Origin of the sequence: Bartonella krasnovii (assembly GCF_003606345.3) — a bacterium.
GTDB classification, from domain to species: Bacteria; Pseudomonadota; Alphaproteobacteria; order Rhizobiales; family Rhizobiaceae; genus Bartonella; species Bartonella krasnovii.
Map to the genome: position 1 here is coordinate 2,114,042 of NZ_CP031844.2, position 43,523 is coordinate 2,157,564.

The 43,523-nt window shown below is 38.1% G+C and carries 32 protein-coding genes (1 of these 32 cut by a window edge); 13 read left to right on the plus strand and 19 right to left on the minus strand.

Translation table 11 applies throughout. The features are described from left to right. Positions 1–5,079 carry the 3' portion of a glycoside hydrolase family 94 protein gene (locus D1092_RS09065; RefSeq protein WP_120121594.1) on the plus strand. 3,498 nt of this gene lie to the left of the window's left edge, so the window shows 5,079 of its 8,577 coding nt (coding positions 3,499–8,577); the start codon falls outside the window, past its left edge; its stop codon occupies positions 5,077–5,079. Between the two features lie 136 nt (positions 5,080–5,215). Further along, positions 5,216–6,520, plus strand: coding sequence for a nicotinate phosphoribosyltransferase (gene pncB / locus D1092_RS09070; protein ID WP_120121595.1), 1,305 nt, complete (start codon positions 5,216–5,218; stop codon positions 6,518–6,520). A gap of 278 nt (positions 6,521–6,798) precedes the next feature. On the opposite strand, the gene D1092_RS09075 is transcribed toward pncB, so the two are convergent. The 10 genes from D1092_RS09075 to nth form a co-directional block, all read right to left on the minus strand. Beyond that, positions 6,799–7,185 (minus strand): YbaN family protein, encoded by a 387-nt coding sequence (locus D1092_RS09075; protein ID WP_120121596.1) that lies wholly within the window; start codon positions 7,183–7,185, stop codon positions 6,799–6,801. 424 nt (positions 7,186–7,609) lie between these two features. After that, positions 7,610–8,515: a metal ABC transporter permease gene (locus D1092_RS09080; protein WP_120121597.1), complete on the minus strand. Its 906-nt coding sequence runs from the start codon at positions 8,513–8,515 to the stop codon at positions 7,610–7,612. Continuing rightward, positions 8,512–9,378: a metal ABC transporter permease gene (locus D1092_RS09085; RefSeq protein WP_120121598.1), complete on the minus strand. Its 867-nt coding sequence runs from the start codon at positions 9,376–9,378 to the stop codon at positions 8,512–8,514. The genes D1092_RS09080 and D1092_RS09085 overlap by 4 nt, the downstream gene beginning before the upstream one ends. Continuing rightward, positions 9,375–10,205 (minus strand): manganese/iron ABC transporter ATP-binding protein, encoded by an 831-nt coding sequence (locus D1092_RS09090; protein ID WP_120121599.1) that lies wholly within the window; start codon positions 10,203–10,205, stop codon positions 9,375–9,377. Before D1092_RS09090 ends, D1092_RS09085 begins: the two co-directional genes overlap by 4 nt. Continuing rightward, positions 10,202–11,110, minus strand: a complete 909-nt coding sequence (locus D1092_RS09095) for a metal ABC transporter substrate-binding protein (protein WP_120121600.1) — start codon at positions 11,108–11,110, stop codon at positions 10,202–10,204. The genes D1092_RS09090 and D1092_RS09095 overlap by 4 nt, the downstream gene beginning before the upstream one ends. Before the next feature lie 1,366 nt (positions 11,111–12,476). Continuing rightward, positions 12,477–14,891, minus strand: a complete 2,415-nt coding sequence (gene pheT, locus D1092_RS09100; RefSeq protein WP_120121601.1) for a phenylalanine--tRNA ligase subunit beta — start codon at positions 14,889–14,891, stop codon at positions 12,477–12,479. A gap of 32 nt (positions 14,892–14,923) precedes the next feature. Next, entirely contained in the window at positions 14,924–16,006 is a 1,083-nt protein-coding gene (gene pheS, locus D1092_RS09105; protein WP_120121602.1) for a phenylalanine--tRNA ligase subunit alpha, read from the minus strand. Positions 16,007–16,099: 93 nt separating this feature from the next. After that, a complete protein-coding gene (rplT, locus tag D1092_RS09110; RefSeq protein ID WP_120121603.1) occupies positions 16,100–16,501 on the minus strand; it encodes a 50S ribosomal protein L20 in 402 nt (133 codons plus the stop codon). A 33-nt stretch (positions 16,502–16,534) separates the two neighbouring features. Further along, positions 16,535–16,738, minus strand: coding sequence for a 50S ribosomal protein L35 (rpmI, locus tag D1092_RS09115; protein WP_120121604.1), 204 nt, complete (start codon positions 16,736–16,738; stop codon positions 16,535–16,537). 157 nt (positions 16,739–16,895) lie between these two features. Further along, complete coding sequence (gene nth / locus D1092_RS09120; protein WP_420913989.1) at positions 16,896–17,657, minus strand: endonuclease III; 762 nt, start codon at positions 17,655–17,657, stop codon at positions 16,896–16,898. A gap of 120 nt (positions 17,658–17,777) precedes the next feature. On the opposite strand from nth, the gene D1092_RS09125 reads away from it, so the two are divergent. The 3 genes from D1092_RS09125 (at position 17,778) to ilvD (ending at position 21,437) form a co-directional block, all read left to right on the plus strand. Further along, on the plus strand, positions 17,778–18,209 hold the full coding sequence (locus tag D1092_RS09125) for an Hsp20 family protein (RefSeq protein ID WP_120121605.1): 432 nt from the start codon (positions 17,778–17,780) through the stop codon (positions 18,207–18,209). Between the two features lie 25 nt (positions 18,210–18,234). Beyond that, positions 18,235–18,486, plus strand: a complete 252-nt coding sequence (locus D1092_RS09130) for a BQ00720 family protein (RefSeq protein ID WP_005774433.1) — start codon at positions 18,235–18,237, stop codon at positions 18,484–18,486. A gap of 1,112 nt (positions 18,487–19,598) precedes the next feature. Then, positions 19,599–21,437 (plus strand): dihydroxy-acid dehydratase, encoded by a 1,839-nt coding sequence (gene ilvD / locus D1092_RS09135; protein ID WP_120121606.1) that lies wholly within the window; start codon positions 19,599–19,601, stop codon positions 21,435–21,437. 962 nt (positions 21,438–22,399) lie between these two features. Here ilvD and mutS read toward each other — a convergent pair. Continuing rightward, a complete protein-coding gene (gene mutS, locus D1092_RS09140; protein ID WP_120121607.1) occupies positions 22,400–25,144 on the minus strand; it encodes a DNA mismatch repair protein MutS in 2,745 nt (914 codons plus the stop codon). 196 nt (positions 25,145–25,340) lie between these two features. Between mutS and D1092_RS09145 the strand changes: the two genes are divergently transcribed. Next, positions 25,341–27,641: an NADP-dependent malic enzyme gene (locus tag D1092_RS09145; protein ID WP_120121608.1), complete on the plus strand. Its 2,301-nt coding sequence runs from the start codon at positions 25,341–25,343 to the stop codon at positions 27,639–27,641. 67 nt (positions 27,642–27,708) lie between these two features. On the opposite strand, the gene secB is transcribed toward D1092_RS09145, so the two are convergent. Both secB and D1092_RS09155 read right to left on the minus strand, forming a co-directional pair. Beyond that, the gene (gene secB, locus D1092_RS09150; protein WP_120121609.1) at positions 27,709–28,185 is read right to left on the minus strand and encodes a protein-export chaperone SecB; all 477 of its coding nucleotides are present in this window, start codon (positions 28,183–28,185) and stop codon (positions 27,709–27,711) included. Between the two features lie 144 nt (positions 28,186–28,329). Continuing rightward, positions 28,330–28,824, minus strand: coding sequence for an FxsA family protein (locus tag D1092_RS09155; RefSeq protein WP_120122731.1), 495 nt, complete (start codon positions 28,822–28,824; stop codon positions 28,330–28,332). Between the two features lie 170 nt (positions 28,825–28,994). On the opposite strand from D1092_RS09155, the gene D1092_RS09160 reads away from it, so the two are divergent. Next, on the plus strand, positions 28,995–29,687 hold the full coding sequence (locus D1092_RS09160) for a Tim44/TimA family putative adaptor protein (RefSeq protein WP_120121610.1): 693 nt from the start codon (positions 28,995–28,997) through the stop codon (positions 29,685–29,687). 45 nt (positions 29,688–29,732) lie between these two features. After that, on the plus strand, positions 29,733–30,323 hold the full coding sequence (locus D1092_RS09165; protein WP_120121611.1) for a Smr/MutS family protein: 591 nt from the start codon (positions 29,733–29,735) through the stop codon (positions 30,321–30,323). A 946-nt stretch (positions 30,324–31,269) separates the two neighbouring features. Here the strand turns inward: D1092_RS09165 and D1092_RS09170 are convergent. Next, entirely contained in the window at positions 31,270–31,800 is a 531-nt protein-coding gene (locus tag D1092_RS09170; protein ID WP_120121612.1) for a GcrA family cell cycle regulator, read from the minus strand. A gap of 486 nt (positions 31,801–32,286) precedes the next feature. Between D1092_RS09170 and D1092_RS09175 the strand changes: the two genes are divergently transcribed. Genes D1092_RS09175 through D1092_RS09185 form a run of 3 tightly spaced genes read left to right on the plus strand, consistent with a single transcriptional unit; the run spans position 32,287 to position 35,471 of the window. Beyond that, positions 32,287–33,501: an aspartate aminotransferase family protein gene (locus D1092_RS09175; protein WP_120121613.1), complete on the plus strand. Its 1,215-nt coding sequence runs from the start codon at positions 32,287–32,289 to the stop codon at positions 33,499–33,501. Next, positions 33,498–34,430: an ornithine carbamoyltransferase gene (gene argF / locus D1092_RS09180; protein WP_120121614.1), complete on the plus strand. Its 933-nt coding sequence runs from the start codon at positions 33,498–33,500 to the stop codon at positions 34,428–34,430. The genes D1092_RS09175 and argF overlap by 4 nt, the downstream gene beginning before the upstream one ends. A gap of 39 nt (positions 34,431–34,469) precedes the next feature. After that, a complete protein-coding gene (locus D1092_RS09185; protein ID WP_120121615.1) occupies positions 34,470–35,471 on the plus strand; it encodes an Hsp33 family molecular chaperone in 1,002 nt (333 codons plus the stop codon). A gap of 922 nt (positions 35,472–36,393) precedes the next feature. Here the strand turns inward: D1092_RS09185 and D1092_RS09190 are convergent. The 5 genes from D1092_RS09190 to ccmA are packed head-to-tail and all read right to left on the minus strand — an operon-like array spanning position 36,394 to position 39,330. Next, on the minus strand, positions 36,394–37,002 hold the full coding sequence (locus tag D1092_RS09190) for a DsbE family thiol:disulfide interchange protein (RefSeq protein WP_120121617.1): 609 nt from the start codon (positions 37,000–37,002) through the stop codon (positions 36,394–36,396). Then, on the minus strand, positions 36,977–37,228 hold the full coding sequence (locus D1092_RS09985; protein ID WP_120121618.1) for a heme exporter protein CcmD: 252 nt from the start codon (positions 37,226–37,228) through the stop codon (positions 36,977–36,979). The genes D1092_RS09190 and D1092_RS09985 overlap by 26 nt, the downstream gene beginning before the upstream one ends. Then, entirely contained in the window at positions 37,216–37,995 is a 780-nt protein-coding gene (locus D1092_RS09200; RefSeq protein WP_120121619.1) for a heme ABC transporter permease, read from the minus strand. Before D1092_RS09200 ends, D1092_RS09985 begins: the two co-directional genes overlap by 13 nt. A gap of 46 nt (positions 37,996–38,041) precedes the next feature. Continuing rightward, positions 38,042–38,707, minus strand: coding sequence for a heme exporter protein CcmB (gene ccmB, locus D1092_RS09205; protein WP_120121620.1), 666 nt, complete (start codon positions 38,705–38,707; stop codon positions 38,042–38,044). An 11-nt stretch (positions 38,708–38,718) separates the two neighbouring features. Beyond that, positions 38,719–39,330 carry a heme ABC exporter ATP-binding protein CcmA gene (gene ccmA / locus D1092_RS09210; RefSeq protein ID WP_120121621.1) on the minus strand — a complete coding sequence of 204 codons (612 nt, stop codon included), beginning with the start codon at positions 39,328–39,330 and terminating at the stop codon, positions 38,719–38,721. Between the two features lie 295 nt (positions 39,331–39,625). Between ccmA and acnA the strand changes: the two genes are divergently transcribed. Continuing rightward, complete coding sequence (gene acnA, locus D1092_RS09215) at positions 39,626–42,313, plus strand: aconitate hydratase AcnA (protein ID WP_120121622.1); 2,688 nt, start codon at positions 39,626–39,628, stop codon at positions 42,311–42,313. A gap of 242 nt (positions 42,314–42,555) precedes the next feature. Then, positions 42,556–42,822, plus strand: a complete 267-nt coding sequence (rpsT, locus tag D1092_RS09220) for a 30S ribosomal protein S20 (RefSeq protein ID WP_120121623.1) — start codon at positions 42,556–42,558, stop codon at positions 42,820–42,822. The last annotated feature ends 701 nt before the right edge of the window (positions 42,823–43,523 follow it).

A 43,523-nucleotide genomic window follows, 5' to 3' on the forward strand; every position in this document is an offset into this window, starting at 1 on the left:
ACCAATTTTGATCATTGTATGAATACTGCTCTAGAAACACCAAACACCATCATTTCTCAGCTTACAGACCTATCACTTATTGCTCGTAATCTTGTGCAGTTAATAGATGAACTTCATCAAAAAATTCAAACGACAAAATCCGCTCAAACACTCTCTTGGGCAAAGTGTCTTTCAGAAACCTGTGAAGCTCACCATCATGATGCTACTGGTGGCTATGACAGTGAAAAATTACGTAAAACATTGAATAGTTTGGCTGAAGAAGCGCGGCAAATTGCCTTGGATATGAAATTTGACTTTTTAGAACAACCTGAACGACATCTTTTGTCTATTGGATATCGTGTTCAAGAAAATAAACTCGATGAAAATTGTTATGATCTCCTTGCTTCAGAAGCACGCCTAGCAAGTCTTTTTGCTATCGCAAAAGGCGATATAAAAGTAAAACATTGGTTTCATCTTGGTCGACTCTTCGTTCCCATTGGTTGGAAAGGTGCATTGTTATCATGGTCTGGCTCCATGTTCGAATATCTCATGCCATCCCTTGTTATGCACGAACCTTTGGGATCTCTCCTCGATCAAACCAATCGACTGATTATTCATCATCAAATACAATACGCCTATAAACGTGGATTACCTTGGGGAATTTCAGAGGCTGCATTTAACGCTCGCGATCATTTAATGAATTACCAATATGCTCACTTTGGTGTTCCAAACCTCGGTCTTCAGCGTGGTCTTTCACGCAATACCGTTATTGCTCCCTATGCCAGTCTTTTAGCAGCACAATATGTCCCCGACCAAACCGTAACCAATTTAAAATACCTCCGTGATCTTGGAGCTTTGGGAACATACGGTTATTACGATTCTCTTGATTTTACCCCCTCACGCGTAAAAACAGGAGAAAAATACGCTGTGGTACGCAATTATTATGCGCATCATCATGGTATGTCCATTCTTGCTATCGATAATGTTATTTTCCAAGGGCGGATGCGTGATCGCTTTCACCGTGACCCAATCGTTGAAGCAATCCAATTTTTATTACAGGAAAGAGCACCGCATCAAATTTCCATCATCCATAGCAAAGTTATTGATCGCATGCGTAATAATTGTCGAGAATTCGATGATGCTCCTTTGCGCATTATAAAAAACCCACTGCTTAAACCACGTGAAACTTTGCTCTTATCTCATGGTTCCTATTCTACAATGTTGACAGCCAATGGTTCTGGCTACAGCCGTTGGCATGATTATGCGATTACGCGCTTTATTCCCGATGCGACAGAAGATCAACAAGGGACTTTGTTCTTTCTCCGTGAAACAGATAGTGGACGTTGGTGGTCTGTGACTGGTGAGCCAACACGCGTTGTAGGAGAAGAAGCAGTCTGCATTTTTACAGATGAAAAAGCTGAATATATAAAAATGGTTGATGGTATCAAATCAACACTTGAATGTCTTATTACCTCTGAAGGGTGCGGTGAAGGCAGACGTCTTCAACTTATCAATACAACAAACAAAGACCGTATCATTGAAGTGACCTCTTATGCTGAACTCGCACTCGCAACAATGGATGCAGATCAAGTTCATCCTGCTTTTTCGCGTATGTTTATAGAAACAGAAATTGCTAAGACAAGAAGGATAATTTTTGCTAAAAGGCGCAAACGCTCTCCCAATGACCCTGAAATCCACATTGCCCATTTTGTTACTGGTGATAATATCCAAAAAACAGAAGTAGAAACGGATCGCTTGTTATTCATTGGTAGGGGACGATCCATTCATCGCCCTGCAGCATTTGACCGCAATGCGCGTTTTAGCAATAGTCAAGGGTGTGTGCTTGATCCCATTATCTCACTGCGATGCCATGTAAAAATTCCAGCACATGAAAAAGTTGAACTCATTTTTTGGACTTTTGCTGCTCATGCAAAAGAAACACTGCACAATTATATTAAACATTATCGTCAACCTAATATATTCCAGCAAGAATTTTCAATGGCATGGACACGCTCACAAGTCTCGCTGTATCAAAGTGGTATCAGCCTTAAAGAAGCTATTACCTATCAAAAATATGCAACACCACTTATCTATCCTGATCGAACATGGCGTCTTTCTTCAAAAAACTTAGCAAAAAATCTTGGTAAACAATCTGATCTTTGGCCAATGTCACTGTCAGGAGATATTCCACTCTGCCTTCTCAGATTAGATAATGAGGGAGATATCTCTGTCTTGCGTGAGCTTCTTAAAGCACATGAATATTGGCGTATGCGTGGACTTGTTGTTGATCTCGTTATTCTTAATGAACAAGCATTTTCCTACATACAAAATACACAACATGCCATTGAATGGGTATGCGAATCTTATCGCCATCACACACATGACACAGATGAACGTCAACATATTTTCACACTTCGGCGTGATCAAATGAATGACCAGAGTTTTAAAACCCTTCTTGCCTCAGCTCGCATTATCCTTGATGCGCAAAACGGGTCTTTGTTTGAACAACTCAAACAATTTGACAATAATGACTTTGATTTCACCATCCATAAGGAACATCAAGAATCCTATTATCAATTAAACGACCCCAAATATAATCAAGACCGACAAAGTATAGCATCAACGCAGCAAAACCTCTTTGCTTCTCTTGGTCTTATCGGTCAACAAAAAACTTCACCTCTTCCAATTGATGGAAATGATCTGAAATATTGGAATGGTTATGGTGGATTTAATCATCATAATCATTATGTGATACGTCTTCATGGACATACCACCACACCACATCCATGGATTAATGTCATTGCTCATAAAAACTTTGGCTTTCATGTCTCTGCTGAGGGTGCAATTTTTACTTGGGCAAACAATAGTCGTGATTATCACCTAACCCCTTGGAGTAATGATCCCATTTCTAACCGCCCAGGAGAAGCGCTTTATCTTGTAGACCGTCTTTCTTTAAAACGATTTTCACCCGTTTCTGCTGTTGAATGTGATGAAAATGTTGTCTATGAGGCTTGCCATGGTTTTGGATTTTCAACTTTTAAATCCACACATACAGAGATTATCTTAGAACTCACCCATACACTCTATCCAGAAAAACCAGTGCGTCTTTCACGTCTCACCCTTAAAAATAATGGGAAAAAAACACGCAGTTTACGCCTTTATAATTATGTTGAATGGGTTTTGGGCAATGTCCGTACAAAATATGCACCTTTCATACTCCCCTATTATGATCTTATGCGTGGTGCACATTTTATCCAAAATCCCTACCACATCGACAAATCTCAACAAGTGACATTTTTATCTGCTTCCCAAATGCCAACAAGTACGACCACTGATCGCACTGAATTTATCGGTGTAACGGGAACAGTGACACATCCTCACGCGATCCGTAAAGCCGATACTCTTTCAAATACAGTTGAAGCAGGATGTGATCCCTGTTCAGCATTTTCCTACGATATTGATCTTCACCCAGGGCAAACAAAAGAAATCATTTTCTATCTTGGTAGTGCTGAAAATAAGCAAGAAGCGGAAAAATTACTAGACCAAGTGCGTGTAAGTGATTTTGAAACTCTGCTCACACAACAAAAACAGCAATGGGATGATTTTGTTGCCCCATTCCAAGTTAAAACACCTGATCCCTCTTTTGATCTTATGGTCAATCATTGGCTTCCTTATCAAATTTACGCTTGCCGCATGATGGCACGCGCTGCCTTTTATCAAGCAAGTGGTGCATTTGGCTTTCGCGATCAGTTGCAAGACAGCTTGTCCTTGTTATTATTAAACCCACAAATCGCGCGTGAACAATTGTTAAACGCCGCGGCACACCAATTTCTCGAAGGCGATGTACAACATTGGTGGTTGCCCGATACAAATGCTGGTGTTCGCACACGTATTTCTGATGATATTGTTTGGCTTGCCTATGGAACAGCGCTTTATGTCAACACCACTGGTGATAGCATATTTCTTGATACCCCTATTGCTTTTATTGAAGGAGATTCTCTCAACAGTGAACAACAAGATGCTTATTTTAAGCCCATACAATCCTTAAAGGTCGCAACAATTTATGAACATTGTGCTTTAGCTTTAGATCTTGCCATCAAACGCTGTGGACCACATGGACTTCCCCTTATTTTGAGCGGCGATTGGAATGATGGCATGAATTTGGTAGGTATTAAAGGAAAAGGTGAAAGCACGTGGTTGGGATGGTTTCTTGGGTGCACACTACAAGCATTTATCCCCCTTGCCCGAAAAAGGAATGACAACACCCGTGTTGCAACATGGAGTGCATATCTTGAACGTTTAACAAAGTCCTTAGAAGAAAATGGTTGGGATGGTGCTTGGTATCGGCGTGGTTATTTTGATGATGGAACGCCCCTTGGCTCTCAAATCAATGATGAATGTAAAATTGATACCATTGCGCAATCTTGGGCTGTTATTTCGCAAATGGCATCGCCTGAGCGCCAAAAAAAAGCAATGGCATCAATGCTTGAACAGCTGTATGATGAAAAAGGCGGCCTTATACGCCTTTTCTGGCCACCTTTTGATAAAACAACTCTCGAACCCGGTTATATAAAAGGTTATCCCCCAGGTATTCGAGAAAATGGCGGTCAATATACGCATGGTGCTATTTGGAGTATTTTGGCGCTTGCGCAAATGGGTGAAAGCGATAAAGCTTATACTTTATTTTCTGCCATTAACCCGATTACTCATGGGCAAAATCCTGAAATTTATCGTGTGGAACCTTATGTTATGGCTGCAGATATTTATGCCATTGAACCATATCGTGGACAAGGTGGTTGGACATGGTATACAGGTTCGGCAGGCTGGTTCTACCGCGCCGCAACACAAGCTATTCTTGGGATTAATCGTCAAAATGACCAATTATTCTTAGAGCCACATTTACCTTCTTCATGGTCTGAATATGAAGCAAAAATGAAATTTCATGATGCTGTTTATACCATTAAAGTGAAATGGGGAGCTGAAAATATGCTTCGTGTTGATGATAAAAATTATGCTCATATTCAAGCAGGGATAAAGTTGGAAAAAACGGGCAAACATGAGATCATATGCGTTCTTAAATCCTCAAAACAGAAAAGATAAAAGGCTTTTTTTATTCTTGCTCAAAACCTTAGAGTTGTTATAGTTTCTCTCATTCCTATATGTATTCTATTGACCTATATGGATTTTGTTGGAGCACAATAATTTTATATTCTACGAGACTGAAAGAACGAGGGTTATGAATCATCCAGATATTGCAAGGCGTGTTTACAATCATACCTGGAAACTTGATCCTATTATTCGTTCATTGCTCGATACGGATTTTTATAAACTTCTTATGGTACAGATGATTTGGGGGCTTTATCCTCATGTCAATGTTACCTTCTCCCTCATAAACCGCAGCAAAACAATACGTCTTGCCGATGATATTGATGAGGGTGAACTGCGTGCCCAACTTGATCACGCCTTGAGCTTGCGCTTTACGAAAAAAGAAATGATTTGGCTTGCTGGTAATACATTTTATGGGCGTAAACAAATTTTCGAACCAGATTTTCTTCATTGGCTTGAGAACTTTCAACTCCCAGAATATGAACTTACCCGCAAAGATGGCCAATATATCCTTCATTTTCACGGTCCGTGGGCTCATAGCTCCATGTGGGAAATTCCCGCTCTTGCTATTATCAGTGAATTGCGTTCACGTGCCGCTATGAAAAACCTCGATCGTTTTGCTCTCGATGTACTTTATGCACGCGCTAAAGCAAAAATGTGGAGTAAAGTTGAACGTCTTAAAAAATTACCTGATATTAAAATATCTGATTTTGGTACAAGACGTCGTCATTCTTTTTTATGGCAACGCTGGTGTGTTGAAGCATTAAAAGAAGGTATTGGCAATTCTTTTACCGGAACTTCTAATGTTCTTCTAGCCATGGATACAGATTTAGAAGCTCTTGGAACCAATGCCCATGAATTACCCATGGTCATTGCTGCTCTTAGCAACAATGATGATGATTTACGCAGAGCACCCTATCAAGTCTTGCAAGATTGGAATCGTTATTACGGTGGAAATCTTCTTATTGTTTTGCCTGATACCTTTGGCACAGAAGCATTTTTATGCAATGCTCCAGATTGGGTAGCAGATTGGACAGGTTTTAGACCGGATAGTGCACCCCCTATTGAAGGTGGAGAACGTATTATTCAATGGTGGAAAGAAAAAGGAAAAGATCCACGCGAAAAACTCTTAATTTTTTCTGATGCACTTGATGTCGATACAATTGAAAAAACCTATCATCATTTCCAGGGAAAAGTGCGCATGAGTTTTGGATGGGGCACTGATCTTACCAATGACTTTACAGGCTGCGCTCCTCAAGAAATCGCAACCCTTGATGCTCTTTCCCTTGTTTGTAAGGTAACTCATGCCAATGGTCGACCAGCCGTAAAACTTTCAGATAACCCTGAAAAAACGATTGGTGATTCAAAAGAGTTACAACGTTATCTCAATTTTTTTGGTGATAAAAAGCGCTTTGCTGGACCTACAAAGATGTAGTTTTCAGCTCTTTAGATATATTGATTAAAAAGTTAAGCTTTATCCTACTTTAAGGACGAGTATTCTTAACTCTTTTAAGGTCATAGTAAATCGTTCAGCTTCTTGTTGAGCCGATTCCACTTGGTTTCTCATACATTCGGTTCACTTATACAAGGCGCAATAAGAAAAACTTAAAAATATGCACGATGCATTTAAAAAACTTAATGTATCAAGAATGTATCAAGGAAGTTTAGCGAAAGAAACTTACATGCTTTACAAAAATAAAGCCTTTTCTATCATTATGAAGATGGACGTGTCACAATATAAATAGCAATTAACAATGATATAACGGCAATGAGTAAAGAAATCCATAAAGGAGGGTGTAGCATTACGAAAAAGGATAATCCCCCTCCTGTCATACTCATCACGGCAAAAATTTTAACAAATGGAGAAATAGCTCTTCTTTCTTCCCATCGTTTAAGAGGGGGACCAAAAATACGATGATTATTCAACCACTGATGAAAATGTGGAGAAGAACGCGTAAAACACCATGAGGCAACCAACAAAAAAGGTACCGTTGGCATAATAGGTAATACCACACCGATAATACCTAATATAACCATTATCCAACCTGCTATATAATAGCAGAGGCGTAAAGGGTGTGATATCTTGAAATATTTCTTCATTCTCTCGTATTATTTTCCTCCACTTAAAACTTTACACAAAAAAATTGTATCTGTTTTACTGTTTATATCTTTGAGTGGGCAATCCCTCTTTACTATTTTCCTTCTCCACCATTTCTATGTGTAAGTGCCTTTACTGTCATAAGTTCCTTCAGGATACTAAATCGCTTTGCAATATGATAATTATTTTAAATGGTTTCAAGAAATAAGAAGAGACTTTAGAAAAGTAAAAAAAATAAAAAGGCTGCAGAATAAATCAATGCAGCCTCTTAATTAAGAATGCAGTGTTGGGGGGGGGAGAAAAATACTGCATTCATTTGCTAGACATTAGGAGGAAAAATAACCTAGCAATTCAACCTCTAATTAAAATAAGCATAAGAAACAATGTATAAAAATGCATGGCTGATATGCATGAATTTTATCACCGTCAAGTTTCTTGAACTGTGTTTTGACGAATGAAAATCATCATAAAAATGGCAATAAAAATCAATGTTAAGATCAACACAATTGTGGAAGCAGAATCAGAGCCGATAAATAAACTGAGATAAATCCCTAAAAAACCAGAAAGAGCTGCAACAAGTATCGCGATCATTAACATAAAAGAAAACCGTTTTGTGACAAGATAGGCAATTGCTCCTGGTGCTATCAGTAAGGAAATAACAAGTACAATTCCAACCGCTTTCAAAGCCGCAACAATTGTGAGAGAAATCATTGTGAGAAGGGTATAGTGGAGCAGTGATATTCGCAATCCCATCGCACGACCTTGTACGGAATCAAAAATATACAGCATAAAATCACGCCATTTTGCGCCTAAAATAAAGGTAACGATCGCAGAAATAATCGCCGTCTGTGTAATATCAAGCCAGTTAACACCCAACAGGTTACCAAATAGAATATGATTTAAATCTAGGCTACTATAGATAGATGTTGCCAAAACAAGCCCTAAACCAAACATTGATGAAAAAACAACACCCATCACTGTATCTTGTTTGATACGACTATTGCTTCCTAAAAAACCTGTTGTAAGAGCACAAACCATACCCGCAATAAAAGCACCGCACGTAATCAAAGTCATTGTAATATTCTCTGGACGCATATGCTGGAACCAAGCAAATGGTAAAGAAGTCAAAAATGCTATCACCCACGGCGTTGTCATATAACCAACAACAACACCAGGAAAAACGGCATGGGAAATGGCATCTCCTAACAATGCCCATCCTTTCAGAATAAGAAAACAAGAAAGCATTGCCATTGGAATAGAAAGGATCATAACAATAAGCATGCCTTTCAGCATAAAAGAAAATTGAAAAGGAAGTAGTAATTGATCAATCATGACAATATCATCCCTTTTTTGGCTGCATTGATCCGTAAACGTGCAGCAATATACCCGTGTTTAGGAGCAAAAATAAAAGCTAACATAAACAAAAATGCTTGAAAAAGCACAACGACACCACCCGTTTGTGCATTCAAAAAATAACTCACATAAACACCCAATACGCTTGTAAATGTTCCAATTATAACCGCAATAATCAAGATATTCGAAAAACGATCACTTAAGAGATAAGCTGTTGCCCCAGGTGTTACCACAAGGCAAATGACCAAAAATGCTCCAACTGTTTGCATCGCAGCAACAGTACAAGCAGCAAGCAGTGTAAAAAAGAGAATCTTTAAAAATTTTACGTTCAATCCAATGGCATGTGCGTGTGTTTCATCAAATAAAGAAACAAGGAGATCTTTCCATTTTAAAAGCAATAGAAATAAAGAGAAAAAACCAATAAAAGCCAGTTGTATAATATCTGATAAACTGACTGCTAAAATATTTCCCAAAACAATCGTATCAATATTCACAGCCATTGGTTTTAATGATTTGAGAAATAATCCAAAAGCAAAAAAAGAAGAAAAAATGAGACCAATAATGGTATCTTCTTTCAGTTTTGTCCGCTGATTAAAAAACAGCATAGCTGCTGCAGCAAGACCACCAGAAAAAAAAGCGCCAAGTGAAAACGGTAACCCTAAAAGGTAAGCCCCTGCGACACCAGGTACAATTGAATGGGAAAGCGCATCACCAATAAGCGACCAACCTTTTAACATCAAAAAAGCAGAAAGAAAGGCACAAACACACCCAACTAACCCAGAAACCCACATTGCATTCACCATATATTGGTAGCTCAGTGGTTCAAGCAAAAAAGAAATCATGCAACGTGCTCCACTTTTTCAATATTTTCACAAACTGTGGATTGTTTTCTTTCCATAAAAATATTATTTTTTTTAGTGTCTTGAAGATCAAAAATATGGTGGTGCAAAGCTCCTCCAAAAGTTTTCTCCAGATTTTCCTTTGTGAAGATTTTTTCTGTTAACCCAGAAGCTAAAACAGTTCCTTTTATTAAAACCGTATGATCACAAAATTCCGGAACAGAGCCTAAATTATGGGTAGAGACCAAGATTACTGCTCCTTCTTTACGAAGATCTTGTAACAAAGCAATGATTTTATCTTCTGTTGTAACATCAACCCCTGTAAACGGTTCATCTAATAAAATAGCTTTTGCTTTTTGTGCCAAAGCACGCGCTAGAAAAACACGCTTTTTCTGTCCACCAGAAAGTTCTCCAATCTGGCGCTTGGCAAAAGGCAACATATCTACGCGTTCTAAGGCAACACGAACAGCTTCATAATCTCGTGCGCTGGCATAGCGAAAAAAATTCATATGACCATACCGCCCCATCAAGACAACATCTTCAACCAGAACAGGAAAATTCCAATCCACATCTTCACTTTGAGGAACATAAGCAATAAGATTTTTTTTCAAAGCGACATCAACGGGCAAATCAAACATGCGAATTTTCCCCTTTGAAGGGCGTACAAACCCCATAATTGCTTTAAATAATGTTGATTTACCGGATCCATTAACGCCAACCAACGCTGTAATAGAACCCTTTGGACTTTCAAAGTTTACTTCGCGTAAAGCTGTATGTCCATTACGATAAGTTACCGTTACCCCTTGGGCAAATATTCCACATTCCGTCATTGGCTTTTTACTCCCTCTAATAAGGCATTGCTAATACGCCCACTCGTGACACGTAATAAATCAATATAAGTGGGGACTTCACCATTTTTCTCACTTAGAGAATCAACATAGAGAACACCACCGTATTTAGCCCCTGTTTCTCTTGCAACTTGTTTTGCTGGTGCTGGAGAGATCGTGCTTTCAGAAAAAACGGCATGAATATTGTATTTACGAACCATATCAATAACATGCTTAACCTGCTGCGGTGTTCCTTGCTGATCCGCGTTAATGGGCCATAAATAAAGTTCTTTTAAATCAAAATCACGCGCCAAATAGCTAAATGCACCCTCACTGGTTACAAGCCAACGTTTATCCTGAGGAACGGCTGCCAATTCAGTTCTAATTGGATCAATGGTGGCGCGAATCTTCTGCTTATAAATTTCAGCATTTTCTTTATAAATAGCAGCATTCTCAGGATCATATTTTACAAAAGCATCGCGAATATTATCAACATAAATCAAAGCAGAGGTCGGTGACATCCATGCATGAGGATTCGGCTTACCACTAAAGGGGCCCTCACCAATTGTAATGGGTACAACACCTTTTGAAACAACGACACTTGGAACATCATTGATATTTTGAAAAAATTTTTCAAACCAAAGTTCTAATTCTAACCCATTCCATAGGATAAGATTTGCGCCTTGTGCACGCATGAGATCACGAGGGGTGGGCTGATATTCGTGAATTTCAGCACCTGGTTTCGTGATTGATTCAACATCAGCCGCATCACCTGCTACATTTCGCGCCATATCGGCAATAATGGTGAATGTCGTAACAGCTTTAAATTTACCAGCACATACCGCTAAATTAGGAGTAAGAAAAATAAAACTTCCCAGAATGAGAGTAAAAATTTTTTTTATATTCATTAATTTTCTCTTTATTTTATTGCGAATGATTTGCATTATCATTTAGCCATAACAGTTATCTTTTGCATTTGCAATGAAGGATTTTTACAAAAATTAACTTTTCAAGTCCTTTAAAAAAAATTCTTTCTTTTCTTAAAAATTTACCTTAAAAAATTGAATGATTTTAAAGAAAAATTGCTTTGTTATTTTGCAAAGAATTTAATAAAAATTCGAGATATCTTTTCCATTCGTTGCTGATAAGCTTGTGTTTTATGGCACTTTTTATCTCATAAAGTCTGTGACTTTTCGATTGCTGTTCAATCAACAGCTCATTCCAATGAATAACATATTAATTTATAAGGATAACGTATCGTTTTATTGAGTTAATGATCTGAGTATCATAGGGTTTTATCATTTTAAACTTTTTTATTATGACGCAATGATTATCTTTTACTTGATCATTACAAGCAAATGAGTCTGTAAACAAAAACGATAAAAAGGAATAAAAGTCCTTTTATGGTCTCTCGCAACACAAGGTTTTGTCGGCTATATGGAAGCTAGAAAAGAGAAAGTATAATGGAGCCAATAAGCTTATCCACGGATGCTATCGTAAAATAAACCTAGAAGCATTGAAATATGTTTCTCAAAACAAGCACACATTTGAAAAAATATTGCGTATATCTGTTTGGTTTATCTCTGAAATGAGAATGCAGCTTTTTTAGAAGAGAATATCAAGATATAAAGTAAAAAAACTCTTCCGATGATCTTCCTTTTTAATTCAGCTTTACATTAAATGAATTTTAAAAATCCAAAGGATTTTAGTCTATTATTGGTGGTTTTAGTAGATCAGGTTAGTCAAGTTATTTACAGATATTATGCAATTTTTGCGTTTTTTCTAAAGAATCTCAAGCAATACCTTTTAATTCATAGAAGGCGTATTGCCCTATGTTTTTACTCTCATTTTCCAATGAGATACACATCTCTCACACAAAAACAGAACGCTCAAAACAGAGACTTATTATGTTATTTATGCGACTTGTTTTAACACCCCCCTATATTCATTTCATGGGCTTGAGTTGAAAGATACAGGTCCCAAAGGGGATGAGCTCCATCATTGATTTTACAAAATGCGGTATCATTATTTTCTCTTTTATGGTTTCTAAACAACTGCTTCACTTTAAGGTAGGAGAATAAAAGATTTTGATTCATTCAAAGAGGATTTGAAATGATAAGTCTCATAATATTGGGGCTTCTTATTTAAGATAAAAATTATCAATGGATGGATTGTCGTAAAGCTTCTTTCAAAAAATTCCATAGACGGCAAACCTTAAAAATAAAGGAGCACTCATAAAGTGCTCCTGTCTTTATAAAAGTCATTTGAAAATACTCAATGACGAAGATAAGCGCCTGTCATTTTAGTGACGTTTTCTATAACTTTTGCAGCAATTTCTTCTAGGTCTTTATCTGTCAAAGTGCGTTCAATCGGTTGAATAACAATCTCGATGGCAACAGATTTTTTATCTTCACCAAGGCTTTGCTCTTCAAAAAGATCAAAAACTTGGACAGAGTAAATAAGTTTTTTATCAGCGCCTTGAGCAGCACGAACAATAAGAGAAGAAGCAACTTTTTTGTCAACAATAAATGCAAAATCACGCCGCACCATTTGAAACGGCGATAATTTCAAAGGAGGACGGCTTTTCGTTGTTTTTTTCTTTGGTTCTGGAATTTGATCTAGAAAAATTTCAAAGCCGCATAAAGGACCACTGACATCTAATTTTTCTAAGGTCGCTGGATGAAAAACACCAAAAAAACCGAGGATAATCTTTGATCCAAGTTTTATGATCCCTGAACGACCTGGATGATACCAATCAGGGGCTCCAACTTCAATCTGTACTTTCCCAACATCTATATCGCATGCTTCTAAAACGGCTAAAGCATCTGCTTTGGCATCAAAAACATCAACAGCTGTTGCATTTCCATTCCAAAAACGCCCAGCACCTTCAAATTGCTCTGTGCCACGACGAATCCCACTTACAACACGTCGTTGTTTATCAGGGGTATCACCTTCATAAATGCTGGAAACTTCAAACAAAGCAAGATCAGAAAAACCACGATCAGCATTTCTCTGTGCAGCTATAAGCAAACCAGGTAAAAGAGAAGGACGCATCACTGACATATCAGCGGAAATAGGATTGATCAATTTAAGCTGTGCTTCACCTCCCCCAAAAGCAAGAGCTTGATTTTCGGAGATAAAAGACCATGTTACTGCTTCTTTCATACCACGATGCGCTAAAGCCAAACGGGTAGCGCGTGAACGAATTTGCACGCATGTTAAAACCTGCTCTTTTCCTTCTGTGAAATTTTCCAAAGGAATAGGTTTAATTTTATCTAGCCCATAAATCCTCATGACTTCTTCCACCAAATCGGCTTTACCCATAATGTCAGGGCGCCATGATGGTACTTTTACTGTAATGACATCTCCTTTTCCCTCAATGCGAAATCCAAGTTTCGTTAAAATAGAGATGACTTTTTCAGGCTCTATTTCCAAATGTGTTAAACGTTTAATCTCAGAAAAAGGAAAAGCGATCTGTTTGGTTTCTTGTTGCTGATAGCCAACAATTTTTGCCTTGGATATTTCACCACCACAAAGGCGTAAGGTGAGTTCTGTTGCAATTTCAAGCCCTGTTTCCATAAAAGTCGGATCAACACCCCGTTCAAACCGATAACGTGCATCACTGATAAGACCTAATGTTCGCCCTGTTTGTGCAATGCTTTGCGCATCCCAAAGCGCCGATTCAATAATAACGCGCCGCGTCGTCTCATCACAGCTTGTTCTTTCACCACCCATGATACCAGCAATGGAAACAACCCCCTCGTCATCGGCAATAACGCAATCTTTAACATTCAAATGATAAGTTTTTCCATTCAATGCTTGAAGCTGTTCACCTTCACGCGCACAACGAACATACAAATTTCCTTTAATTTTATCAGCATCAAAAACATGGAGCGGACGACCAAGGTCAAAACTAATATAATTGGTCATATCAACCAGCGCATTAATCGGTCTTAGACCAATTGCGCTTAAACGCTGTTGCATCCATTGCGGTGATGGACCATTTTGAACATTGCGCACTTCACGCCAAGCAAAACCTAAACATAAGGATGTGCTTTGCGAAAAATCTAACGAAACATCAAGTGGTGTCTCAAAACGCGCTTCGAATTGTGGTAAGGATAATTCTTTTAGTTTTCCTATTTCAGCAGCTGCAAGATCACGGGCAATACCGCGAACACCTGTGCAATCAGAGCGATTAGGAGTCAAACCAATATCAATGATTGGGTCATCTAGACCAGCATAAGCTGCAAAGGCCTCTCCAATAGGTGCATTTTCTGGAAGTTCGATAATGCCATCGTGCTCACCTGATAATTCAAGCTCTGCCCATGAACACATCATTCCAAAACTTTCAACACCACGGATTTTTCCTACGGATAATGTTACATCGAGTCCTGGAACATAAGTGCCTGGTAATGCAAGAACTCCAACAAGGCCTGCACGTGCATTTGGTGCTCCACAGATAACTTGAACAGGTGTATCAGAGCTTGTATCCACGGATAAAATCTGGAGTTTATCTGCATCAGGGTGTTTTTTTGCTGTTAAAACTTTCGCAATCACAAAACCTTTTAAAGAAGAACGATCATCAACATGGTCAACCTCAAGGCCTATAGCTGTTAGTTTATCACAAATTTTATCTAAAGATGCATCTGTCTCTAAGTGATCTTTTAACCACGACAAAGTAAATTTCATTTTAAAACCTCACATGAAAGCTTCTGATAAGATCACACACTTCTATTGGGAAAAAAAGCAGGCATATCAAAGCAACGAAAGCCATAATGGTCTAGCCAACGCAGATCAGCATCAAAAAAAGCGCGTAAATCAGGCATGCCGTATTTCAACATGGCAATACGATCAATGCCCATTCCCCACGCAAAGCCTTGATATTCATCGGGATCTAAACCAACATTTTTCAACACATGAGGATGCACCATTCCACAGCCTAAAATTTCCAACCAATCCTGCCCTTCGCCAAACTTTACCTCTGAACCAGAACGATCACATTGAATATCCACTTCCATAGATGGTTCGGTAAAAGGAAAAAAAGAGGGACGAAAACGCATTTTTACTGAAGAAACTTCAAAAAATTCTTTACAAAAAGTCTCATGTAACCACATCATATGCGCGATAGTGGAGGTCTTATCAATGACAAGACCTTCTACCTGATGAAACATAGGTGAATGTGTTGCATCCGAATCCATACGGTAAGTTTTTCCAGGAATAATGATCCGTATCGGTGCTTGTTGTTTTTCCAGTGTGCGAATTTGTACAGGTGAGGTATGGGTTCGCAATAATTTGCGTTCTCCCATTTTATCAACATCAAAAAAGAAGGTATCATGCATTTCACGTGCTGGATGCCCTTCAGGAAAATTCAATGCCGTAAAATTATAATAATCTGTTTCAATATCTGGTCCTTCTGCAAGTGAAAAACCCAATTTTGTATAAATGGCGATAATTTCCTCAATCACTTGTGAAATAGGATGAATACGTCCCCGTTCCATAGGTGAAGAGCGAACAGGCAAGGTAATATCAACCGTTTCACGAGAAAGACGGGCATTCATTGCTTGTCTTTTTAGAAGATCACGCTTTTGCGTCCATAATTCTAAAATGCGATTTTTTAATCCATTAAGAACGGGTCCAACTTTTTGGCGCTCGCTCGCCTCCATCTTTCCTAATGCTTTTAATTTTTCAGAGATGCTCCCTTTTTTACCCAATGCTGCAATACGCACTGCTTCAAGGGCCTGTTCATCACCTGCAGCTTCTAAGGCTAAACAAATTTCTTGTTCCAGACGCTCAATATCGTTCATATTTTTGCCTATTTTTTAATAAAAAAACCCCGCACTCGCAATAGCCAGCACGGGACCTCGAATAAATAAATGCTTTAAGAGAACACGACTGGCTTACTTGACAGCGCTTTCAAAAGCATTAGGTGTTGTATCTTTTAAATATTCTAAAGCTTTTTTTGCCGAAGTGACTAAAGCAGAAAATGCTTCTGCCTCATAGATTGCTATATCTGAAAGAACTTTACGATCAACTTCAATACCAGCTTTTGATAAGCCATCAATAAAACGTCCATACGTTAAACCTTCTGCACGAGCAGCCGCATTAATTCTCTGAATCCATAAAGCGCGGAAAGTACGCTTTCTATTTTTGCGATCACGATAAGCATATTGCTTTGAACGATCAACTGCTGCCTTAGCAGCACGAATGGTATTTTTACGACGACCGTAAAAACCTTCAGCCTGTTTCAAAACTTTTTTGTGTTTAGCGTGGGCTGTCACACCTCTTTTTACACGTGCCATGTAATACTCTCCTCAAAATCAAAAGCGTAAGGTTTAAGAACCATTCGGCAAATAATACTGAATGACTTTCTTGGCATCTGGCTCACTCAAGACCATCGTTCCACGTGCATCACGAATAAATTTATTCGAACGCTTAATCATACCATGGCGCTTACCGGCGGCTGCTACTTTAATTTTGCCTGACGCAGTGATTTTAAACCGCTTTTTAGCGGATGATTTGGTCTTCATCTTGGGCATTTTGCTACTCCATACATTAATTCATTCAATCGAACATTTTATTCATTCAAGCGGACCAACACTTGAATAAGCATTTAAACAGCCACGGCATGCCCTGCCGGGCGGTTCTTCAACAGACATTTTCATAAGCTAGTATACACAAAATAGCAAGAGTGTATTACAAAAAAATCGGCGCTCCATTGCCTTTAATTTCAACCAAAGGAGCCGGAATAGCATTTGTTTTGCATGCGGCTTTACATAAATCAGCAATGATGCATTGCCTACATTGTGCTTTACGTGCTTGGCAGATGTAACGCCCATGCAAAATCAGCCAATGATGCGCATGACGAAGATAATGAATCGGTATAATTTTTAATAATTTTTTCTCAACAATCTCTGGTGTTTTTCCAGGTGCCAAACCAAGGCGATTGCTTAAGCGAAAAATATGTGTATCGACCGCTAATGTAGGCTGACCAAAAGCAACATTCAAAACGACATTAGCTGTTTTGCGTCCCACGCCTGGAAGCGACATAAGTGCTTCACGTGTATCAGGGATTTGACCACCATATTGCTCCATTAAACAGTTGCAAAGTGCATAAACATTACGTGCTTTTGCACGCCAAAGACCAATTGAACGGATATGACGTGCTATTTCTTCTTCTCCTAATGCAACCATTTTTTCCGGTTGATCAGCAAGGCGAAAGAGTTCTTTTGTCGCTTTATTAACGCTTACATCTGTCGCTTGAGCTGAAAGAACAACAGCAATCAACAGTGTAAAAGTATTTATATAGTTAAGATCACTCTTAGGTGTCGGGCGTTGCACAGAAAAACGGCGAAATATTTCTGCAATTTCATCTTTATTATATGATATACCGGATAAATTTTGCGCCTTTGACAAATTTATGGTATTCCGAAGTATTTTTATGTTACTTTGAGACATTAAGCTCTCTTAATCTTCTCTCTTGAAGTTATCATTCACGCTCGCCATATGAGAAGAATGCAGCGAACACTTTATATAGAGTTTTGTCAAGTAAAGCCGCTTTAAAGAGGATACTCATGAATGACACATGTGACACCTTTCTCTAATCCTTTCCTTTTAGGATTTGAAACTGTAGAAAAAATATTACAACGTATCGGTAAAACTGATGAGGCTTACCCAGCCTATAATATTGAGCGTTTACATAAAAACGATGATGCAAATCATCTCCGGATAACTTTAGCTGTTGCTGGATTTAAGATTAATCATCTTAATATTTTGCTCGATGATAATCAATTGGTTATCCATGGTAAACAAACAGACAATCAAAATCATCAATATTTATATCGTGGTATAGCCGCGCGGCAATTCCAGCGGATCTTTGTCCTTGCGGAAGGGATGAATGTTACAAATGCAGAGTTGAAAAATGGTCTTTTATCAATTAATCTGTATCAACCAAAATTAAAAAAAGAAATAAAACAGATTCCAATTAAAGTCAGTCGTAGTGAGTTATAAAGTTAAGGCGTAAAGGAACAGTGAAATGGGAGAACATAAACAAAGCTTATCATTTCAAAACACGTCCTACTCTGATGCGGGACAGATTGCTTATTTAAAAAAAGTTTGTACAGATGATCTAGCTAAAAACTTTCCAGATCTTCCACCTATGACTCCAGGCATTACCATATGGGCGCTTTTTGGGGAAACAGGTTATCCTATCATTTTATCCGATGAACGCTCTATTGCTCTTGCTGGAGCCAATGAGCACGAACTCCAGATTGTTACTCTACACTAAATTGCGCTTTACGAGAAAAAACGGATCTATTTATAAATTCTATCCGTTTTTTCTCAGTTAAAGGGTGTTGTGCTATTTAACGGTATTGTTGGATTTTGCTTTCTTTTATTGGTGAGGGCTGCAGTGTCTTGGTATTGTGTGAGGCCTAGAAGGATTGGCATTTTGCTACAATGGTAGTGTTATCACTAAAATAAAAGATTGATGACTATTCATAATTAATTTTTTGCAACTGGAATGAGGGGCTTGAAAATTATGAGATTCTCTCATTTAAGGTATTTTCGTATTGATCAATTAAAATTACTTGTTTTCCCATGCATAAGCAGAGTTGGTGTGTAGGTAAAAAATACTTAAAGGAAATAATCCCCCCTTATGAATTGTCTTAATTGTCAATGACTTTTGCAACATTGGGGATGAGAAAAATGTATGATTTTACCAAATTTCTCTTTACATAAGTGTAAAGATGGTGGTGCTCTATGAGTTTTATTTATTTATGGGGACATTATACCATTCACGGGCTTGGTGATGAAATGGGCTAGAGCATATTAAGAGATACCTCTTTAAAACGAGTGTGTGAATTGGTAGGAAAAGTTCATTCCACTGGAGCACTCTATTTGCGTGAAGATCTTGACTTCATTGAAGAATATGAAAAACAAAAGCATGAGAGAATGTGTTATCATTATTTAAGATATCGCTATGGATGCTTTTGAAAGGCATAAGGCTTAAAGTGTAAGGAGATAGTAGGTTCTTATACCATTATGCTTTCATATTCTTCACCAATTAAGCTATCCTCTTTTTCCAGAAATGACGCAAATAGATCGATACAATATACGACTAAATCTTGCATATAAAAATCTAGAATAGTTTGTTCTGCACTGAATCGTTTTGAATTTGTCTCAAACGTGCAGTTATTCTGTGATTAGATATTGATTAACAGGTAATAGCAAAATAAAAGCTTTATGACTTTATGAGAAAGTTTATGTAAGTCTTTTAATTTTGTGCTTCGAATGCTTCAGGACAAGGTATTTTTCTTTTTTGAATATTAAAGCTCTTGTTTTTATGGTGAAGTTACAGCACAACAAGCAAAATGGAATTATTTGAGGGGAAAAAAAATAATGCCTTCTTACCGTTCAAGAATATCAACACACGGGCGTAATATGGCAGGAGCTCGCGGTCTGTGGCGTGCAACAGGAATGAAAGATGCGGATTTTGGTAAACCCATTATTGCGATTGCGAATTCTTTTACACAATTTGTACCAGGGCATGTTCATTTAAAAGATCTTGGACAATTGGTTGCACAACAGATAGCCATTGCCGGTGGTGTTGCAAAAGAGTTTAACACCATTGCTGTAGATGATGGAATTGCGATGGGTCACGATGGAATGCTTTATTCTCTGCCCTCACGTGAAATTATTGCTGATTCTGTAGAGTATATGGTCAATGCCCATTGTGCGGATGCTCTTGTCTGTATTTCTAATTGTGACAAAATTACACCTGGAATGTTAATGGCTGCTTTACGATTGAATATCCCAACAATCTTTGTTTCAGGCGGCCCTATGGAAGCTGGTAAGATTAAATGGAAAGATCAAGATTTAAGGGTTGATTTGGTTGATGCTATGGTTGCCGCCGCTTCAGAACAAAATTCAGAAGAAGAAGTTGCTGAAATGGAACGTGCTGCTTGTCCTACATGTGGGTCTTGTTCAGGAATGTTTACGGCCAATTCCATGAATTGCTTAACAGAAGCCTTGGGACTTTCATTTCCTGGAAATGGATCAGTCCTTGCAACGCATGCAGATCGACGGATGCTTTTTGAAAAAGCTGGAAAACAGATTGTTGAATTGGCCAAGCGTTATTATGAAAAAGATGATGAAACAGTTTTGCCACGCTCTATTGCTTCACGTAGGGCTTTTGAAAATGCCATGACCGTTGATATTGCCATGGGCGGGTCAACCAATACAGTACTGCATCTTTTAGCAGCGGCGCAAGAAGGTGAGGTGGATTTTACCATGACGGATATTGATCATCTTTCACGTCGTGTTCCAGTTTTATGCAAGGTTGCTCCTGCGGTTGCGAATGTCCATATGGAAGATGTTCATCGCGCGGGTGGTATTATGGGGCTTTTAGGCGAATTGGATGCGGCCGGACTCATTGATACATCAGTTTATACGGTTCATGCAAAAACGATGAAAGAAGCTCTTGGTCGTTGGGATGTGAAAAAAACCAATGAACCAACAGTTTGTACATTTTATCGTGCCGCTCCAGGGGGAATTCCAACACAGACAGCTTTTAGCCAATCTTGTCGCTATGAGACTCTTGATCGTGATCGTGAAAAAGGTGTGATTCGCGATAGGGAGCATGCCTATTCACAAGATGGAGGATTGGCAGTTCTTTATGGAAATCTTGCTAAAGATGGCTGTATTGTAAAAACAGCAGGCGTTGATCAATCAATTTTGACCTTTAAAGGTCCAGCAAGAATTTTTGAAAGTCAAGATTCAGCTGTTTCAGCGATCTTAAATGATAAAATTAAAACAGGTGAAATTGTTTTAATCCGTTATGAAGGACCGCGTGGGGGACCTGGAATGCAAGAGATGCTTTATCCAACGAGTTATCTCAAATCTAAAGGATTGGGCAAAGTTTGTGCACTTATTACGGATGGACGTTTTTCAGGGGGAAGCTCAGGGCTTTCGATAGGCCATATTTCACCAGAAGCAGCTGAAGGAGGAGAAATTGCGTTGGTGGAAGAAGGGGATATCATAGAAATTGATATTCCAAACCGTAGCATTCATATGTTGGTTGATGATGTTGAGATGAAACAGCGTCGTGCCAAGATGGAAGCGAAAGGAAAAGATGCTTGGCAACCAGTTGAGAAGCGTCAGCGCAAAGTTTCAAAGGCTCTCAAAGCTTATGCTGCGATGACAACTTCTGCCGCAAAAGGTGCTGTTCGTAATATTTGATGATATAAAGGATGCATCTTTATAAGAAAAGGTAAAGAGAAAGTATGCTCTGATTTTTTGAACGATATTCTAAGCAGATTATTCTATTTGCAGATTTTTCGTTTTAGCAACTAGCTATATAAGATAGGTGAAGAAGGGGATTGATGATTTTTCATATTATCTTCTAAGTTTTGTAGGGGATTGCGACCTATTTTTACGCGTATTTAGGAAAGATATTTACTGTATTGGTGATATTATCATGTTATGTCGTAAAACACTCTTATTGTGGGCTGTGATGTAAAACGGCCTTCAACATTAAGTATTTTTTAGTGTGTGGGAATATTCTTAAAAAAGCTTGTAAATTCTTTAGTTTAAGTGAATCATATGACTGGAATTCAAGGAAAAGCTTCTAGAATCTGGTCTGAAAACAGCCCAGATTTAAGTGAGAATTTCCATTTTTGAGATGCGGGAAGGAGTTCAAAGGCTTTTTAGGAAAATCAAAAGCAGTAGGGTTTATTCATACAACGTATGTAAAAACAGCAAAAGAGTTCTTTATCGTTTAAAATATCAACAAAATCTACGATCCATTATCTATGAATTTATCATGCAAAATCGGGTGGCATTCTAACACAGACAGCTTTAAACCAAAGTTATTACTATGATAACAATAATATTGATCGTAAAAAAGTATGATTCATTAAATCTATTTATTCATAGGGGAGAGAAAATTTCATAACAATCTTTGCAAAAAAGGACTGTTTTGTAAAAAGAATCGATGTTGATTAATTTTTTGTATAAGAGCTAATCTTGATCTAAGAAAATATGAGAATGCACAGGGTTTTTCTCTCTACGCTTATCAAAATATGTTATGCAGAAAAGTGATGAGGATACAGTAAACAACTGTTTTATGCTAAAATATATCAAAAAGGGTACTTTAATTTTCTATTAAGAAAGCTTTTTAATAAAAGAGAGTGTTTATTTTTTTATAAGGAATTATTTTTTTCAAGTTGTTTGAGGTGATAAATTGTTTCTAAAGCTTGTTTAGGGGAAAGCTCATCGGGATGAATATTTTTTAAAGCTTCGTGAAGTACATCATGCTTGTTTCTTTCTTCGTTAAGGGGAGAGGTTGTTTGAAGAGAAAAGAGTGGTAAATCATCAATGAGTTTATGTCCTTTTCCAGCCATTTCACCTTGTTCTAATTGATGGAGGACATCTGTTGCTCGTGTAATAACGGCTGAAGGAAGTCCAGCAAGCTTTGCAACTTGTACACCATAGGATCGGTCAGCGGCTCCTGGTGTGACTTCATGAAGAAAAACCACATCACCATTCCAGTTTTTCACTTTCATGGTTACATTATGCAGTCTATCAAGTTTTTCGGTTAGTGCTGTCATTTCATGAAAATGGGTAGCGAGAATAGCACGACAGTGATTAACTTCATGGAGATATTCAACAGCAGCCCAAGCAATAGAAAGCCCATCAAAGGTTGATGTTCCACGTCCTATTTCATCGAGAATAACAAGAGAATGGTGACTTGCATGATTGAGAATCGTTGCCGTTTCAACCATTTCCATCATAAAGGTTGAGCGCCCCCGAGCAAGATCATCAGAAGCACCAACACGACTAAAGAGGCGATCAACAACGCCAATGTGTGCTGAGGTTGCAGGAACAAAGGAGCCCATTTGCGCCATAATAGCTATAAGAGCGTTCTGCCGTAAAAAAGTTGATTTTCCTCCCATATTAGGTCCTGTCAAAAGCCAGATTGCTGCATATTGCTGATTTTTTTGCACAGAGAGATTACAATTATTGGCAACAAAGGGCTCTGCTGCTTGTTTGCGGAGTGCTTGCTCAACAACAGGATGACGTCCTGCGGTGATATGAAAGGTTAGTGAATGATCAATTTTTGGGCGGCAATATCCTTGTTCTTCGGCAAGATTTGCTAAAGCGACAGAAACATCTAAAATAGCAAGTGCTTCAGCGGCTTTACGAATAAAATCAACTTGTTCTGTAATTTCCTGAACAAGTGTATCAAATATCTCCAGTTCAAGTGTCAAGGCGTGGTTGGCAGCATGAGCAATACGACTTTCAAGGTCCGCAAGCTCTGTTGTGGTAAAACGCATAGCATTTGCCATTGTTTGCCGGTGAATAAAGCGTGCTTTAGCTTGTGGATTATTTGTAAGGGAAGATGCTTGTGTACTGGTGACTTCAATGAAATAGCCTAGAATATTATTATGCTTTATTTTAAGTGTCTTAATTTCTGTTTCTTGGGCATATTGCGCTTGAAGTTCAGCAATGACACGGCGTGATTCATCCCGTAAAGCACGCATTTCATCGAGCTCTTGATGATAATTGGAACGAATAAAACCACCATCACGTTTAAGTAGTGGGAGATCATCAGCCAATGCTTGTTCTAAATGGCAATGTAAAGCAACGGGGAGATTTGAAAACACCTGTTGTATATCACTTATTTCTTGGGGCAGGAGCTCATTACTAAGAAGCTGATGAATTTCATGAATGATTTCAAAGCCACGTTGAATCGTTGCTATATCACGGGGACCTCCTCGTCCAAGAGCCAAACGTGAAACGGCGCGGGGCATATCTGGTCCCCCTTTTAAAGTAAGCTTTATCGCTTCTGCAAGAGAAGGGTTACGGAGAAAAAAATCGATAGAATCTAAACGCGTATCAATAGCTGAAGGGGTGGTAAGAGGAGCAATAAGGCGATCAATGAGAAGGCGAGATCCTCCTCCTGTTACAGTGCGATCAATAGCTTTTAATAAACTTCCATCTCGTTGACCTGATGTCGTTCGAATAAGCTCAAGGCTTAGTCTGGTTGCAGCATCAATAAAAAGGGTAGCACTTTCATTTTGGCGCTCAGGTTGCATGAGGGGGGGGCGATGCGTGATTTGTGTTTTTTCGATATAACGAATAGCAGCTACGATTGCAGAGAGTTCGCAGTGTGAATAATCGGCAACACCTTCCAGCGTTGAGAGTTTAAAATAAGTACAAATATCGCGTTCAGCGGTGAGGGTATCAAAGAGACAAGCCGGTTGAGGTGAAACGATACGATCAAGAACATTAAAAAGTGATTTATGCGATTTATCATGAAAAAAGGAATCAGCAACAATGATTTCTTGTGGGTCCACACGCATAATATCGGCTAAAAGTTTTTCTTGGCGGCTTTCTGTTACACGAAATATGCCTGTTGAGATATCAATCCAAGAAAGAGCAAATTCTTCTCTATCGCCAGTTTTTATCCGAGAAAGTGTCATCAGGTAATTTGCGCGTGTTGGATCAAGGAGTTTTTCTTCTGTTATCGTTCCGGGGGTTACAAGGCGAACAACATCACGCCGAACAACAGATTTTGAGCCACGTTTTTTTGCCTCAGCAGGATCTTCCGTTTGTTCACAAACAGCAACGCGATAACCACAAGCAATTAGTTTTTGCAAATAATCGTCTGCAGCATGAACGGGAACACCACACATAGGAATATCTTGCCCTAAATGTTTTCCACGTGCTGTGAGCGTGATTCCTAAAGCCTGAGCAGCTTCAATTGCATCCTTAAAAAATAATTCATAAAAATCCCCCATTCGGTAAAAAAGAAGAGAATCCTGATGGACGGCTTTGATTTCTATGTATTGCTCCATCATAGGTGTAAGACGTTCTGAAGAGGAAGCAGAGAGGGAAGCAGGCTGTGGAATTAAATTATTTTTATGGTCGTTTTTTTTATCCATTTTTACGTAGCCTGTTCCCTTTCAGTGAAGTTTTTACTCTTTTTTGTTTACTTCGATATTTATTTATCTCTAAATTGAAACGCATCATCAGATTTGCTAAGGCAAAGAATAGCGATTTCTAACATATGAATCAAATCGAATAATTATATGTATTATCAAGAAAAATTTACACTGTTTTTGGAGAAAATAAAGTGAGATGAAAAAGAGCGAGCGGGATCAGAAAATGTATCAAACGGTTTACAGTGCGAGCGAACGAGAAGCTCTTGATTTTCATAGTCGTGGTCGGCCAGGAAAGCTTGAGATTGTTGCAACAAAGTCTATGGCAACACAGCATGATTTAGCCCTTGCTTATTCCCCAGGTGTTGCGGTTCCAGTTAAGGCAATTGCTCAAAATTCAGCATTGGCTTATGCTTATACAGCAAAGGGAAATCTTGTTGCTGTTATATCAAATGGAACAGCTATTCTAGGTTTAGGCAATTTAGGTGCGCTTGCCTCTAAGCCTGTGATGGAAGGTAAAGCAGTGCTTTTTAAGCGCTTTGCCGATATTGATTCCATTGATTTAGAAATTGATACAAACGATCCAGAGAATTTTATCAATTTAGTGCGCCATTTGGAGCCTTCTTTTGGCGGCATCAATCTTGAAGATATTAAGGCGCCTGAGTGCTTTATGATTGAAAGTCGCTTACGCGAGGTGATGAATATTCCTGTTTTTCATGACGATCAACATGGCACAGCAATTATTGTCGCTGCTGGTGTGCTCAATGCTTTGAAGCTAACAGGACGTGATATGCAAAATGCGCGGCTTGTCTGTAATGGTGCTGGTTCTGCCGGCATTGCTTGTATCGAATTGATTAAGGCGATGGGATTTAGAGCTGAAAATATCATCCTATGTGATACCAAAGGTGTTGTCTATGAAGGGCGCAAAGAGGGAATGAATCAATGGAAATCTGCTCATGCTATCCGAACCGATAAACGAACACTTGCCGAAGCAATGGAAGGGGCAGATATATTTTTCGGGGTTTCTGCTAAAGGTGTATTGACTCCTGAAATGGTGAAGTCCATGGCACCGCAGCCGATTATTTTTGCTATGGCTAATCCCGATCCAGAAATTACCCCAGAAGAAGTTATGCAAGTGCGTAATGATGCCATTGTTGCGACAGGTCGTTCGGATTATCCAAATCAGATTAACAATGTTCTTTGTTTTCCTTATATATTTCGTGGTGCGCTTGATGTGCGTGCAACCGTTATTAATGAAGATATGAAGATTGCTGCGGCAAGGGCTCTTGCTAATTTAGCCCATGAAGAAGTTCCTGACAGTGTTGCAGAAGCTTATCATGGAAAGCGGTTGAAATTTGGACCGAATTATATCATTCCTGTTCCTTTTGATCCACGTTTGTTTACGGTTGTTTCAATCGCGGTAGCAAAAGCAGCGATGAAAAGCGGTGTTGCGCAAAAGAACATAGATGATTTAGAGGCTTATGAGCGCGATTTGAATGCGAGACGTGACCCTACTTCTTCAATGATGCGTGGGATTTATAACCATGTTCGTCAAGCGCCGAAACAAATTGTTTTTGCAGAAGGTGAAGAGGAGCAAGTCATGCGGGCTGCTGTTTCCTATGTTCATCAACAATTAGGAAAAGCGATTTTGGTTGGTCGTGAAGAGCAAGTAAGAGAAACAGCTTTTACCGCTGGAATTGATCTGGAACGTGAAGGTATCTCAATTATGAATGCTAAGCTTTCCTGTCGTACAGATGCTTATGCAAATTATCTTTATAAAAAGATGCAGCGTCAAGGCTGGCTGTTGCGCGATTGTCATCGCCGTATCAATAATGATCGAAATTATTTTGCTGCGTGTATGGTGGCACTAGGAGATGCGGATGCAATGGTTACAGGGGTGACACGCAATTATGAAACAGCGCTGGTTGATATACGTCGGGCAATTGATGAAAAACCAAAAGAACGACTGATTGGTATTTCAATGGCTATTTGCCGTGGACGAACTGTGTTTATTGCGGATACTGCTGTTTATGAAAATCCTAATGCTAAAGAACTAGCAGATATAGCGGAACAAACCGCTTCGTTTGTGCGTGGATTTGGATATCAACCAAAGGTTGCTTTTTTAGCATTTTCTACGTTTGGTTATATGAAAGACAAGGTCACACAGCAAATTCAGGATGCGATTAATATTTTGCATGAACGCAAAGTTGATTTTGAGTTTGATGGAGAAATGAGTGCTGATGTAGCGCTTAATTCCAAATTGATGCAGCAATATCCATTTATGGGATTAACAGAGCCTGCTAATATTTTGGTTATGCCTAGCTATCACGCATCTTCTATTGCAAGCAAAATGTTACAAGAACTTGGAGAAGCAATCATCATCGGTCCTATTTTAATTGGATTGGAAAAATCTGTTCAAATTGTACCGTTTAGTGGAAGCGATACAGATGTTGTCAATATTGCAATGCTTGCAGCTTATCATGCGGCAAAAATCGCCTAGAGAAAAAAAGCCCTTAATAGATCAATAATATATTAAAGGGCTTTATAGATAGCAAAAGAACAAATTTTTAAGAAGGTTGTATTTGATTGTCTTTTTGTTCTTCAGCGAGACGCTTTTGAAAGAGAGCTGCAAAATCAATAGGATCAATCCACAAAGGTGGAAAACCACCATTTTGAGTAGCATTAGATATAATTTGGCGAGCAAATGGAAATAAAAGACGGGGACATTCAATAAAGACCAGAGGCATAACATGTTCTTGTGGAATGTTTTTCAGGTGAAAAACTCCTCCGTAAATCAGCTCTACATGAAATAAGGTTTCAGTATTATCATTGGCTTTGACGGAGAGAGATAAAACGACATCATAATTGTCATCACCAATCGGGTTAGCATTGACATTAATATTGATATCAATTTGTGGTGATTTTTCACGCGCACGCAATGAATGGGGAGCACCTGGGTTTTCAAATGATAAATCTTTTAAATATTGCGTTAATACAGCAAAAACCGGCTCTCCGCCACTGTTGTTCATTTCACCTTCGGCCATACGACGAACCTCTCTCATTTATAATATGTATATTTATTTTAGATCTAAAGATCGAACTGGTTATCACGCCTTGCAAAAGGTTGCAAGGAATGCGCCCTTTATCTGGATTATTTTTTTCATTCGTTACAGATTTTTTTAGGACTTTCAACGGTTATCATCATTTTTGCGCCATGGAGATTCTGTTGTATCATGAATTTTGTAATCTTCAGCGTTAAGATCAATTATTTTTTCAGAGTCATTTTTTCTTTTTGTATTGGGATTTATTGTGTTTTTTAATGATGAAAAGAAATGCCAAACAACAGAACGAATTGGTTTAATAAGAAGTAATATTCCCAAAAGATCAGTTACAAAACCGGGAAGAATAAGCAAAATCGCACTAAATATGATGAAAGCATCATGAATAATATTGTTTTCTAATGTGCGTCCTTGAATGAGTTCACTTTGTATGTTTTTTAAAAGGCTAATTCCTTGAATTCGCAATAAAATAACCCCAACTAAGGTTGTGAGAATGACTAAACTCAAAGTTGCCAAAATGCCAATTTCTTGACCAACAAAAATAAAACCAGCAATCTCAATTAACAGAATACAGAGGAATATAACGATAAAAAAACGAGGATTTAGAGAATAAAGTTTTATCACATGAAAATTTCCTTCTAGAATGAGGAGGGGAGAAATTCTTAAGAGCATTCCTTATATAAAATCTATAAAAATATTTGAATGGTAAGATTCCCTATTTTACATATTTATTGATAAATGATATTGACTGCAATGTTTATTACAGATTTAAAGCTTGGAGATTGACAGCGCCCATGGAATTTGACGTTATACTTGTCATCGCTCTTGTTGTTATGGTTGTTATTTTTGTGCAACTCCGTAGTGTGTTAGGGAAGCGAATTGGATTTGAAAAGCCTCCTTTTGATCCTTATTCACGTCACTCTAAAAAACAAGCTGAGGCAGAAACGGCGGATAATATTGTTTCGTTCCCTCATCAAAAAAATTTACAAAAAGGCGATTTTAGTGAAATTGATGAGATTGCACCAGAGGGGAGTATTTTGAATGAAAATTTACGCGCACTGCGTAGAATTGACCCTCATTTTTCTCCTAAATCTTTTATAAAGGGTGCACAAATTGCTTATGAAATGATTGTCACAGCTTTTGCTAAAGGTGATCGGAGTCAACTTAAAAGCTTGCTTTGTCAGGATGTTTTTGAAAGCTTTTGTTCTGCTATTGAACAACGAGAAAAAAACAAAGAAAGAATAGAATTTACTTTTGTTGGAATTAATAAAATCGAGTTTGTTGCGGCAGCAATACAAGAAAAGGATGAACTTTTAACAGTACGTATTATCAGTGAGATGATTTCTGTTACTTATAATGAACAGGATGAGCGTATAGACGGTGATTCCGATGCTATTATAGAAATTAGGGATATTTGGACGTTTGTTCGTAATAGTCTATCGTCGGATCCGAACTGGAAGCTTTTCGCTACAGAAGATGAAAATTAAAGTACTTTTCTTCCATAAGTACTCAATAATTTATGAGAAATTGAAATGTCCTTAAGTGAATGGAGACAAAAAAGAGATTTATTAACTTCACAAGATCGCCTTTTATGGGCGAAGGTTTGTCGCACAATAACACCGCTTCATGATAAGAGGCTCTCTTCTATATCAGAAAATATTGCAAATATTAATGATAAAAAACAGTGCATAACTCAAGCTCCTCTAGGGGGGCAGGAAAATCAACAACGCTCAACAATTATTAAAAAAGAAAAGAGAGCCGTTACACAAACGCATAAGATTCATTTCTTTGATCATGTTGCACATCGTAAAATTGCCCAAGGTCGTTATCCTCTTGAGGCGCGTCTTGATCTTCACGGTTATATGCAGGAAGAAGCTTATTTTTTCTTAAAAAAATTTCTACAATCCTCTCAACAGAGTGGATTGCGTTATGTCCTTGTGATTACAGGAAAAGGTCGATCTATTGGGAGTGATGGAGCTTTGTATAGATTTGTTCCGTATTGGTTATCAACACCAGCTTTTCGATATTATGTTCATGCGTTTGAGCAAGCAGCGCGTCAGCATGGTGGTGAAGGTGCGCTTTATGTTTGGTTGCGTCGTTTTGTGTCGAGAAAAGGAATGTGATACTATTTGTAGTCGTTTCAGGTTCAATATTTATTTTAAAAGATCGTATATTATAGATCATAGAAGAGGCATGATAACATATTAATTTATAATTTCTGTCTATTGCATAAGAGTTTTGAATACAACATTTTCTTATTTTAATTTTTTATAAAGAATTACAAAGACTATTCGTCTTACGTACTACACATTGCATCATACTTTTATTTCTCACGTGTCTTTTTGGTCCATGCTCTTCATGAAAAACAAAACGCTTCAACTAGAATATACTTGTATTGCATATTCATGAGCTTATTTTAGAGAAATATCTCTTAATAATTTCAAGCTTATTCTGTAATAGAGTGCATAAAATAGTGATCTCCATGAAGCGTATAAAATTGATTATATACTTTCATCTTTATGCTTAATAAAAGTGTAAGCTGCACTATCACACATTTTTCTAGCCCCTAATATTGCAAAACTCTTGGAACTTGAGAGGGGTTATCGGCGGCATGCTTTTTTTTAAAGTGTTTTTACTCTGCATGGGCTCCTTTCGCACGTGACGTGCAAACCAAGGGTTTTGATTGATTCAATATAAGAGAGATAATATTTGTGGATTTCACTCAGGTTGCTAAACAATAAATTATTTTTATAAACCGCGACATTACACTATTAGAATACAAAGAATAAAAACATGATAGATTGAGAAACTGCATTATTCAAAAGATATTGCTATAGACAGTTTTAAAAGCTGTACAATTAAATTAATAGAGAATCGTGAAAATAAAAAAGCGTGGATTTATAACATACGGCTGTACAATAGCACTAAAAGATACAATTTCGTTGAATATTTTCATGAAGAAACGTTCTCATTCATTAAAAAAATCATCAAATTTCTCTCTCTCATAATAGTTCTATCATTGAAATTTATAATCATGAGGCGCAAAATATGAAATTATATCGGCAGATATTATACCCTTATTCGCCGTCTTTCAGATATCGGTTGAAATGCTAATTTAGCGTGAAAGGTACAATAGGGACTATTTTCATCAGAATCAGCACCACAAAAATGAAAATCAGCTGATAATGGATCGCCAACCGGCCATCTACATGTATTTTCACTCAATTGTAGCAGATTAAGTTGCCGTGATATAGGCACCACTACATTAGATTTTGTGGGCATATCAACTTCTTTGACATCTTCTGCTACAAACTCTGTCTTTAAAGTTGTTTCTTCAACGTTGACAGATGATGTGTTTATTGGCGATACTGTGGGTGTGTTGCGACGCACACGTGGAGATGATGGGCTGCTTGCGGGAGTTTTTTGCGTACGTGTATTTCCCTGTGCTGTCTTGCCACGTCCTGGCAACTTCAATCGGTGCACTTTACCGATGACTGCATTTCTGCTGACTCCACCTAATTGAGCGGCAATTTGACTTGCACTTAACCCTTCACTCCAAAGCTTTTTAAGAAGCTCAACGCGTTCACTTGTCCAACCCATATCAGCACTCCATTTAGATTACGTCACTAAGATGCCTCCCCTTTGCATCTTCAAATGTTTTAATAATGTTCTCAATGCACTAAACGAAAGAATTTTACACTCTAAGTGAGCATAAAAAAATCATTCAACCTGTGGGACTTACAAATCAAAATACATTATCTTGCTTAACTATATGTAAGTTACAATATGCACTCACTCTATGACAAGAGTCTTTGCCTCTTAAAGAGTTTATTTAGAATGTTTTCCCCAACTTGCAAATCAATCATAGGTTAAGCATCCACTTTATGTTAAAGGCATTTTTCTCAAAATGCTTATTTGTAGAATCTTCATTGACTTTTTTTCAATTGGTGTAATGATCTATTCCATAGGTGTGATCATTAATCGAGCGAAATGTTGAAAGCACCGGAATGAAATATATCATGTTGTTTTATTTGTAGTGTCTCTTTTTATATACATTGAAAAGGTTAAAACATAAAGGGAATTATGATGGATGCCATCTCTATACAGCCACTTTATGAATGTTTTGCACGACGAAATTTGCATTTTAAACAGGGGCATGGTGTATGGCTTATTTCCGATAAAGGAGAACATTATCTCGATTTCACATCTGGCATTGCTGTTAATGCATTAGGGTATGCCCATCCTAAATTGGTTAATACGCTCAAAAGACAAGCTGAAACACTTTGGCATGTTTCCAATCTTTTTCAGTCTCCTGAACAAACAGCACTTGCCACGCGGCTTTGTGCAAATAGTTTTGCGGATAAGGTTTTTTTCTGTAATTCAGGCACTGAAGCATTGGAATGCGCTTTTAAAACGGCACGTCATTATCACTATGCTGCTGGTCATCCAGCACGCACTGAAATAATTACTTTTGAAGGGGCATTCCATGGACGGACGCTTGCATCGCTTGCTGCGACTGGGCATGAAAAATATCTTGAAGGCTTTGGACCTAAAGCCGGTGGATTTATTCAAGTCCCTTTTTGTGATGAAATTGCTTTGCATAACGCTATTAATAAAAATACCGCCGCTATTCTCATTGAACCCATTCAAGGAGAAGGAGGAATACGAACGGTTTCCTATGAATATTTAAGATTTTTGCGTAAAATATGCGATGATAATGGTCTATTGTTGATTTTTGATGAAGTCCAAACGGGTATGGGACGAACCGGAAAGCTTTTTGCTTATGAATGGAGTGATGTTACACCTGATATTCTTACTCTCGCAAAAGGATTAGGAGGTGGCTTTCCCTTAGGTGCTTGCCTTGCAACGGATAAAGCTGCAAAAAGTATGACGCCTGGAACCCATGGTTCAACCTTTGGAGGAAATCTTCTTGGGATGGCTGTAGGAAATAGTGTTCTTGATATTCTATTAGAGTCAAGTTTTCTGAACCATGTTCAGCGTATGGGGGATAAACTAAAAAGTGGACTTTTGCACATTCTCAATATCTATCCTGATATTATCTGCGCAGTTCATGGGATGGGCCTTATGGTGGGCATTAAATGTGTTGTACCTTCAAATCTTGTCGTTAATGTTTTGGAAAATGAATATCTCTTAAGTGTTGCTGCCAACAATGATGTTGTACGCTTATTGCCTCCTCTTATCATCAAGGAAGAAGAAATAGATGAAAGCTTGAATCGTATTGAAAAAGCAATTTCTTATCTTTCGAAAATCAATAAAGAAGGACAAGTATTATACACATGACAAATGCTCTTCGTCATTTCACGGACTTATCAATTTTAACGCCAGCGATGGCACGCGCTCTGATTGATTATGCAAAAATACTTAAAGCATCTTTTAAGGAAGGGAAAAGTCTAAAACCTTTTATAGGAAAAACACTTGCGATGATTTTTGAAAAACCATCCACAAGAACCCGTATTTCATTCGATATCAGTATGCGCCAACTTGGGGGAGACACAATCATGCTCACGGGGTCAGAGATGCAGCTTGGTTATAGTGAAACCATAGCTGATACGGCGCGCGTTTTATCCCGTTTTGTAGATATCGTGATATTGAGAACAACAAAACATCAACGTATGCTTGAATTGGCACAATATGCACAAATTCCTGTCATTAATGCCCTTACAGATGATACACATCCTTGCCAAATTCTAGCAGATATCCTAACCTATGAGGAACATAGAGGGCCAATTACTGGAAAAGTATTTGCATGGGTGGGGGACGGTAATAATGTACTCCATTCCTTAATTGAGGCTGCAGCTCTTTTTGGTTTTCATTTGCGTATTGCTACTCCAAAGGGCAGTGAGCCACAAGAGCAATTCATACATTGGGCACGTGAGTGGGGTGCACATCTTACGCTAACGCATAATCCTCAAAAAGCAGCTCAAGATGCTGATTGTATTATGACTGATACATGGGTTTCCATGGGGCAAGAGTTTCGTGCTCGCAGTCATTCCATTTTTCAGCCTTATCAAGTCAATGAAGCTCTCATGAAATTAGCAAAACCTGATGCTCTTTTTATGCATTGCCTTCCAGCTCATCGTGGTGAAGAGGTTGTTGATACTGTGATTGATGGACCGCACTCAGTTGTTTTCGATGAAGCTGAAAATCGTCTTCACGTTCAAAAAGCAATTCTTTCTTGGTGTTTACAAGATGCATTTTTCTCTTCATAAGAGCTTCTCTACAACAAGTTATAATAAAAGGTAAAGCCCATGAGTGAACAAGCTAAAGATGATGCCTCTCTTAACGACATCTCTTTGCATGAAGAGGATGCTGTTATTCCCTTTCAAGTCGAAGAACTTGATATCCGTGGACGTGTTGTACAACTTGGGAAAACTTTAGATTCTATTCTTAACAGACATCAATACCCTGAACCGGTTTCTTATCTTTTGGCCGAAGCTTTGCTTTTAACTGTTCTACTTGGAACTTCTCTAAAGCTTACAGGAAAATTTATTTTACAAACCCATTCCGATGGACCGGTTAATATGCTGGTGTGCGATTTTTCTCCTCCTTCCAGTTTACGGGGCTACGCTCGCTTTGATAAAGAACAGCTTAAACAAGCCATAGATAATGATCAAATCTCTTCAAAAAACCTTTTAGGAAAGGGCACTTTAGCTTTTACGATTGATCAAGGTCCTAACATGCAACCCTATCAAGGAATAGTTGCATTAGATGGATCAAATTTACAAGAAGCTGCTCGTACTTATTTTGATCAATCAGAGCAAATTTCTACGGATATCCGTTTGGCTGTTGCTATATTAATCAATCGTGACAACCAAGGAAAACCTCAGAAAAGCTGGCGAGCTGGAGGTATTTTGACTCAATTTTTGCCCCAAGCATCGTCCCATCATCAAATAGATAACCTTCATCAAAAGCGAGAAGAAACAAAAGATCAAACCCAATTAGATAACCAATGGCAAGAAGCAAAAATACTCATGGCAACGATTGAAAGTTCAGAATTAACAGATCCGCAAGTCGGGAGTAAACGGCTCTTATACCGTCTTTTTCATGAACAAGGTGTGAGAGTTTTTAATCCGTTTTCTCTTGTCGACCAATGTTCTTGCTCGCGTGAAAAAATTAAAGGAATGCTGGAAAGCTTTCCCAGTGATGAACGAAATGAAATGGTTAAAAATAAATATATTTCAGTTACATGCGAATTTTGTTCAAAAATGTATCGTTTTACACTACAAGAATTTTTGGACGAAAAAATATAATTAACTTCATAAAAAATGATTGCAACAAAAACCCATTTTATTTGCGCTATAAAAACCTAAAGCATAAGCTCATATGAATCTCTTGAATATTTTTTCCTTAGCATTTTTTGATGTATGCCAATGATCTTTCTGTTGAAATTATTATTCACTGGATATGCTTTTTAAAAAAGAGCACCCTGTAAAAGATATTTTCTCCTCTGGGAAGGGCTTATTTTTTATTTTTTCAACTTAAAGTTACATTTCAAAAGTTTGTTTCTTACCATGAATTTTTTTATAAGATTCATGAATAACTTTATTTTTATCGATAACTTATCTTTTCTGTTCAATAAGACTTTTTGACTATAGTTATATTTTCTGACTTAGATTTATCTTATTAAGAGTCAAAAAAGGGCATTAGTTATGACCATAATAGAAATTATCGAGAAAATAAGAATATATAAAAAAAGACTCAATATGGACCTTATGAAAATTCTTACAAAAAAAGAGTGTAAAGGGAATAAATATATAATGATCCTGCGAGGGAACAGGTTTATTATTTTTAAAGATGAGAATAGTGATGAAAAGCACTCAAAAATTTTGTCATATTTGAGGTGTTTTCTCTACAGATATTTTTTATACATGTTTTTGAATCAACAATAATAATCCTGTTACAAAATTTCCTAAGAAGGATAAGACCTCGTATAAATAAAAAGGGCTCTATAAATAAAATGACGTGTATAGCACGATAGAACTTTGTCTTTTTTATTCTTGTATTTTTCAACTTAAAAAGCTGTTCATTATACTTATATTAAAAATGCACAAAAAGGTATTTTAAACCTTTTCTGAGCTGTTTTCTTGATTCAGAATGAAAGGATTTGAAAAAAATCTCATAGTATTTTGTGTTTTTGTTTAATAGAGAAAAATGGTAAATTATATTTATAGATCAATATGTTGATACTTTATTTTCTTCTATTACGATTGCTTGTTCAATTTTGGGAAGAATTTTTTTTTGATAAATTTTCCATGTTAGAGGACCAACATGTTTAGCGATAATAACGCTCTCTTTATTCAAAAGAAAGGTTTCTGGTGGTCCATATACCCCCCAGTCAATAGCTGTATATCCTGAAGCATCAAAGCCAATCAATTTGAAAGGATTACCAAAACGATTTAAAAAGCGCAGTGCGTTTGCTTTGTTATCCTTATAATTAATACCAATCAGATCAAAACGTTTATCTTGTGAAATTTTCATAAGAAGAGGATGTTCTTCGCGACAGGGTAAACACCAAGACCCCCAAAAATTGATCAATGTGACACGTCCTTTAAACTGTTTTGAATGAAGATAATTTTCCTGATTAAGAAGAGGGAGGTGTATCTCGGGGGCTGGTTTTCCAGCCAATGTATTTGGGAGAAGAGAAGGGTCTTGCGGGTATTTTTTATGCATAAAGTTGAAAAAAAACACCATGAGAAGAAGAAAAAGCACAAATGGTCCAAAAAGAATAAAGAAAATAGGCAAAGATATATTTTTTTTAAGTTTTGGAGGGATGTTCTTCATTATATTTTTCTTTTTGTGACTGTTCTTTTTTGTTTAGCTGCTGGAGAGTATTTTTTTGGTAGATGCTCTTGCAAAGAATATAGCCAATAAGACAGAGGAGGGATATTGCAGAAAGCGTATAGCTTAAAACAACAATTTGCTTGTGTTTAAGGGTACCAAGGAAAAAATCGATTTGCAAAGACAGGTTTCCTAAAAGTCCGCTGTGGATGCCATTTAGGTCAAGCATGATGAAGAGTCCTGTTGTTGTGCACGACGGGATTTTTTAATTTGAAGTATTTTGATATAACGGCTGTTGATTTCATTTCGCATAGCCATTAAATAGAGCGCAATAAACATAAAGACGAAACAAAATAACATAGTTATAAGAGGCCATAACATAGCATTGTCGATTGTTGGTCCTCCAGCACGTAATAAGGAGGCTGGTTGATGCAATGTATTCCACCAATTAACGGAAAATTTAATAATAGGGATATTAACAAAGCCAACAAGGGTAAGAATTGAAGTCGCGCGAGCCGCTTTTACTTGATTGTCAAAAGCACGTCCAAGCAAGATAATGGCAAGGTAGATAAAAAGCAAAATTAAAACCGATGTTAACCGTGCATCCCATACCCACCATGTTCCCCATGTCGGGCGCCCCCAAAGCGCTCCCGTCATGAGGGCCAAGGCAGTAAAAATCGCTCCAATGGGCGCCCCACATTTGAGAGCCACATCAGCAAGATGATATTTCCAAATCAAATTTCCTAATGCTGCTGCACTCATCGTTATATAACAGAATGTAGACAACCACGCAAAAGGGACATGAAGGTACATAATCTTAACAGTCATGCCCTGTTGATAGTCATCTGGTGAATACACCACGAAAATAAGCCCTAAGATTAGAAGACATAAAGTTATGCTGGCGAGCCATGGTAAAATGATTTTGCTTATTTTCATAAAACGAGCAAAACTTATAGGGAGTGACCTCATTTTATATGTGGGCGATAGTTCAGTCATGAAATTCATAATAAGGAGATTTTTTCTATGCGGCAATCATCTTTTATTATTCTGATAAAAACTTGAGCGTTAGAGCGGCAACAAAAGAGCTAAAGAGACTCAAAAAAAGTGAAAAAGCGCTAAGAAGAGCCAAGGAAGTAAGAAAAGAGGCATTTGGATTTGTTGGCGCTGTCGCCGCTGAAACGCCAAAAATCATAATTGGAATGATCCACGGCAAGATAATGATGAAAATAAGAAGCGTGCTATGTAACAATGAGCTTGCAAGTGCCGCTCCTATGGCGCCAATAAAAATAATAGCTGGTGTTCCGCATAAAAGGGTAAGTATTGTTGTAAAAGTTATCGTGATATCTAAGTGGAGCATGAGGGCTAAAATAGGCGTGGTAAAAATGAGAGGAAGCATCGTTCCTGCCCAATGGGCGATGCATTTGGTAAAAACGATCAGCATAAAACTTTGTCTTTGTCCTGAAAGGATAAACTGGTCGAGATTGCCATCATCGCGATCGATTTGAAAAAGTTTGTTCAGATTAAGAAGTCCTGCGAGAAGGGCTCCAAACCACAATATCCCTGGACCTATTTGTGCAAGAATTTTTGGATCTGGTCCAATGGTAAAGGGGGTTATCATCACAACAGCGATGAAAAATAATAATCCTGTTAGCGAAGAGGTTTGTGGCGCTAAGAGTAGTTTAAGATCACGCCAGAACAGTGCTTTCATATTCTGCTCTCCTAGAGAGGTAAAAATTTTTCCAGAGCGATTGTATGGTTTTCTGGAATACCTAAGGAATTATGGGTGGCGGCGATAATCACCCCCCCTTGATTGAGATGACGCTGAAAAATACGAGCAAGGCGTTTTTGAGCATAGCTATCAAGTCCTGATATTGGTTCATCTAAAACCCAAATAGGACGATAGGAAAGCAAAAGACGAGCAAGAGCGACACGCCTTTGTTGCCCAGTTGATAGAGTGTTAAAGGGTAAATATTCAAGATCAGCAAGGCCAATATCGGTAAGGGCTTCATAGGGGGAGTAGTAGGGCTGCCCATAAAACTCTGCCCAAAATTGCAAATTATCAATGACAGATAAGAGGGGTTTCATAGCATTTTGAGGCCCGAGATAATGACACGCAGTTGTAATGGGGTATCTTTGTTCATCATCTTTAAGTATGATATGACCTTCAGCAGCTTCAATAAGACCAACAATGATTCGGAGTAATGTAGATTTTCCGATGCCATTTGGTCCGGTGATTGTCATCAGTTGCTGTGGAAATAAACAAAAAGAAAGATCTTTGAATAGAATTTCTCCGTTTCTGTAAGCTGCTAAATCTTTGCCTGATAACACCATGTGATTGCCTATTTTTATATTTCCCTATTCTTTATTGCATTATTGCATAAAAAACACGTTTTTTTATGCAATTGTCCCTAGAATAGTTCTAGAAATAGTTCTATAAGGGATACGTTACATCAAGATCTGGTGTAGAATGGTTTTTGGCGCTGATTTCCGCATTTACCTATGAAAGGTGGAGGGGGAAATGGATGGCGGAGGTAATTGCGTCTGCGCTCAAGCTGCGACCTTGACTCGTAGTTTGTGTTGTTCATTCCTGGAAATTGGGTGGTTTATAGTATGAGGGTGGACAGTCATGACTCACATTGATAGCTTTAATTGTCGCAGAACGTTAAAGGTTGGTGGCAAAGAATATACTTATTATAGCTTAATCGAAGCGGAGAAGAATGGACTTGAAGGCATTTCGCGTTTACCGTTTTCGATGAAAGTTATTCTCGAAAATTTACTGCGCTTTGAAGATGGGCGCACAGTTAAAAAAGAAGATATCCTCAATGTTTCTAAGTGGTTAAGCGACAAAGGGAGTGCAGGGGCAGAAATCGCTTACCGTCCTGCACGTGTTCTTATGCAAGATTTTACAGGTGTTCCGGCGGTTGTTGATCTTTCTGCAATGCGTGATGCTATGGTCAAACTTGGTGGGAACGCTGAAAAAATTAATCCTCTCATACCGGTTGATCTTGTTATTGATCACTCAGTTATTGTTGATGATTTTGGCACTCCTACGGCTTTTAAGGAAAATGTTGAGCATGAATATGAACGCAATGGTGAGCGTTATCGTTTTCTGAAATGGGGGCAACAAGCCTTTCAAAATTTTCGTGTTGTTCCCCCAGGAACAGGGATTTGTCATCAGGTTAATCTCGAATATTTAGCACAATGTGTATGGATGAAGAATGAAGAAGGGGGTGAGACGGTTTATCCGGATACCTGTGTGGGAACTGATTCGCATACGACGATGGTTAATGGTTTGGGTGTTTTAGGCTGGGGTGTTGGCGGTATTGAAGCCGAAGCGGCAATGTTAGGCCAACCCGTCTCTATGTTGTTACCTGAAGTAATTGGTTTTCGTCTAACAGGGAAACTTAAAGAAGGTGTCACAGCCACCGATCTCGTATTAACGGTGACCCAAATGCTCCGCCAGAAGGGTGTTGTTGGTAAATTTGTTGAATTTTTTGGTCCTGGTTTGGAGCATATGACTCTTGCTGATCGGGCAACGATTGGGAATATGGCTCCTGAATATGGAGCAACCTGTGGTTTTTTTCCAATTGATAAGGAGACAGTGCGTTATCTCAACATGACAGGGCGTGATGAAAATCGGATTGCCTTAGTCGAGGCTTACTCCAAAGCACAAGGGATGTGGCATGACGAAAGGGTGGATCATCCGGTTTTTAGTGATACAATTGAATTAGATATGGGAACGGTTGTTCCTTCTATGGCTGGTCCTAAACGTCCGGAAGGGCGTATTGCATTGGAAAATGTTGGGCAAGGTTTTGGGAAGGCATTGGTTGAAGACTATAAGAAAACTTCAGGACAAGATGAACATTATCCGGTTGAAGGTGAAGAATATACGCTTAGTCATGGTGATGTGGTGATCGCTGCGATTACTTCCTGTACAAATACATCAAATCCAAGTGTTCTTATTGCTGCAGGTCTTTTGGCACGAAATGCCGTGGCAAAAGGTCTCAAAAGCAAACCATGGGTAAAAACTTCTCTTGCACCTGGTTCACAAGTTGTTGAAGCTTACCTTAAAAGTTCGGGTCTGCAAAAAGATTTAGATGCATTAGGATTTAATTTAGTAGGGTTTGGGTGCACAACATGTATTGGGAATTCTGGTCCTTTGCATCCAGCTATTTCCAAAACGATTAATGACAATGGTGTTATTGCTTCTGCAGTTCTTTCAGGAAATCGTAATTTTGAAGGGCGTGTCTCTCCTGATGTGCAAGCAAATTATTTAGCTTCACCCCCGTTAGTTGTTGCGCATGCGCTTGTCGGGACAGTGTGTAAAGATTTAACCAAAGAACCTCTTGGTGAAGATTTAGATGGTCAACCGGTTTACTTGAGAGATATTTGGCCAACTTCTCAAGAAATACAAGCGTTTATTGAAGAAAATGTCACACGTAAGGTTTTTGCTGAAAAGTATGCTGATGTCTTTAAGGGTGATGAAAATTGGCAAAAAGTTCAGATCCCTATAGGGGCTACCTATTCTTGGGATGAGCAGTCTACTTATGTTCGTAATCCACCATATTTCGATGATATGCAGAAAGTACCAGATATTTTATCAGATATTAAAGAGGCACGAATTTTAGGTTTGTTTGGTGATAAAATCACGACAGATCATATTTCTCCGGCTGGTTCTATTAAGGCCGCTTCTCCTGCTGGAAAGTATTTAATGGATCATGGTGTTAACGTCGCTGATTTTAATCAATATGGGACACGTCGTGGGAATCATGAAGTTATGGTTCGTGGGACCTTTGCCAATATTCGCATTCGTAATTTCATGTTAGGAGAAAATGGTCGAGAAGGCGGTTATACGATTCATTATCCCTCAGCAGTAGAACAAACCATTTACGATGCAGCAATGACGTATAAAAAAGAAGGTGTTCCGCTCGTTGTTTTTGCGGGTATTGAATATGGCAATGGATCATCACGTGATTGGGCCGCCAAGGGGACTAATCTTCTTGGCATCAAAGCAGTGATTGTACAATCTTTTGAAAGGATTCATCGCTCTAATCTTGTTGGTATGGGTATTGTTCCTTTTGTCTTTGAGGAGGGGCTAAGTTGGAAATCTTTAGGCTTAAAGGGAGATGAAAAGGTAACGATTGAAGGTATTCATAACTTGAAACCTCGTCAAAAGACCGTAGCAAAAATTACTTTTTCTGATGGTACGGTAAAAACCATTCCATTATTATGCCGTGTTGATACTGAAGATGAGCTAGATTATTTGCATCATGGTGGAATTTTGCAATATGTCTTGCGTAAGCTAGCTGTTTAAATGCTGTTGTTCGTTGAGGAATATCTTTAAACAATTAAGCTATAAAGTTGCGGATCAAAGAATTTGGCTTCGTTTTTTTATGTCTGTCTTTGAAAATTTAATTGACGTTGGCTTTGACATTGGGCTATAAGCCACATGAGTTATAGGCAGCTTTATAGTTTTGCTTGGGTTAGGTTTGTTTACATTGGTAGAGTTGTTATTGAGACTCATTTTACCAAGGCGTTGAAAGAGAGATTATATTTATGGCGAATACACCTTCTGCTCGAAAAGCGGTGCGCAAGGTTGCTGCACGCACACAGGTTAATAAGTCCCGCCGTTCACGCGTTCGTACTTTTATGCGTAAGTTTGATGATGCTCTAGCAGGGGGTGATAAAGCATCGGCAGAAATTGCATTTAAGAATTTTGAGCCTGAGATTATGCGTGCGGTTTCTAAAGGCGTTTTTCATAAAAATACGGCTGCGAGGAGAGTATCACGTTTAGCGAAGCGTTTAAAGGCTCTCAGCGTTTAAGATTTTTCTATTTTATTAAGAATCAAGCCAGTATCCGTAAGGGTGCTGGCTTTTTTTATTATTTTAAAAAGTCTCTATTGAAAACAAGAATCGACAGCGATTCTCCTCTTGAAATAGGGAGAGGAAGTTTATAAGGGGAGTATGGTTATCCACAAGCTTTGTGGATTTTTACAGAGTCTTTTTTGTCAAGCATTTTATTTTTTTTTTTTTAATCTGAAGAGATTCTTTAATGATTGGTAAATTCAGAAAAAAAAATGAATTGAATCAATTATTTTTCTCATTCCTCATTGAAATAAGTATTTTGGGGGAGCTTTTGATTTTATTTTGACCTCTTGCATTTTACCTCTGCTGTTTTGTATGGTTCTTATGAAGACTAAAAGGCATGAAGGGGTCACATCAGCACATTATCCTATATTTTGTTGAATATAAAATCTTTGGTTTAGGCTTTTTAAAAGCTTTTGTGTTGGGTAGATTTTTTGATGTTTCTTTTAAGTTATCTTAGTTGATATGTTTACCATTTTAGAAGGGTAGGTCATATCATGAGTGCAAGTAAATCTTATTGGTCATCTTTATTAGTGGGGTTGTGATGAGGCTATCCTAGGGGAGGATGAGTAATCTTGTTTGGGGTAGGGCGTTTTGCCTTCGCTAGATTTTTTTTAGCTGTTTGGCAGGACAGAATTTTATTTTTATCAGGATGGAAG

Bases quoted from the DNA above. Each gene is read 5' to 3' on its own strand.
- rpmI (WP_120121604.1), bottom strand. From the start codon at position 16,738: ATGCCCAAGATGAAGACCAAATCATCCGCTAAAAAGCGGTTTAAAATC.
- ilvD (WP_120121606.1), top strand. From the start codon at position 19,599: ATGCCTTCTTACCGTTCAAGAATATCAACACACGGGCGTAATATGGCA.
- D1092_RS09130 (WP_005774433.1), top strand. From the start codon at position 18,235: ATGGGAGAACATAAACAAAGCTTATCATTTCAAAACACGTCCTACTCT.
- D1092_RS09090 (WP_120121599.1), bottom strand. From the start codon at position 10,205: ATGACGGAATGTGGAATATTTGCCCAAGGGGTAACGGTAACTTATCGT.
- D1092_RS09985 (WP_120121618.1), bottom strand. From the start codon at position 37,228: ATGCTTGACCTAAATGGCATCCACAGCGGACTTTTAGGAAACCTGTCT.
- pheS (WP_120121602.1), bottom strand. From the start codon at position 16,006: ATGAACGATATTGAGCGTCTGGAACAAGAAATTTGTTTAGCCTTAGAA.
- rplT (WP_120121603.1), bottom strand. From the start codon at position 16,501: ATGGCACGTGTAAAAAGAGGTGTGACAGCCCACGCTAAACACAAAAAA.
- ccmA (WP_120121621.1), bottom strand. From the start codon at position 39,330: ATGGTGTTATCAGGCAAAGATTTAGCAGCTTACAGAAACGGAGAAATT.
- D1092_RS09095 (WP_120121600.1), bottom strand. From the start codon at position 11,110: ATGAATATAAAAAAAATTTTTACTCTCATTCTGGGAAGTTTTATTTTT.
- D1092_RS09170 (WP_120121612.1), bottom strand. From the start codon at position 31,800: ATGGGTTGGACAAGTGAACGCGTTGAGCTTCTTAAAAAGCTTTGGAGT.
- D1092_RS09075 (WP_120121596.1), bottom strand. From the start codon at position 7,185: ATGAAGAAATATTTCAAGATATCACACCCTTTACGCCTCTGCTATTAT.
- D1092_RS09080 (WP_120121597.1), bottom strand. From the start codon at position 8,515: ATGATTGATCAATTACTACTTCCTTTTCAATTTTCTTTTATGCTGAAA.
- ccmB (WP_120121620.1), bottom strand. From the start codon at position 38,707: ATGAAAGCACTGTTCTGGCGTGATCTTAAACTACTCTTAGCGCCACAA.
- secB (WP_120121609.1), bottom strand. From the start codon at position 28,185: ATGGCCGAAGGTGAAATGAACAACAGTGGCGGAGAGCCGGTTTTTGCT.
- D1092_RS09200 (WP_120121619.1), bottom strand. From the start codon at position 37,995: ATGACTGAACTATCGCCCACATATAAAATGAGGTCACTCCCTATAAGT.
- D1092_RS09190 (WP_120121617.1), bottom strand. From the start codon at position 37,002: ATGAAGAACATCCCTCCAAAACTTAAAAAAAATATATCTTTGCCTATT.
- D1092_RS09085 (WP_120121598.1), bottom strand. From the start codon at position 9,378: ATGATTTCTTTTTTGCTTGAACCACTGAGCTACCAATATATGGTGAAT.
- pheT (WP_120121601.1), bottom strand. From the start codon at position 14,891: ATGAAATTTACTTTGTCGTGGTTAAAAGATCACTTAGAGACAGATGCA.
- D1092_RS09145 (WP_120121608.1), top strand. From the start codon at position 25,341: ATGAAAAAGAGCGAGCGGGATCAGAAAATGTATCAAACGGTTTACAGT.
- nth (WP_420913989.1), bottom strand. From the start codon at position 17,657: ATGTCTCAAAGTAACATAAAAATACTTCGGAATACCATAAATTTGTCA.
- D1092_RS09160 (WP_120121610.1), top strand. From the start codon at position 28,995: ATGGAATTTGACGTTATACTTGTCATCGCTCTTGTTGTTATGGTTGTT.
- D1092_RS09175 (WP_120121613.1), top strand. From the start codon at position 32,287: ATGGATGCCATCTCTATACAGCCACTTTATGAATGTTTTGCACGACGA.
- D1092_RS09185 (WP_120121615.1), top strand. From the start codon at position 34,470: ATGAGTGAACAAGCTAAAGATGATGCCTCTCTTAACGACATCTCTTTG.
- D1092_RS09125 (WP_120121605.1), top strand. From the start codon at position 17,778: ATGACACATGTGACACCTTTCTCTAATCCTTTCCTTTTAGGATTTGAA.
- rpsT (WP_120121623.1), top strand. From the start codon at position 42,556: ATGGCGAATACACCTTCTGCTCGAAAAGCGGTGCGCAAGGTTGCTGCA.
- argF (WP_120121614.1), top strand. From the start codon at position 33,498: ATGACAAATGCTCTTCGTCATTTCACGGACTTATCAATTTTAACGCCA.
- D1092_RS09165 (WP_120121611.1), top strand. From the start codon at position 29,733: ATGTCCTTAAGTGAATGGAGACAAAAAAGAGATTTATTAACTTCACAA.
- pncB (WP_120121595.1), top strand. From the start codon at position 5,216: ATGAATCATCCAGATATTGCAAGGCGTGTTTACAATCATACCTGGAAA.
- acnA (WP_120121622.1), top strand. From the start codon at position 39,626: ATGACTCACATTGATAGCTTTAATTGTCGCAGAACGTTAAAGGTTGGT.
- mutS (WP_120121607.1), bottom strand. From the start codon at position 25,144: ATGGATAAAAAAAACGACCATAAAAATAATTTAATTCCACAGCCTGCT.